This window comes from Neobacillus sp. OS1-32, from assembly GCF_030915425.1.
Lineage (GTDB): Bacteria > Bacillota > Bacilli > Bacillales > Cytobacillaceae > Neobacillus > Neobacillus paridis.
Genome location: NZ_CP133263.1, coordinates 978,978 through 1,036,648 on the forward strand (window position 1 = coordinate 978,978; position 57,671 = coordinate 1,036,648).

The window sequence follows — 57,671 nt, forward strand, 5'->3', positions numbered from 1 at the left end:
AAGCGGGTAATAACGGCTGGGATAGTACGGATGTCAGAGTATCGCTGCTTATCGGTGTGATTGGTTTAATCAGTTTTATCTGGCGAGAGTTAACGACAGATCAGCCGATGTTGGAATTACGCGTGTTTAAATACGATATCTTTGCCTTAACCACAGTCATCGGGATGGTGATTAATATGGCGATGTTTGCCGCCATGATCTTACTGCCGATTTATCTGCAAAATATCCGTGGTTATTCGGCGCTTGATTCCGGCCTATTAATGCTTCCTGGGGCAATTGTTATGGCAGTGATGATGCCAATTTCCGGCAAGCTGTTCGATAAAATCGGGGCTCGCTGGCTGGCGGTCTTCGGACTTATTATCACAGTCATTACAACATGGCAATTTACGAAACTAACGATGTCCACGAGCTATGGTTATATCATGCTGTTGTATGTCATGCGAATGTTTGGGATGTCGTTCCTATCGATGACGGTGCAAACAGAGGGCATGAACCAGCTGCCGCTACGGTTGGCAGGGCATGGAACTTCCGCATCGAATACCGCGAGAACCGTTGCCGGAAGCCTTGGTACAGCGTTTCTTGTCACCGTAATGACAAATCGCAGTGATTTTCACTCCGCTAATTTTGCAAACGTGGTGACAAGTGCTAACCCATATTTGGCAAACAAACTTACGGAGTTAGGCCATGGAATTGCCTCGGCGGCAGGCATTCCTGTTCAGCAAGGACAAATCCTGGCAACTTCCACCATTTATGGTGAAACGGTAAAACAAGCAACCATCAGCGGTATTAACGACGCCTTTGTTGTGGCTACCGGAATTGCCATCGTTGCCTTAATCCTTGCCTTCTTTATCAAAAGAGCGAAACCATCTGCAGAATAATAAAACATCAAGACGGTTCTTGAGCTGCCTTTGTTGCAGCTTGAGAACCGCTTTTTGTTAGTTTGCCATTGTTACAGAAATTTGAAAATTTTGTTGTTTCACAAAATCACCATATTTATCATAAAAACTGAATTCATTTTTTTATTATAATAAAGATAGAAAAAAAAGAAAGCGATTACATTTTTGGTCTTTTGTAATGCGAGGAAATAAGGAGGGGTTTTGAAGATGAACTACCAAGAAACTAAAGAAATTTTAGAGGCAGCGAAACTCGGTTTATTGAAAAAATTAGAGAAACAAAACCTGTCAATGGAAGAGAAGGAAAAAATCCAACTTTCTATCATGAACTATGACTATATTATCGAATTAACCGATATGAATCATTTTGAGCGTGGCTTTGACTTGGAAGATCTCTCGATGTAATTCACCGGAAATTTCATTTCGTTGCCGCATCCTGGGGCTGAATATGGATCACCATATTCGGTCTTTTTATGTTTCGTCAAAAAACAGTCCCGTGGTGAATCTTACCACGGGACTGCAGCTGATTAGCGTTTTTTAACATCCTTTAAGGCCGGCTGTACCTTCTTTACTTTTTCAAAGCTGACTTGAATCTGAACGACCTTGTCACTCACGTTGACAATACTCTCTACTTTTCCTCTACGACCCTTTATTTTAATAGCTTCATTGACAGTAGGAATTTGTTTTCGCAGCTGGCTTAGTACAACCGTCTTATCTTCAAGAAAATGAACAACAACCATCCCGGGTCTCTCCTTACTATTTAGTTTATAAAAAAGGATAAATCTACTTGTTTCTATAAAATATTAGGAGAAACTGAGATTTAGACCTAGCTTGTTTAACATTTTTTTAAAATGTGCAAGCAAACGGGAACTAGAAGATAAATGAAAACTTAACTTGGTAGCAGTGTAAAAATTGGCAAGATTATGATATCATTTTATCAACAGATATAAAAACTCATTCTTGGAGAGATATTATGAGTAATCAAAACAATTACAACGGAAACAGTGAAGTTCCTTTTCAATTTAAATCACAGTTAATTCATGCTCAAGTTGAGGATGAGGCTTTAGTATTGAAAAATCATCAGCGTCTGATTGATTCTGCTACTGAATTATTTAGTAAAGAAGGGTATCATACTACAACCATTCGCCAAATTGTCAAACATTCTGGAATTGGAATTGGATCAATCTATCAATATGTTAAAAATAAAGAGGAAATTCTTGTCCTTATTTTGGAATATATTTTAAAAAAATATAAATTTAATTTAAGTAGTTCGATTGAAATAAACGATCCTCCAAAGGAAAGATTGATAATTGGTATTGAAACGTACGTTAGGATTATTGACAAAGAGTACCAAAAGATTATCCTAGCGTATGCATCTACCAATTCTTTATCTCCTCCATATCGAGAGTATATTAAAGAGTTAGAATTAAATACGAATCAAATTTTTGAAGAAATTCTTATCGAAGGCATTGAACAAGGGCAATTTAAGCCGATCAACGTTCAACTCGTTGCTTATGACATCATCATGTTTGCGCATATGTGGGCATTGAAACGCTGGTTCTTCAAATCGATTATTACAGTTGATGAATATATTGATCAGCAGACGAAACATATTCTAGAAATGGTATTAAAAACGGAATAACAGAACAGAAAGGGGGCAGAGGCCCTCTTATTTTTTCGAGAAAATTAAAAAACAAAATATATTGAATTTTATGAAAACAAATGCTAATATGGCATTATGAAAGAACGGTCGTTCATTCGGCTTCAATTATACAGATCAGGGGGGATGTAAAACATTGTAATTTGTAAGCGGTAACACATGAATAATAATCAATAAAAATAATTTGTAATAAGAACAAGTAATAAAAAACAAACTATGGTGTTTATCAAAAATGAAGGGAAAATGATAAGCAATAAACGAACGGACGTTCATTCTAATTATTAGTGTTCCGAATGAAATAAGTCAGTTTACGGACTAGTATTTTATTCTCATGTTCCGTACTTTTTTAGGAAGGTGATTGCATGATCGTGTTTATACATATCCTTAATGGTTTGGCATTAGGGATGTTATATGCATTAACTGCCTCTGGGCTGTCATTAATTTTTGGCTTTATGGGTGTCATTAATTTTGCCCATGGTGCTATTTACATGTTGGGTGCATATTTGGCGCTTTCATTAATTGGTACTTTCGAAAACTTTTGGATTGCTTTAATTATTGTACCAATTCTTGTTGGCATCTTGGGTGTCATTATTGAACGTTTGTTGTTAAGCAAAATTGCCAAGCGAGATCCACTACACTCTATTTTGCTTACTTTTGGATTAGCATTACTAATGGAAAATATTGTTCGGATGATTTGGGGAACAAGTAACTATACGTTCGCTGCACCAGAGTCGTTACAAGGAATCATTCATGTTGCGGGGCAGCCATATCCATTGTATCGGGTGTTCGTTATCGTTTTTTCTATAGTAGTTTGTGGATTGATCTACTTTATCCTCTATAGAACAAGGATAGGAATTAGAATTAGAGCAGGCATGGAAGATAGCGGAATGGCATCGGCCTTGGGATTAAATACGATGTTTTTAGGAATGCTTGTGTTTGCCAGCGGCTGTGCTTTGGCTGCAATAGCAGGGATCGTTTCAGGACCTTTTCTTTCCCTCTCACCTAATATGGGAAGCACCATTATCATTAGTGCGTTTATCGTCATAGTAATCGGTGGAATGGGGAACTTCTCCGGTGCCGTCCTAAGCGCAATTGTTGTCGGATTTGTTGAATCGCTTGGCAGTATATTCATCCCGCAATTTGCCACTGTTTTTGTTTACTTGCTTATGATTATCGTATTAATTACCAATCGGGAAGGAATATCAGCTGTATTACAGCGCAAAAAGCAAAAAAGAAAAATCAATACCCAAATAGTATCGAAGGAGGGATGAGTGAATGGAAAAAATAATTGAGTCGGTCTTAAAAGTTAATCCGGTTTCGGAAAGAAAAAAATCAAGGCTGGGGTTAAACTTGTTTGTTTACCTTGGTGTTATCCTCCTGGTTATTCTCTCCATGACGGTTTTTACTCCCTATTACCAGCGATTAGTCATTGAGATGATGATTTTTGGCCTACTGGCGATGAGCCTCGATTTATTAATTGGTTATACAGGTTTAATTAGCTTTGGTCATGCTGCTTTTTTTGGCCTAAGTAGCTATACTTTAGGTTTATTGATTACCAAACTGGAATGGGCGCTTTTGCCAAGTATCCTATTCACTATTCTGTTTACATCCCTGGCTGCTCTGATTATTGGTGTATTTTGCGTGAAATTTAATGGAATCCAGTTTTCGATGTTGACGTTGGCGTTCGGCCAATTATTATGGACGGTTACAACCAATTGGAGAAGTCTCACAAATGGTTTGGATGGATTTACGATCATGAATAACTTCTCCATCAATTTAGGTTCAGTTGAACTTTCATTAAATGATCCTCAAGTATTATTAATATTCACTTCTATTTTATTACTATTATCGTTTTGGAGTATGAATCGCTTGGTCAAAGCACCATTAGGTCATTCGTTACTGGCCATTAAAGGGAATGAAGAACGGACGAAATTTTTAGGATTCAATCATACTCGGATTAAACTGCAAATTTTTGTAATTAGTGCCTTTTATGCTTCCATTGCTGGAATCTGTTTTCTCTTTTTAAAATCTTTTGTCGCCCCGGATTATTTACATTGGAGTTTTTCTGGGAACGTCTTAATGATGACTCTCCTGGGAGGAATGGGAACGCTTCTAGGGCCATTATTAGGGGCACTTACATTTATATTATTTCAAGATTGGGCCAGTTCCATTACGGAGAATTGGATGGCATTTGTCGGACTTGCATTTATTATCGTAGTACTTTATTTACCTAAGGGGGTATTTGGTTGGGCATGGAAGCGGTAAAGGAAAACGTAACCGGCAGCTATTGCTTGGAGATAAAAAATGCTTTTTTCTCGTATGGAATTGCACCAATACTACAGAATATTAATCTGAAAATTAATGAAGGAGAAATAAGAGCCATTATCGGACCGAATGGTGCAGGTAAGTCTACCTTATTGAATATTATTTCCGGGAGGAATTTTCCGCAAAAAGGGAAACTCTTCTTTCAAGGAAAAGATGTGACAAGTCTGGCCCCATATAGGAAAAGACAGATGGGAATTTCGAGGTCGTTTCAAATTACGAATATATTTCCGGCATTTACTGTCTATGAAAATATCCGCCTTGCGGTTCAAGGAATGGGAAAGAATCGGTACAACATCTGGAGATCAATTGCATCAGATCAAGGCATTCATGAGGAAACATTTCAGCTAATTAAGGAATGCAATTTAACAGACGTTGCTTTCCGCGATGTAAATGAGCTATCCTATGCCCAGCAAAGACAGGTGGAAATCGCCTTGGTGCTAGCAAAAAGCCCGAAACTCTTGCTTCTGGACGAGCCAACTGCTGGTCTTTCAGTGGAGGAAAGTAAATGGATTGCCGATATGATTCAACGAATCGCTAGGAACCATCATCTTACCATCATATTTGTCGAGCATGATATGGACATTGTGTTTCGTATCTCAAATTTAATTACCGTTCTTCATTATGGTCAGGTATTTGTAGAAGACACACCTGAAAATATTAGAACCAATCCGAAAGTTCAGGAAATATATTTAGGAACAGAGTAAGGGAGGTGTTCAAATGAGTCTTCTACAAATGGAGAATGTCAATTCTTATTACGGTGCTGCCCATGCGCTGCATGATTTTAATCTATCGATTAAGGAAGGAGAAATTATAAGTCTACTGGGACGAAATGGGGTAGGAAAATCCACTACGCTTAAAAGTATTATGGGGATGTTAACGGTAAAAGGTGATGTTATTTTTGATGGTGAAAAGCTTACCAATCTTCCTACTAGTAAAATTGCCAGAAAAGGAATCGGCCTTGTACCTGAAGAACGTCGGATTTTCTCCAATTTAACCGTTAAAGAAAATCTTTTAGTCGGTGTATCAAGGAAAGGAGTGTGGAATTTAGAGAGGGTGTATGAGCTTTTCCCTGTTCTAAAGGAAAAGCAAAACAGAATGGGAACTCTCTTGAGCGGCGGTGAACAACAAATGCTTGCCATTGCTCGCAGCATCATGTCAAATCCAAAATTAATTCTCTTGGATGAACCATGTGAAGGATTGGCTCCAGTCATCGTGAATGAATTGAAAAAAGGGATAGCAAAGTTGAAAGAGGAAGGGATGACTATCATTATTGCCGAGCAGAGTCTTCGAATATCTAAGGTATTAGCTACCAGGCATTATCTAATCAGCAAAGGGGAAGTTTGTTTTGAGGGCTCATCGGATCAATTATTCGATAGTCCCGATATTTTGATTAAGTATTTGGGAGTTCAATAATTAGAAAAGGGGTGCTTGTGGGAAATGAAGAAAATAAGCTTTTCAATTTCGGTGTTACTTATTTTTATGATGCTCTTCTTAACAGCTTGTTCCGGTAAGGAAAAAACGGGTGGTTCGGCCGCATCAAGCGGAGGAAAAGACACAATTAAGGTGGGCATCGTTACAAGTTTGAGCGGTCCCTATGCGGTGATAGGTACAGAGGTGGTGGAAGGAATTAAATTTGCTGCTGAAGAGATTAATGCTAATGGCGGTATTTTAGGAAAAAAAGTAGAGGTTCTCCAAGAAGATGATGAAGGAAAGCCTGATGTTGGATTAAGAAAGGCAGAAAAACTTGTAACAAAAGATAAGACAAATTTTATTTTGGGCTCGGTATCAAGTGCGGTTGGATTGGCGATTGGGGCTAAAATGCCTGAATGGAATTCAATCTACATTTCTACCGTTAATAAAACACCAAAATTAACGACTACCAACTTGAATAAAAATATTTTTCGTGCTAATCACAATGATTTACTGGATATGGAGCTTATCGCAGAGTACTATGGAAAAGAATTAAAAGGAAATTCTTGGTTTTTGATTGGTGCTGATTATGAATGGGGACACAGCTCTTCTGAAGGATTTAAGAAAATTGCCAAGGAAAATGGTGATAAAGTAATTGGAGAAGCTTATACGCCACTCGGAACTACGGATTATTCCTCGCAGATTACGAACATCCTATCTGCTAATCCGGATGGAATTTGGGTTGCATTATCCGGAAGTGATGGGATTAACTTCCTAAAACAGGCAAAAAGTTTTGGTTTAACAGATAAGGTAAAGACGGTTACATTTTTAACGGATACTGTTGTTGATGCGATTGGCAAAGATGGACTTGGAGTAATTGGAGTTTCCAATTACCATAATTCAGTTGACTTTCCTTTAAATAAAGAGTTTGTTGCTAATTTTGAGAAAAAGAACAATAAAAAACCAACCGTTTATCACGGTTCCGCTTATATGGGGGCGCAATTATTATTTGAGGGAATCAAAAAGGCTGATTCAGCAGAAACGGATAAGGTGATTAAAGCAATGGAGGGCATTAGCTATGACTCCATTTTAGGTAAGGTTACCTTAAATCCAAAAGACCATCAATTACAGGTTCCCAACTTTATTGGGGAAGTAATCGAAGATAGTAGTAGTAAGAGCGGCGTCACACAAAAAATGATTTATCCCAATCAATAAATGATTTTTGTTCAATTCTAGTATTCTAGAAACATACAGAAAGCGAGGGGAAGGCTTGATTGAACCAGGAATGGTTATATAGAAAAATTATTATTACCGGCGCGAATGGCGGTATAGGATTAGCAATTGCCCGTGCGTTTCTTGGGGAAGGCGCAACTGTTATTTTACCTGTACACAATAATGCTGGCAATATTGATGCGTTGGTCGAAGAATTTGGGAGCACGCAAGTTTATCCTTTTCAATTAGATTTAAGAAGAATCGAAGCGATTGAAGAGTTTGCCGGAAAGGTTCAGAAACAATTTGGTACTGTTGATGTTTAGTTTGTTTACCGGTTCTACGCTGGAACAGTATGCAGTTTGCCTTTTTATTTAGTAATGTCGGAACGATTATTGCCCTACTGTACCCATATTTTACTTGATGGTTTAGTTGAATTATCAGGCGGAATTTGATACGAAAGTTTTTAAAGTAAGATATTGAATATTTAGAAAATTAATGCTAATATAAAATTTAAACGAACGGTCGTTCATTCGTAAAATATTCGAAAGGTGGAGAGAAGATGGAGTTTGTTCGGCTCAACAAATTGGGCAAAATATGCGAGGTCATCGTGGAGAGGGAACCGGTTAACGCATTAAATGAAGAATTAGTCGTGGAGTTGGGAGAGGTTTTCAGAAAAATTGAACATGATCAGGATGTACGCGTGGTCATTCTCCGCAGTGGATTAAAGGTTTTTGTTGCCGGTGCTGATATCAAAATGATGGAGACCCTCCAGCAAAATCAGGAAACTGGCAGAATGCTAAACTATGTAAAAAAACTGCAAGACACATTAAATATTCTGGAAAACCTGCCAAAACCAACGATTGCCTACATAAATGGCCACGCCATGGGCGGTGGATTGGAATTGGCGTTAGCCTGTGACTTTAGGGTGATGGTGAGTGGAAAGGCAAAAATTGGACTACCGGAAATCCGCCTGGGGATGAATCCTGGCGCAGGAGGCACGCACCGTTTAACACGTTTAATTGGCGAGACAAAAACGAAAGAGCTGGTTTATTTCGGCAAATCTTTAACGGCGGAAGATGCCTATAAATATGGAATTGTCAGCACTGTGGTAGCAGCTGAAAACGGCTTGAATGAAGTGTATGAGTTGGCGGGTGGGCTTGCCAAGCAAGCACCCATCGCCTTAGCCGGCATCAAACGCTGCATTCAAAGTGCAGGGCAAAGCACGCTTGGCACGGGATTGGAAATGGATTTGCTGGAAACCGCAAAAGCATTTACCTCTAACGATGCAAAAATCGGATTTCAAGCCTTCCTCGGTAAAAATGAACCTGTCTTCGCCGGGAAATAGAAGTTTTTGATGGGTTTTCTTTTTGTGAATTTAGACGAATGAACGTTCATTTCAAGCTAAAAAAGGGAGTGTTTGGTATGAGTAAAGTAGCAATGGTTACTGGTGCAGGACAAGGAATTGGCAAAGCGGTTGCCAAAGAAATGGCTTCGAAGGGCTATGCCGTTGCCGTTTGTGACATTAATACAGTGACAGGAGAAACAACGGCAGGGGAATTAACAGCCAATGGCTTAGAAGCCAAATCTTTTGAAGTAAATGTTACCAGTCTGGATTCCTTCAATACGGTCGTTGAAAAAATCGAATCAGAATTGGGGCCGATTGAAGTGTTAGTCAATACAGTCGGCTGGGACATTATTGAGCCGTTTATGAAAAACTCGGTTGAGTATTGGGAAAAGGTGATCGACTTGAATTTCCGTTCAACTATATACGGATCCCGTGCTGTACTGCCGAAAATGATTGAAAGACAATCAGGAAGAATTATTAATATTGCCAGTGATGCTGGCCGTGTCGGCAGCCTCGGTGAAACCGTTTATGCTGGTACAAAAGGCGGGGTTATTGCTTTTTCAAAATCGCTTGCCCGTGAAATGGCACGAAATAAAATTACTGTCAATGTCGTTTGTCCCGGTCCAACTGATACGCCGTTATTTGCCTCGCAGCCAGATAAAAACAAGGAAGCACTTATTCGAGCCATTCCATTAAGACGAGTGGCGCAGCCTGAAGATATTGCCTATGGTGTTGGATTTTTTGCCTCTGAAAGAGCGAATTACATCACTGGGCAGGTACTAAGTGTCAGCGGCGGACTGACAATGGTAGATTAGTCAACGAACCCCCACTGAGATAAACCTTTTCAGAGGGGGCTTGAGTGAGCCAGCTCAGGTCTTTTCGTCTGAAAGACGAGTGACGCTCTGAGTAGCATTCTCAAATCACTGTTTTTGGTCGGTACTTACGTACCGCTTACATCACCCTTGAAAAAGAGCCATGCAAGCCCCGACACGAAAGTGTCGAGTACACACGGATGGTTGACGCACCCACTAAGCTATGCGCTAAGCAACAGCGTTACGTGTTAGCAAGTTTGTGCTTGGATATTTTACGTGACAAAGCTTTTTTCTTGTCACAACCTTATATATCCAGTTTTCAAGGAACACGTATAAGAATATCTTACCACAGAACAAATGTTTTGGCTACCGCCAACCGACATTCATCTCCACCTGAATGGTTGTGCTTCGCCCGTAACATCAATCAGGTAGAGTCTTCTGTCGGAAAATGATAAAGTTTGATTTTTGCCTAATAAAAATGGTGAGAAGGAGTATGATGATATGATCGCAGAACAAACACTCGAACAGGATATTCTGGAAGTGGTAAAAAGAATTACGGAAGAAAAAATTATTCCGCGGGCGGCTGAAGTGGATAAAACCGATCAATTTCCCCACGACTTAGTGCAAATATTAGGAGAAAACGGACTGTTGACGATGTCTTTACCAGAGGAATATGGCGGTATAAATGCCAATTCTGCCCTTTTATCCAAGGTGATTGAGGAACTGAGCAGAGGTTTGACGATGATGGGAACAACGATGCTGTCCACCCATACGGTCATTCGGATGGTTTCAATGGTTGCCCGAGAAGAACAAAAGGAAAAGTTCTTTAAAACAATGACATCCGGCCACAAGCTTTGCGCCATTTGTATCACCGAACCGCATGCCGGTTCTGATGCCCGTTCTCTAAGCACCTCTGCGAAGAAAAATCCGAATGGCGGCTATATTTTAAACGGAACAAAAATCTTTGTTACGCTGGCGCAGGTGGCGGAATATTACCTTGTATTTGCGAAAACAAATCCGGACGAAATGTCGGCCTTCCTTGTTCATAAAGACAGCCCAGGCCTTAAGTATGGGAAAATCGAAGATAAAATGGGTCTTCATGGCAGCATGACAGGGGATATCATTTTGGAGGATTGCTTGGTTGACGATGACGCCTTAATCGGAGAAATCGGCCAAGGCTGGCAAATTCTCGCCGAACTGGGAAATGCGATGCGTTCATGGGGAGCCGCCTCCATCGCGCTTGGAATTGCCCAATCTGCATTGGATCATGCTGTTGCTTATGCAAAAGAACGCAAGCAATTTAATAAGCGGCTTGGCGATTTCCAGGCATTGCGATTTATGCTGGCAGATTGCGCGATGCAGCTGGAAGCAGCCCGCTGTCTTGTCCGCGAGACAAACCGCCGTGTTGATCTGGAAGCACCAAAATGTTCTTATGAAACGATGGCCATGGTCTCAATGTCAAAGTGCTTTGCCACTGATATGGCAATGAAAGTGACAACCGATGCCGTGCAAATCTTTGGCGGTTACGGGTACATCCGGGAATATCCGGTAGAGCGATTAATGAGGGATGCAAAGGTATTCCAAATTCTTGACGGTAGCAACCAGGTACAGCGGATGATAATTGGCAGCAACTTAATGAGAGGGTAAAAGGAGAGAAAAAAGTTGTCAAAAGTTATTTGCCTTGAGGAATGTGTGAAACAAGTCATTCACCCGAACAGTACTCTTCATTTTAGTTTTACCCATAATCGGCCAATGGCATTTGCATGGGAAATAATTCGCCAATTCTCTCATACAAAACTCCAGCTGCACCTGGTGGGTACAGGGATGCTGGAATATGCGATTGCCCTGATTTGGGCAGGACATGTAAAAAAATTGGAGGGTGCCTTTTTTGGTGAGACCTATCCGTCACCAAGCCCAAACCGATTGATTTCAAAATTGGCTCGTGAAGGAAAGCTTGAGATCGAATATTGGACCAACTTAACGATTCCGCAGCGATTGATGGCATCGGCTTATAGATTGGATTTTATCCCAACCCGTTCCCTCGTTAACAGTTCCATTTTGGAGGAACATGTAGATTCCGGAAAGGCGTTCACAGTTAAAGATCCAATTGGTGAAAATGAGACCGTGATGATTCGCCGCCTCATCCCGGATGTGACGGTGGTACATGGAAGTGTCGCTGATGAGGATGGCAATACCGTTATCACACCGCCATATGGGGAAGATCTCTGGGGTGTTTTCGCTGCTAAAAAAGTTGTCGTAGTCGTGGAAAAGATAGTGGATAAAGCGGCGATTCAGCCATTATCCCATTTGGTAAAAATTCCAGCGCATAAGGTGGATTATGTTGTAGAAGTTCCATTAAGTGCACATCCCTACGGTGTCTCGCCAATCGGCTACAGCGATGCTGCCTATACCGAGGATTATGCCTTCAGGGTAAGTTTCAGCGAAGCTATCAAAGGTGGGTTGGATATTATGGAGTTTATGGAGCAATGGGACTTGGATAAGGGCCACGAAGCCTTTCTTGAAAAATTGGGTACGGAACGGATAGCTAAACTAAAGTCAAATTTTACTGCAGGCAGCCTGAAAAATCACCAGATTGATTGTGATTCATCACCTACATCGACTGAGAAGCTAATTGTTTCAGCCAGCCGGATAATCGCAGAGAAGATAAAAAGCCAAAATATTAAAACCATTCTCGCCGGAATCGGCGTATCCCATTTAACTGCTTGGCTCGTTTATAAGCGGTTAAAGGCAGAAGGAATCCCGATTCAATTGATGACAGAAACCGGCTATTATGGCTATGAACCGGTAAATGGTGACCCGTATATCTTTAATTTTGGAAACCTTTTCACCAACATGAAACAAAGCAGCTTTGTCGAAATTCTTGGTCAATTTGTCGGGGACCCATCTAGCCCTTGTCTCGCAATCCTCTCCGCAGCACAAATCGATTCACAAGGAAATCTGAATTCGACGAAGATTCCCGAGAAAAATGTCTACCTAACTGGTTCAGGAGGTGCCAATGACATTGCCTCGGTTGCCTCAGATGTTGCAGTGATGATGAACGGGGACAGCAGGAAATTTATTAACAAAGTTCCATATGTCACCTCAACAGGCGAAAAAGTAAGCACTATCTTTACTAATCTCGCAGTTTTAACAAGAAAGAATTCGGATGAATCCTTTTCGGTCAGCCATTGGATCCCGGGTGGAACCGATGCATCACAATATAGAGAAATGCTTGGTGAACTTCTTCCATGGGAGATACCGGTCCTTGATCATGCAGTAGTCATGTCTGAACCTTCACGGCTGGAACTTGAATGGTTAAGAGCACTTGATCCGGAAAAAGTATTTTTACAATAATTAAGCAGATAAAGGGTTGTGAAATATGGGAGTAGAAAAAGTAAAACAAATTACCGTCGTTGGTGCGGGGGTAATGGGTTCGCAAATTGCCATGGTTTCCGCACTTGCTGGTTATCGAACGATCCTCCAAGATGTAAGTGAAGAAAATCTTAAACAGGCTTTAAATAATTTAAATCAGCAAATGGAGCGGCGTGTCAAAAAAGGCAGGTTATCAGAGGAAGCAGTTGCTATTGCCTTTGAGAATTTAAGTATAACTACTTCACTTGGGCTTGCTGTAGAAGAAACAGATTTTGTCATTGAAGCAATTGTCGAAAAACTGGAGGCCAAACGGCAGTTATTTACGGAAATGGATCAGCTTGCACCGCCTCAAGCCATTTTCACCACGAACAGCTCCACGATCGTCAGTTCCAAATTGGCAGATGCAACAAACCGCCCGGAGCGGGTTTGCAATATGCACTTCTCCAATCCCGCATTAGTCATGGAACTGGTAGAGGTTGTGAAGAATCCGTTGACGTCTGATGAAACAGCACAGATGACCATCAATTTGGCAAAAAGCTTTAACAAAGTCCCGATTTTACTTAAAAAAGAGATTTCCGGTTTTGTCATGAACCGCATCCTCGACAAAATCATGAAAGAGGCCATTGAACTATATGAAAATGGCGTTGCATCATTTGAAGATATTGATTTAGCCTGCACGAAAGGTTTGAATCACCCGATTGGACCGTTTGCCTTAATCGATTTAACCGGATTGGATGTCCATTATAATGTCCGCCAATTTCGATATCTGGAAACAGGAGATGAGAGCAGCAAACCTTCCAAAACAGTGGTTGAAAAGCTGAAAAAAGGAGAGTTGGGTCGTAAATCTGGGAAGGGCTTTTACACTTATTCCTAGCTCTTCATAAGAATAATTTAGTGAAAAATGAGGTCAGGGGGAAGACCATGAACAATCGTGAAGCAGTCATTGTCGAGGCTGTTCGTCTTCCGGTCGGAAGAAGGAATGGTATTTATAGTGAAACAAGACCAGAGTTAATGTTAAGCACGGTGTTAAAAGAAGTTATCGACAGAGCAGGAATTGACGGGAATTTTGTGGAAGATATTATTGTTGGCTGTGTCACGCAAACACAGGAACAGGGAAATAATATTGCCAGAATTGCCGGATTAATGTCAGGGCTCCCACAAGAGGTCCCTGCCATTTCCATCAACCGTAAATGTGGTTCCTCCCAGCAAGCCGTGCATATGGCTGCACAGGCCATCCTTGCAGGGGATCATCAGGTTGTGATTGCCGCAGGGGTAGAGAACATGACACGTCACCCGATGGGGCTTGACCGGGTAGAAAGTCCTGAAGAGCTTCTTGAATTGTATGAAATCATTCCACAAGGGAACTCTGCGGAACGAATTGCGGAAAAATGGGGATTAACACGGAGCGAACTGGATGAATTTTCGCTAAGAAGCCACCTGTTAGCCGATATGGCCAGAAAAAATGGAGAGTTTAACAGAGAAATTGTTCCTTTTCAAACGACAAATAACGGAGAAAGAATACTAGTATCAGAGGATGAAGGGATTCGGCCGGACACATCGCTGGACAAACTGGCCGGATTAAAAACCATTTTTCAAGAGAATGGTGTGGTGACCGCTGGTAACGCCAGTCAAATTAGTGATGGTGCAGCCGCTATTCTGGTGATGTCGAGGCAAAAGACGGAGGAATTGGGAGTGAAGCCAAGGGCGAGAATTATCGCCAGAGAAGTCGTTGGCTCCGATCCAACTCTGATGTTAACAGGTATTATTCCGGCAACGAAACGAATCTTGGAGAAATCACGGCTGCAGGCAGGCGATATCGGCGTTTTTGAGTGTAACGAAGCCTTTGCTTCCGTTGTGCTGGCTTGGATGAAGGAAATCAATCCAGATTATTACAAGGTAAACCCCCGCGGTGGTGCCATTGCTTTAGGACATCCAACAGGCGCAAGCGGAGCACGGATTATGACAACCCTCTTGCATGAGTTAGAGGATAAGAATGAACAATTTGGTTTACAAGTCATGTGCTGTGCCGGCGGCATGGCAACAGCAACGATCATCGAAAGATTATAGTGTAATTGGTCGAGGAGGGAAGGTTTAGTGCCACCACTATTTATTAATGAAAAACTGAAACAGGAATATTATGACAAGGGCTATTGGTCAACATCTACCGTTTTTGACCATTTCTTTGAGGCTGTTAACAAGTTTCCTGACCAAATTGCATCTGTAGATAATACGAGAAAATTAACCTATAAACAGCTACTAGTGGAAGTTAACAAGACAGTAAATGGCCTAAAACAGCTTCAAGTTAAAAAAGGAGATTTTATTTCCGTTCAATTACCAAACTGGGTTGAAAATGTAATCATCTACCTAGCCTGTGCAAAAATTGGCGCTATTTATAATCCAATACCAATTACTGCTAGATTGCAGGAACTAAAATATATTATCTCTTTATGTGAGTCAAAAGTATTGTTTATTCCAGAACTTTATCGAAATTTCAACTATATGAACCTTGTGAAGAATGTTCAAAGGGATCATCCCATCTCCCACGTAATTGTTGTTAGAGGGGATCTCAATAATGAAGAATCGGATGCATTTATATACTTCGAGGAGCTGCAAACGTATCTGCCAACTGAAATTGGGCAGGACGATCAAGAGGTTAAATCTGATGATCTATTAGTTGTCTTATTTACATCAGGGACCGAGTCCATGCCTAAAGGGGTAGTACATACCCATAACACAATTCTTTTTGTCGTGAAGTCGATGATTGAAACTTTATTTATCACCAAAGATGATACCGTTTTCATGCCGTCTCCTGTGTCCCATGCAACCGGATTTCTCTACGGGATGAACCTGCCTTTGACGATTGGAGCTAAGAGTGTTTTAATGGAACACTTCGTTGCCAAAGAAGCATTGAAGATGATCACGGAGGAAAAATGTACATTTTCCATGGGAGCTACACCGTTCCTTCATGATTTGCTCATTGAAATTACAAGACAAGAAGGTAAAATTAATTTGGATCATTTCAGGTTTTTCCTTTGTGGCGGTGCACCAATCCCAAGGCATCTTGTGAACGAAGCGAATAAAATTGGATTTAAGGTACTGGCTGTTTATGGCTCGAGCGAAAGTCCGCCCCATACGGTCAGTCGCCTAGACGATTCCGACGAACTCATTTTATCAAGCGATGGGAAACCGGTACCGGGCATAGACGTTAAGATTGTTGATAATAACCATGAAGAACTTCCGGATGGTGAAATCGGAGAAGAGGCTTCAAGGGGCCCCAATGTCTTTTTAGGATATTTGAAACAACCGGAGCTGACACAAAAGTATCTGGATCATGATGGCTGGTATTATAGTGGCGATTTATGTGTATTACTGCCGGAACAATACATTCGAGTGGTCGGGCGTAAAAAGGATATCATTATCCGGGGAGGACAGAATATAAGTCCGGGTGAGGTTGAGGAAATCCTTTATAGGCATCCAAAAGTTCAGCAGGTCGCCATTATTGGGGTCCCTGATGAACGGATGGGTGAAAAAGCATGGGCACTTGTCGTTCCAGTTGAAGGTGAGAAATTAACATTTGCTGAAATGATTGAATTTTTATCGCAGCAAAATATTGCAAAATATAAATATCCTGAGAAACTTCGGCTGGTTTCGGATCTGCCAAGGACATCGTCTGGAAAAATTCAAAAATATAAACTGCGAGAGATGGTAGAAAAGGATCTCGGTATTATCTCAAAATAATTATCTAAATATTACAATAATATTTTAAGAATGTAACGAACGAACGTTTATTCATGAAGGTTACACAATAAGGAGGTAAATAAAATGGAATTAACAGATATTTTATATGAGAAAAAAGAGGGAATTGCAAAAATTACCATGAACAGACCAAGGGTTTACAACGCCTTTCGGGCTCAGACCGTTCAAGAATTAATTTGGGCGTTTCGCGATGCCTGGGATGATAATGAAATCGGCGTTGTGGTCTTAACAGGTGCCGGTGACAAAGCATTTTGTACAGGTGGCGATCAAAGTGACCGGGGCGCTGGTGGATATAGCGGCAAACCAGGTGGGCTAACTGGTGGAATGGGCCTGGAAATGGAGACCCTTCATTATGTGATGCGTAATATTCCAAAACCAGTGATTGCCGCTGTAAATGGATATGCAATTGGCGGCGGTCATGTTCTTCAGGTCATTTGTGATTTAACGATTGCATCTGATAAAGCCATTTTCGGTCAGGCAGGTCCTAGGGTTGGTAGTTTTGATGCCGGATATGGTTCTGCCTATCTAGCTCGAATTGTCGGTGAGAAAAAAGCACGGGAAATCTGGTACCTTTGCCTCAAATATTCCGCCGAAGAGGCATTGCAAATGGGGCTGGTAAACAAAGTAGTTCCCCATGAGCAATTAATGGAGGCGGTTGAAGATTGGTGTAGACAAATTCTAGAAAAAAGCCCTACAGCTTTAAAAATGTTGAAATACTCCTTCAATGCCGATAGCGAAAATATTTCCGGAATCAATAAAATGGCACTCGGCAGTTTAGCAATGTACTACGATACAAATGAAGCACTTGAGGGGAAAAACGCCTTTATCGAAAAGCGGGCTCCCGATTTTCGTAAGTTTAGATCATAAGAATAGAACTCTCTATAAGTCTTGCTGATTTTCATCAGTAGGACTTTTTTTAAACAATATTTTAATTTCTTGAGGTGTGTAAAATGTTACTTTTAAATAAGGTTGCCGTAATAACTGGTGGCGGTTCCGGAATTGGAGAATCTGCTGCGGAACTATTTGCCAGAGAAGGAAGCAAGATCGTTATTGGGGACATTTCATCATCAGCTGAGTCCGTAGTAGCGAAAATTAGACACAAAGGCGGTGAAGCAATTTTTGTTCATTGTGATGTGACGAAAGAACAGGATGTTCAAACTTTAATGGAAACTGCAGTTAAAACATACGGGAAACTTGATATTTTAGTTGCAAATGCTGGGATTCCTGAGAAAAAAGGGCCAGTCCATGAATTAGATCTACAGGATTGGCAAAGAGTGATAGATATTGATTTAACTGGGGTGGTTTTGTCAAATAAATATGCCATTATTCAAATGTTGAAAAATGGCTCTGGGGTCATTGTAAATATGGGTTCAGTATTAGCTCATGTAGGCCAAATTAATAGTACAGCATATTCTGCCTCAAAGGCTGCAGTGGTCAATTTTTCCCGATCTCAAGCTATAACGTATGCACCTAAAGGCATTCGAATCAATTGTGTTTCTCCGGGATATGTAAACACGTCACTATTGGAGAAACTTCCACCTGAAATAACTCATCAAATGATTGAAAAACATCCAATTGGCAGATTGGCTGAACCTTCGGAAATCGCCGATGCCATTCTTTTTCTTGTAAGTGAGAAAGCTTCTTTTATTACAGGAACCGTTTTGCATGTTGACGGAGGATATACGGCAATCTAAGCTTCTTAACAACAGATAAAATCTGTATTCATGAAATCAGAAATAGACACGAAAACTCCTCCTTAAAGACATAAGTGTTTACACATATGTTAATATAATTTACAATTAAAAATATTCTGTTAATAAATCTTAATGCGAGTATTGCTAAATTATCTGCTACTGAAGCGCAAGGAAGAAGGAAGAGTTATTGATGGCTGTCTGCAGCTTTTTGGCGGATACGGTTATATGGAAGAGTACCCAATCTCAAGGGCGTATACCGATGCAAGGGTTCAACGGATTTATGGGGGAACCTCCGAAATAATGAAGGAAATCATTAGTAAAGATATTCTAGGAAAATAGATTTGGAGGAGAAACGAAGTGGGGATTTTAACAGGTTTAAAGATTTTGGATTTCACAACACTCCTTCCTGGACCATTTGCAACGATGATGCTGGCTGATATGGGAGCAGAGGTTATAAAAGTAGAATCGCCTACTCGAGATGATTTAACAAAGCATCTTCCACCCATGGATGGTGAGGTGTCAGCTGCATTTGCCCATTTAAATCGTTCCAAACGGTCTTTAGCTTTAGACTTAAAAAAAGATGAGGCAAAAGAGGTCGTATACCAATTAATTCAGGAATACGATATTGTAATTGAGCAATTCAGACCGGGTGTCATGGATCGACTGGGAATTGGGTATGAAACATTAAAACAAATCAATCCCAAAATTATCTTTTGCTCGATTACGGGATACGGTCAAATCGGCCCGCTTCGGCACCGGGCGGGTCATGATATTAATTATTTGTCACTAGCCGGTGCTGCAAGTTATTCTTCCCGGAAAGGTCAAGCACCGGTTCCTGCAGGGATTCAGGTTGCCGATCTCGCAGGGGGCTCCATGCCAGCGGTAATAGCTATTTTGGCGGCGGTGTACCATCGGGGTCAGACCGGGGAAGGGCAATATATTGATGTTAGCATAACGGACTCGGTATTTTCCTTAAATGCACTGTTTGGTTCAGGTTATTTGGTTGGTGGCATGGAACCGGAACCTGAGTCACTATTATTAAATGGCGGTCATTTCTATGATTATTATGAAACGAAAGATCATCGTTATTTCTCAGTTGGCAGTCTCGAACCACAATTTCAAGCAAAATTATGTAATCTGATCGGCGATCCTAACTTGATAACCTTAAGCAGCAGCGAGCGAAAAGACGATCAGCAAGCTTTTAAACAGATACTTATTAAAACCTTCAAAGAGAAAACATTTAACGAATGGTTAGATCTGCTTGGTGATGATTTTGACGGCTGTGTCGAACCTGTACTTCATTTTTCAGAATCAGTTGAACATCCGCACGTTAAGGCTAGGGAACTGGTCGTTTCGGTTCCTAAAACAGATGGAGAGAGCCAAAAACAGATCGCGTTTCCAATTAAATTTTCAACTCAGCCTGCTCAGTACCGATTTACAGGTGTACAAACGGGTTACCACTCGGAGGAAATATTAAAGGAAGCAGGCTTTAATAAGGAAACCATAAATGAATTTGCAGATAAGGGAATTTTTGGAAAAAAGTAAAAAGTAAAGGAGATGTAAGAATATGAATTTAAAAGATAAGGTTGCAGTAGTTACGGGAGGAGCATCGGGTTTAGGTTTAGCCACTGTCACAAGGCTGGTGGAAAAAGGGGCTAAAGTGGTTATTTTTGATCTAAATGAATCGAAAGCAAAAGAAGCTGTCGAGCAATTAGGTGAGAATGTCCAATCCGCAATTGTAAATGTAGCTGATGATGAATCGGTTCAAAAAGGAATTAAACAAGCAATCGAGGCCTTTGGAGCTATTCATATTTGTGTTAACTGTGCAGGGGTCGGTACCCCTGGGAAAACAATTGGGAAGAAGGGTGTATTGCCGCTGGAAGATTTTAATAGAGTCATTGGAATTAACCTAATCGGAACTTTTAATGTTTTAAGATTAGCGGCTAATGAAATGAAAAATAATGAACCCCTGACTGATTCCGGTGAAAGAGGAGTCATTATCAATACCGCCTCTGTTGCTGCATTTGACGGACAAATGGGGCAGGCTGCATATGGTGCAAGTAAAGCCGGAGTAGCTGGAATGACGCTCCCTGTTTCCCGCGATTTATCAGAATTTGGTATTCGCGTGAATACGATTGCCCCAGGCTTATTTATGACCCCAATGGCAGATATATTATCCGAAAAGGTCATCAAAAAACTATCGGAAAGTGTTGAGTTTCCCAAACGATTAGGACGGCCATCTGAATTTGCCGAACTAGCAACCTTTATTATGGAACATGAATATTTAAATGGGGAAGTTATTCGTTTAGATGGCGGAATCCGGATGTCGCCAAGATAAAAATGAAGGGTGGTTAGCAGAAGAAGACACTTTTGACCTGATGATTGAAGAAAGTGTCACTCTATCCGCTGGCTCGCCAGCTATTTTCCTACCGATGCTTCATTATATCCGAACCCTTGAGGTAACAGCTGAATAATACATGTTGCAGTAAGGTCAGTCATATAATGGACTGACCTTGTTTACTTTCTACAGGTTTTGAAAAGATTGCAATACAAAGAAAGAGCATGTCTGTTCTTTCCTTAAAAACTGAAAAGCAGAGTCAACGGCAGGTGTACTTTCGTATGATAAAAAGCAGGAACTGTTATCTCCATGTTCAATTGCCTCTGGTACTTGAAAAAGCAAGGGAGCATCTCCCTTATTTTATAGGCTTCAATAGCCTTAATTGAATCTATCTTTTACGGAGAGGGAGATGTTATGTATTTTTTTAAATCCATTTTAGAAAGTGTCAAGCCAGCTCAAACAGATTTTCAGAAGACAGCAAAAACAAAACGGCTGGTATCGGCCGCTCTGTTCGCTGCAATTGCTGCTCTTTTGCAATCGGCAGGAGGTTTTTTGCCGGGCGCAGGTTATTTAATCAGCCCTTTTTCAACAGCGCCGATTCTTATATGCTCGATGTTTTCTGTTCCACTTGGAATGATCACCTATATACTTACCAATCTATTGCTGCTGCTACTTGAACCGAGCGAATTAATTGTGTTTCCATTTACAACCGGATTATTGGGACTGAGCTTAGGAGGAGCGTTTCATTTTTTTGGAAAAAGAATCAGTATTATTTTATGTGGTGCGTTCTTTTTGACTAGCGGCATACTCACACTATTATACGCAATTAAATTTCCGGTTTTAGGTCCGGTTGTATCCAATTCCTTTTCCTTCCTTACCACAGCTGGGATAGGTTTATTTGCTTTTGTTTATGCATGGATTTGGAGCGAGTTTGGCCTTTTTCTCTTTAAAAGATTAAAGAGAATTATCGTTTCGTGACCTTCAAAAAATACTCCTGTTTCATATTGAACATTTGAAGCACCTTATTTGGTTTTGAAACCATATGATATTACAATGGACTTGAACAAAATAGGGAGGTTAATAACTTGAATATATTAGATTTGATTAAATCACGACGGAATATCAAAAAATTTAAAGTCGATGCGGTGGATTCGAATTTAATCCAGCAGTGGCTGGAGGCTGCTGCTATGGCTCCTAATCACCGATTGACGGAACCGTGGGAAATTTGTGTGATCGGACCTGAAACAAGAAAGAAGTTGAATCATAAAACCAACTTTGGAAATGCCCCTTTTGTAATGGCTGTATTATCAAGGCACGGAGCAACCAAAGTGGAAACCGAAGAAAATGCAGCTGCTACGGCCTGCTTTATTCAAAACTTTAATTTAGCTGCCTGGTCGGAGGGAGTAGGGACCTTTTGGTCATCGATTGCCATTAAGGGATCGAATCGACAGCTGCTGGAGATTCCTGAAAACTATGATGTCCTCGGTGTCCTTGCCGTCGGCTATCCGGAGGAAATCCCGGAACCAAAGCCTAGGACGTCTATTAAAGAAAAAATAAAATATTTACCATAATCGACTCCTATGGGACAAAACTCACTTCAATAATTATAAAACTGTCCAATAGAAACGCGCTATGAGACAAAACTGGCTCCAGATCCTCCGAAATTGTCCCATAGAAGGGCTCTATAGGACAAAATTACTAAAAAACCCACAAAATTGTCCTATAGAACTCATCACACAAATTTAAGATCCTACCTCGTTGTCTTCCCACAAAATTTTACTAAAAAAAAGAATTAATCCCTATATTTTTACATATTAATCCTAAATTCGATATAATAAAATATTATTAATAGATATAATTTAGGATGATGCCCATTGGATTCAACCATGAAGAAAATAATTGAAGCGAGCTATTTAACAGCGGACTCTGCTGCTCATTATCGAACCATTCTCCGTTATTTTTATCATCAGCATGAGAGAATGAGAGATTTTCTTGCGCCGGAGGAAATATTGGAGCATATGCGTTCGATTCCGGCCTTTGCTGATTACCAAGAGGAGCAGCTCCATCAACAATTAGCACAGCTCGTTAAATGGAATAATTTAATTGCCCGCCAAGACATGACCAATGCTAAAACAATTGAAGAATACAAGAAGAAAAGATTTCGTTATCAATGTACACCGTATACGGTTGAGATTGAGAGAATGATGGTTAACCTCGAAAAAATAGGTGACACCTTTCAAGGATCGTTAGAACGCTCCCAATTTGACCGATTATTCCAAGCGTTGACCACCCTTCAAAATGAACTGGAACACGACTTATCCAAACCGGCTGAAGAATACATGCGAATGTGGGAAGATGTTTTTCGTTATTTCCAAACTATCCGTACAAGTACGGCCGATTATATCGCTTATATTAATAGTGAACAGACAGACCAACGGATGCAGACCGAGGCGTTTTTAGTCTATAAAAATCAATTTACTACCTATTTGCGGGATTTTATTGTTTCCCTGCAAAAAACTTCGCTGCAAATTCAACAACTACTTAGCGAGCTTGCGATCAACAACATGCAACCCTTTTTTCAAAAATTAATCGAACACCGTGGGGCAATTCCGCGCCTTGAGGATATGTCATCATCGGCAACTGACTGGCAAACGGAATATGAAGAATATTGGTCCTCTTTAAGACAATGGTTTTTAGGGTCCACTACCCAACAAAGCGAGCTGGATATTTTACAATGGCAGACGAATGAAATGATTCGCCGCATGACCAGGTATGTTCAGCGTATAGGGGAGAGGCAGCAGCATTTCCGGAGCCGGAAAAAAGACTATCTACAGTTGTCCAAATGGTTTGCAGATTGTCATCAACTTGAGGAAGCCCATAAACTATCTGCTGTTGTGTTTGGTTCCATGACTATTCAACATCTCCAATTAGAAGAAGCGACGACCGAAAATCTGCATGTCGATACTTGGGAAGAGGCACCGACGGAACTAACCATTAAACCACGGACGGTTCGTTATCGAGAAAAAACGAAGCCAAGTGCATTTATCTCCAATGAACAAAAGAAAGAAGAGCAGCGAAAACAATATTTAAAGGAACGAGAACAAGAGAAAGGTTTAATCGAAAAATATATGAATCAGGGAAAAATTACCCTGTCATCACTACCTTCGGTGGAACCATTTATCCGTAAGGTGATGCTCAGCTGGATAGGGAAATCAATGGCAAATAAAGATAGGGTAGTCAAGACGGATTACGGTCTGCGAGTAAAGGTAATACTGGATAGTCAAAAAATGATTACCCTTAAGGCAGAAGATGGGAATTTACAAATGCCCGATGCCACGTTCGTGTTTGAAGAAATGAGGTGATCAAATGGAGCAGACACAATTATTTGATGAAAAAGCTAGACAAGCCATGGATATATTATTTCATCACTATTGGATTCTTCGTGCCGAACAACCGGAGTGGTATCAAATGATCCGTGAACGAGAAAAAGTATTGCGTAGATATCTCGATGATAAGTTCGGTTTGCGCATGATTGTACACCAGCATTTCATTAAGCTGGAAAAAATCCCGGTGGAACCTGAAGAATGGATGGGGATTCAAGAGTTTCAAGAACCGATGGATTATGCTATTTTTTGCTGTGCGCTTGCTTTCTTGGAGGGAAAGGCAGTTGATGAACAGTTTCTGCTTTCAGAACTTTGTCAGGACATTCAGACGGATTATCCGGGAGATTTTCCGCTTGATTGGACGCTCTATTCCCATCGAAAATCGTTAATTAGAGCGGTGAAGATGTTAATGGAATTCCGCTTAATTCGGATCATTGATGGCGATATTAGCTGCTTTGACCAAAATGAAGAGCAGGAAGTTTTATATGAGGCAACCGTTTATAGCCGCTACTTTATGAGGACCTATCCCGATGATTTTTCCACTTATCAGCATTGGGGCGAACTGCTTAAGGAAGATTGGAAGTTAAATCAGGAGGATGAAAGAAGAAAAAAGGTATACCGAAAACTGTTCTTTTCACCAGGTTTGCATCGAAATGACCAGCAGGATCCTGACTTTCTCTATATTCGCAATTACCGAAATCGGTTAGCTGAAGATATTGAAAAGCATAGTGATTACAAACTTCATGTTTATAAAAATACGGCTTTTTTATCGATAGCCGAGCCTAAGCAGTATCAACAAACCTTTCCGAATACGAAGGCTTCAACTGATCTTATTCTCCAATTATCCAAATACATTCATCAACAGCCTGAGCGGTTCAAGGCAAATGAAAATGGGGAAATACTGCTGTCGGAAGGAGAATTCGAACAGATGATTGATGATTTGCGCAGGGAAAAAGGAACAGGATGGGCCAAGTATTTTCGCGATATGAGCACAAGTTCCATTCGTGTCGAGCTGATTCGAGCCATGAAGGATTGGATGATGGTGGAAGTAGATTCAGAATCATCACTCATTCGGCTTAAATCATTGTTGGGAGTCATGACGGGTGAGTATCCGACAGACTTTTTGAAAGGAGGAAAGGAATCTTGACAGAAGCAAAATGGGTAATGAATCGAGCCGGCTTACTGAATTTTTGGTATTACGATGATGAGGTTTTTCATTTCTCAAACGGGAAACTTCTTCTTCGCGGCACAAACGGCTCGGGTAAATCGGTTACGATGCAAAGCTTTTTGCCAGTATTATTAGATGGGAAAAAAACTCCCGACCGCTTGGATCCGTTTGGTTCTAAAGCCCGCAGGATGGAAGATTATCTGCTTGGCGAAAAAGAAGTGGTGGATCGCGATGAACGGACAGGATATTTATTTATCGAATACAAACTAGCTGGAATGGAACGTTACATTACCACAGGGATCGGCATGCAGGCGAAAAGGTATAAAGGAATCAAGTCGTGGTATTTTGTGATTACAGATAATCGAAGAATCGGTTATGATTTACAACTGACCCATAACCAGCAAGGGGACAGAGTGCCTTTTTCCGCAAAGGAACTGGAGAATCGCATCGGTGAAGGCGGCTTTGTCGTCCATTCACAGCGAGAATATATGGAACTTGTCAATAAGTATATATTTGGTTTTCAGTCAATCGAAGCCTACGAGGACTTGATCAAGCTTCTCATCCAATTACGCAGTCCGAAGCTTTCAAAAGATTTTAAGCCGACAGTTATATACGAAATATTGGAATCCGCCTTGCCGCCTTTAACAGATGATGAGTTGCGGTCATTGTCGGACACGATTGAAAGCATGGACCAGACCCAGCAGCAGCTAGAGCAGCTGGAGCGGGAATATGCTTCTAGTGAGCGGTTGGTAACCCAGTATCATTTTTATAACCAATATATATTGGCGGAACGAGCGGCCAAATGGCAAACGGCTTTAAAAAGATATCGCGAAGCTGATGAACTTGTTAAGTGGTTAACGGCTCAAGTTGAAAAACTTAGCAAGGAGATCGAACAGCAGCGATTGCAGAAAGAAGAATTTGTCCAGCAAAGAGAAATAGCGGCAGCGGACAAACAACGGCTGGAACGGCACGAGGTCTGGAATCTCGAAGAGGAAAAACGTAAAAAGATCGAAAACAGCAATACCCTATTGAATGAAATCCGTTCACTTCAAAAGAAGTGGGATCTGAAAAATAACGGGTATAACCGCCTGCTTCAGGAACGGGAACAAACCCAAACAGAGATTAGGCAGTATGAAGTTAACATGGAAAATATTCTTGGTGACTTAGAGTTTGATGCCGAGGAGGCCGCGTTTTTACAACATGAGGTGAATGTCAGTAGCTTTGAACGACATCAGCCTAAGGAGTTTGATTTTTCCATTTGGTTAAAGGAAATTGGCGAGCATGAACAATTACTTAGCCACTTAAAACAGCTGGCTGATGAAGAAGATCGGCTGTTAGAGGAGCATAACAGGCTCCAGCGGCAATCTTCAGAAAAGAAGCGGGAAGTGGATGAATTACGGAAAAATCTCGATCATTTATCGGAATGGTTTATCGAAGAAAAACAAAAGCTTGAGCATTCCATATTTAGCTGGATGGAAGAACATGCAAAACTCACTTTCACGAATGAGAGCCGTCAAGAAATTGCCCGAGCCATAGAAGGTTTATATGAAGAAAATCGTTATGATCAAGTAAGGGAAAAGCTTTTTAGTGCGATTGCTGATTTTGTGACTGAAATTCGAACAAAGAAAAGATGGGTGGAAAATTCAATTGAAGCCAAAGTGCAGGAGATTGAAGCTGCCAAGGCAGATTTACATTACTGGAAGACATTGAAAATGCCGAATCCTGAACGCGCCAAAGATACAGAAGAGTTTCGAGCAAAACTGCTTGAAGACGGGCTAGCCTATGTTCCGTTTTATGCTGCCGTGGAGTTTCAGGATCATCTGACCGAAGAACAGAGGGAGCGGGTTGAATCAGCCTTAAAACAAACAGGGATATTGGACAGTTTAATCACTGAAAAAACAATTGCTCCAAATTCTGATCGAATCATCAGGCCGGAACCACAATTACTGGGGTACACATTGGCTGACTATCTGCGTCCAGATTTAGCGGAGGACAGTCCCATTTCCAATGAGCTCGTGGATGAAGTGCTAAGAAGTATTCCAGTGGAAAAAGGAGATAGCGGTTTTCATCTGGATGTTGATGGTTCGTATTCGCTTGGCTGTTTAGTGGGGCATGCTCCAAATGAAGGCCCATCCAAATATATCGGACGCTCTTCCCGCAAACGTTACCAGCAGGAGAAAGTCAAAGAATGTGAACAAATTCTCGAGCAGCTCCAGTTACAACTACAAGAGCTGAACATTCAACTTCGAGAATACGATCATGAATTAGCGCAAACGGAAGTTTGGAAACAAACGATGCCGACCGATCAAGACTTAAGTGATGTCAATCTGCAAATTGAAAAAACCGATCGTCATTTAGAGGAACAAAAAAAATTCCTGCAACAGCTCGATGAACAATGGAAAATGGTGCACAGCAAACTTCAAGCCATTAAGCTTCAACTTCATCAACATGGCGGCCAGTTAAATCTGTCTTTGTCAAAAGAGGTTTTAGCTCAAGCAGAAAAAGCTGCTAAAAGCTATCGCGAACGTTTGTATGGTTTTAAAGATCTTTTTTTGAAATGCCTATATGCACGTAAAAGAATCGATGAATTACTGCATCGACTAAACGATATGGAGGCGGAATTAGACGAGTTAAAAGGGGAACAAAACGTTAAGGAATCCCAACTTCGAAAAGAACAAGCTGAAGTGAAATCCATTGAAGAGCAGTTGAAACTTAAGGGAATTGATGAAGTAAGGCAGCGGATTCAACAAGTCCAACGGGAATTAACAGAAGCGGAAGCTGGGCTTCAGCATTTGTTGGAAGTCATACCTAAAAATGAAGCAAACTTTGATTCCCTTCAAAAAGAGCGAACGGCTGCCGAAACGAGTGCTAGATTTTGGTCTTTTATGGCCGCTGAATGGGAACAACTGGTGAACAAGGAAATCAATCGCAACTTTGTTGAGGTTGAGGAAATAATGCCTGATAAAATCATCAAGCAGCTGGAAGCTATTTTCGCCAAGTACGACCGTTCCAAGCTGAATGAACAGTTAACTAAGGCGTTTATCAATGAACAAGTCTTTTTAACTGAATATAGAATGTTTGAATACACCGAAGAGGCCGAACGTCCGGAATGGTTCTTAGAGGCATGGGGCGATTATTACCAGCCGTTTATGGATGAGTGGCATCAACTGAAGAGCCGCCGGTTGATTTTGATGGAATATAAAGGTCAGCGGGTCAGCCCTTATTTCGTTAACAGTTCATTAAAAAAAGAACTGGCAGATCAAAAAAGCTGGCTAGACGAACAAGATCGTCAGCTTTATGAAGATATTATTGTCAACAGCGTTGGCGTTATCTTAAGAAACCGCATTAAAAGAGCTGAACAATGGGTGAGTGAGATGGATAAAATCATGGAAAGCCGTGATAACTCATCTGGTTTAACTTTCTCGATAGCTTGGAAACCATTAACAGCGGAATCCGAGCAAGAAATGGATACGAAAGATTTGGTTAAGCTTTTGCAGCGGAATAGTAAATTTTTAAATGAGGACGATTTAAGTAAAATTACAATGCATTTCCGATCGAGAATTGAAAAAGCGAAGGAGTTAATTCAATTACGCAACGAAGGCTCGACACTCCATCAAGTATTGAAAGAAGTGCTTGATTACCGAAAATGGTTTACCTTTGTTCTCTCGTATAAACGGGTAAATGAGCCGAAACGAGAATTAACAAACAATGCTTTCTTTAAATTTAGCGGCGGTGAAAAAGCAATGGCGATGTATATACCGTTGTTCACTGCAGCCTACTCAAGGTATAAGGAGGCAGCGGCAATGGCTCCATATATCATTTCTCTTGATGAGGCCTTTGCTGGTGTCGATGAGAACAATATTCGCGATATGTTTGAAGTGGTTGAACAGCTGGGCTTTAACTATATCATGAATTCTCAAAGCTTGTGGGGAGATTATGACACCATTTCAAGTCTGTCCATTTGTGAGTTAGTGCGGCCAAAAAATGCTGATTTTGTTACGCTGATTCGTTATCAGTGGGACGGAAAACAGCGCACCTTGGTCGTCGATCAGGATCCTTTGATGGAGCTGGTTCCAAATGAATGACAAGCTCCAGGTTTTCAAGGAAGAGCCCGGATTTCTTAAACTATTTGGTTTATTTAAGGAAAAATACCGTTCCCTTGGGAGAATCGGCGGTTCCGTTAGTATTGCCAATTTTTCAGTTGAAGAAGTGGAATCGATTGCCGGATTTTTAGGACAACCGGTGGAGACTGTCCTAGGAAAAGGAAAAGTAAGCTTACTTTCTTTTGAAAAAGAATTAGCCCAAACTGGTTTCGCCGATTACACTCTTGTAGGTCTACTTGAAGCGGTGTTAGGAGAATCAATCCTCACGAAAAGTGAGGAAAACAGCATAGAAGAGGAAAAAGAGAAGAGATTTTTCCAAGCACTTAAGTCGGCGGTTCCTGAAGGTAGCTGGTGGTGGGACTGGATTGAGTCAAAACGGCCGGATTCCCGCTGGATTTGGTCACTGTACAAGCAGGATCCAGCTGTATTGCAGGAATTACTATCTATGGTTTTTCAGGCTTTTCGAGCTCTACCATACAGGGATCATAAGTTTGAAAGATTACCGGTATTTGCACAGCGAACCGCTGGTAACCCGCATTTTTTTGACAATAATCAAATTCCAGGAAAATTACTGGTTCATTGTTTATACGTTGATCAGCAATTGAAGGGATTTCACGAATCAGCTGTGCCAAAAACAGCAGAAGAGCTGAATGAATTATTGAGCTTCTATGGGCTTATGCGGGATGATTTATGGAGTTTTGTTACTTGTCGTGGGTTACTGGCTGAAGGGGAAACGGGAATGCACCCGGTTTGGCAGTCTGCCTTCAGTATGGATACAGTATTAAATGTGCCGTTGAAAGAATTACTAAAGCTCAAAAAAATCTGGCCAGCTAAGGGCAATAAGGTTTGGATATTAGAAAATTCAAGTGTTTGTTCGACGATTGTCGATGAAGTTCCCGAAGCACCAGTGATTTGCACCCATGGGCAATTTCGGACAGCAAGTTGGATAGTCTTGGATTTATTAGTGGAATCAGGCTGTCAGCTTTATTATTCCAGCGATTTGGACCCTGAAGGACTTTCGATGGCACAGCGATTAAAGGATCGATATAAGGAACACGTGACATGCTGGAGAATGGATGCTGAGGCTTATTTTAAGACGATTTCAGATGAAGATATCACGAGCAGGACTACCAAATTGGATACCGTCACATCCCCTGAACTTGCCGAGGTTGTAGCGGCATTAAAACTTCATCAAAAAGCGGGGTATCAAGAAGGGATTTTATCGGAACTGATTGATGATATAAAAAGCGAATTTGATAAAGGCTGAACCTAATTTTGAGTTTAGTCTTTCATCATTTTAAGTGTTTTTAAAATCGCTAATAAAAGGGGAAATACGCTAATAAACCTTACAAATTCGCTAATAATAGCGGCAAAATCGCTAATATACATCGCAAATTCGCTAATAAAATAGAAAAGTAGATTTGCCCCCTTCGCGCAAATCTACTTACATAAAAATGAACTTATTCCACCGTAACTGATAACGATTTTATCAACAACGATGGGGAGCCGACTGGTAGCAGCGGGAAGGTTAAATCGGAGCCAACTTCCTCAACATCGTGCAGCATTTGATAAAAATTACCCGCTATAGTCATTAAGTTTACCGGGTATTGAATTTTCCCATCTTTTACGTAAAATCCATTGGCAGCAACTGAAAAATCACCGGATACCAGATTCGTTCCAGAATGGAGACCGGAAAGATTGGTGATTAAAACACCTTCATCAATCGATGCCAGTAAGTTTTCAAAAGACGTGGTTGATGGTTCAATAAAAAGGTTGGAAGGTCCAACTTTAACAGCACTTTTATAAGAATCTTTATGGGCATGCCCAGTTGTTTCAGTTCGGTCCTTTTCCGCTGTTTTACGATTATGAAGCAGCGATGTTAACGTTCCGGAATCGACTAATGTCAATTTCTTAGAAGCCACCCCTTCGCTGTCAAACGTCCTGCTCGCCAATCCGTCTTCAAGGAAGGGATCATCAACGATGGTGATTTTATCAGCAGCAATCGCTACACCAAGTTTATCCTTTAATGCGGAAATACCTGCCTGTGTGTTTTCAGCGGAAAAGTTAGCTGAAAACGTATACAGCAAGCTGGCCGCGGCATCATTTCTTAAAAGAATTGGGTAATCCTTACTTGCGATGTTCCTTGCTCCTAATTGAGAGAGTGTTTCATCGACCACTTTTTGAGCGATGGCTTTCGCATCTAAACTATGAAAGTCCTTTGTCACATGAAAGGTATAGGCAGATTTTGTTTCCTCCGCCTCTTTGGCGATGACTTCCAATATCAAATATAAATAATTGACCCGATCAGAAAGAGACAAGCCCTTGTTATTAATGAGGAATCTAGTAAGCGCTTCCGTCCGGATCTGGCAGGTATCGGTGGCAACAATGCGGGGATCCGCCGCCAAAATTTCCCGTTCCACATCTTGAATAAACTTGATTTTTTCCGGAATAGTCACTTTATTTAATGATTCTGAGAAAAAATTGCGCTTCTCGTAGTGGCTGCTGCCGGCAAAAACTTCCTCACGTTCTTCTTCATTTAGGATCTGTGTATTTTCTTTGGCACTTTCTAACAGGAAGGGGATGGATCCCTCATCGATCTTTTCGGAATAAGCGTAACCCATTTTTCCGTTAAAAATGCCCCGAAAAGAAACGCCGCCGTCTTCGGCAATTTCATATTGGTCAATTTCCCCTTGGTAGATTTGGCAGCCAAAAACTTCTTTCTTTTCATAATAGATCTCAGTCTCTGTAAAACCGCTGCTGTGCGCTGCATCGAATAGCTTTGATTGGAATTCCTCGATGTTCATTCGTTATTCCCCCTTTGTTCCACCGACAGTTATTTCGCTGACGCGGATCATCGGCTGCCCTACGTTTACCGGGATACTCCCGCTCAAGGAACCGCACATTCCCGCGCCATGGCCCAAATTATTGCCGACCATATCGACAAGCTGCAGCGTTTTCGGTCCATTTCCAATGAGCGTGGCCCCTTTGAGAGGTTTGCCTAGCTTGCCATTTTTTACTTCATATGCTTCCATGACGGCAAAGTTATAATCACCTGTAGCCGGGCTCACTTGTCCGCCACCCATGTATTTTGCATAGATCCCGTACTCGGTATTGGCGATGATCTCTTCGGGTGTTGATTTTCCCGGTGCAATATACGTATTGGTCATTCTTGAGGTTGGAGCGAAACGGAAGGATTCTCTTCTCCCTGAACCGGTTGATTCCATTCCCATCCGGCGCGCGTTGAATTTATCGATTAAATAGCCTTTTAGAATCCCATTTTCGATAAGAACATTTTTCCTCGCTTTTTCACCTTCATCGTCAATATTGATGGAGCCCCACTCATTTGGGAGGGTGCCGTCATCAATATAGGTGACAATCTCCGGAGCCACCTTTTCTCCAAGATGGCCTGCAAATACCGAGTTATTTTTAGCGACAGCAGTTGCTTCCAGGCCATGACCGCAGGCTTCATGGAAAATGACGCCGCCAAACTCATTATCGATAATGACCGGGAACTTTCCGCCGGGGCAGGGGCTGGCATCGAGCATTGTGACTGCTATCCTTGCTGCTTCGCTGGCATAATGATTCATATCGAGATTTTCAAAAAATTCGAATCCCTGATGGGCACCCGGTCCGTAAAAGCCTGTTTCCATTTGGTTATGGCGGACTGCGATTGCCTGAATCGCCAATCTTGAACGAACCCGCTTGTCTTCAATCCAATTTCCTTCGGAGTTAGCGATTATCACATTCTGTTCCTCATCCATAAGGCGAACCTTTACTTGAGAAATGCTAGAATGATAGTTTTTCGCCGTTTCATACGCCTGTTTCATAATCGCCGCCTTCCGTGCTTTTTCGACCTCCAGCGGCAGCACTTGAACGGGGTGAACCGTTTCAACTGATTCATGTACTAGTGGGGGTAATTGAATGAGATTATTTCCACTGATCGCTTGTGCCGCGTTTTTCGCCGCCTTTAACAGGCCATCCTTGCTGTGATCGGTGGTATAGGCATAGACACTTTGCAAGCCCTTAAACACGCGGATCCCGATACCGAAATCTCGCCCGGAAAGACTGGTTTCTATTTTGCCACTTTGAAGAGTGATATTATTTGTAAACCGATCTTCAACGAAAATCTCGGAAAAATCCCCACCCGTGGACAAAGCCGCTGTCAGTACGTCCTCAATCAATGATTTACTTAGCACACGTATAGACCTCCTATTTTTTTTTAGCTAATCGGAAAGTTTCTATTTATTAAGTAGGAAGGTTCTGAATATTTTGTTCAGAAGCCTCTTGGTAAAAATGGTACGTTTTCATCATACAACATTTCTCACGATAATGGTTAATATAAAACGATATGTTATGGGAAAATATTACTTCATTAGTCAACTTAAAAGGGTCAGCCCTATCGATTGCGGACTGACCCTTTTGTTATTGCTGCTTTTTCATTACTTGTTCGCCGAGGGCGACTAGGCGCTTTGTCATTTCACCACCGACGGAACCATTTGCTCGTGCGGTCGTATCAGCACCAAGCTCGACTCCAAACTCGCCTGCAATCTCTTCCTTCATCTGATCAAGAGCATTGTCTGCACCAGGAACCAAAAGTTTGTTTCTCGCCATGATCCATCACTCCCGAACGAAGTTTTGAGCAAATCATTGCTCGTATATAATATAACCTGTTTGAAAAACCTAATTCCTAAGCGGATTATTTAGCATAAAAGTTTTCGGTATAGTAGGGCTGTGATTGATCGTTAAAGGCAACCCCAACACCTAAATATTTATAACCTTTCCGTAAAATATTCTCACGATGTCCGAGCGAATTCATCAAACCCTCATGGGCAAAAATACTGCTAAATTGGCCGTAAGCAAGGTTTTCTCCAGCCAGGTAAAAAATAATATGATCTTCTTTCATTCGATCAAAAGGGGATTGTCCTTTCAGATTGGTATGATCAAAGTAGTGATGAACCGCCATATCGGTGCTATGTTTTCGTGCGGTTTCTTGAACATGCTGATCCCAATTCAAGATGGAAAGTCCGTGCTCAACTCGGGCAGCATTCGTCAAATCAAATAGTTGATACTCAAGGCCTTGTTTTAAGTTTGCACTCGCCTTTGGATATAATTCTGTTTTTCCTTGTTCCATGTCTTTAGTAATTAGCTGGATGGCTGTAATCGTATTTCCCTCATGTTTATCATAAAAAATTGTGATATAAACATCGTTTAACAAATACACATCATAATCGCGGTCTTTTTCAAGCTGGTAAATCATGAATCCCTTTTGAATACGGTTTAATGGTTCCCCGAGCTGCTTACGGACTGATTCTTTAGAAGTTCCTAGTTTGATTCCCTTTTTCGAAGCAATCAGATTTTGATTGGTATATAATCCGGCAGCTTTATTGTTTTGGTCGTACATTACCATGAAAAAGTTTCTGTAGTGGTCATGGTAGGCATACCAATTTGTCCCATACTCATTAGCTGAGGAACGGTTTGCCGGTCCTAATTGTTGTTCAATCTTTGCTTTGGTTTCACCAAGTTCAATATTATGGATGGAAAACAATTGCTCAGCCGGCGTTTTTAAGTTTATTTTTTCACCCGGAGATTGTTCTTCCGTTTGATTACCGAGCGGCTGTTTATTCAAGTGAAGCGCAAGTTGGTTGACAACTTGTTGCACATTATCGTACAAAGAATTGAAAGCGGCAATGATTTTCGGATCGCTTTTCATGCTATTAATTTCGGATTGAATTTCCTTAATGGAATGATTGTCGCCAGTCAAACCGAGTTTTTGCTCGATCGCCGGCCAAGAAAAATAGAGCAGCGCAATCGATATGAGGAGAACAAAAAATCTTTTCATTGCATTTCTCACCTCCGAGAAAAAATATGAAGGTTAAATATCAAAATTGTACCCATTTTTAACTCAATGCATAAGTCAACTGGAGATAAATAAAAACCCTCAAGAAACCATTTTTTGAGGGGGTGTACGTTATTCGAGATATGTGTTAGTCCGCTGAATGTTAGGCAACAACCGTAATTCGAACATAGTGCGAATGTTCCTCGTCCCATTGATAAATTCCGTCTTTTAATTGAATAATATTGTCAAACGGACAGGGAATGGTGGCCGCTGGTGCTTGATTTTGTTCTGTATCTGCAAGAATTTGGTTTTTTAGTTGAAGCAATTCACTTCTTGAAGCAATTCGGATAACGCAATTGAGGGAAATTTTATCGGCAGTTATGCCATCTTTCTTGCAAATGCTATCTTGGAAACTTTTGTTGAACTGAATCATCATCGATAAATCATTTAAACAGGCTACACCGAACACTTCTTTAATAATATCGTCATAGCGTAGCTGGTAATCAGTAGCGAATTTAACCATATTCTTCTCCGGATTTTCCAATATATATATTGTTTCGATCGACCTACTCAAGAACCAACACCCTTTCTTTCTTATTGGAACCCATTATTTAATAATAACACATTTTTTCGATTTGGTGTTGCTTGTTATCGGGAAGAAAATGAAGCGGGAGTTGGTCAAGGTTATTTGAAAGCAATTTCAAATATACAACCGTGCAATTTATGAAAAAAAGAACACACAAGAAAGTGCGTCCTTTTAGTAGTTAAGTACCTCGGGATTGACTAGGTTTGGTGGACGTTTACCACTCAGGCCAGCGATTAAATTTTCCCGTGCCAGCTCAGCCATTTTTAGTTCTGTTTCAAAGGTTGCTGAGCCGAGATGCGGCGTTGTGACGACATTCGAAAATTGGAGCAGGGGGTTATCCTGGTTAATCGGCTCGATTTGGTAAACATCCAATGCTGCACCATGAATTTGTTTGTTTTTTAAGGCCTCAATCAGTGCAGCCTCATCGACCGTCTTTCCGCGTGAGCCATTAACGAAAATGGCCGATTGTTTCATTAACTTAAACTCCCGTTCCCCCATTAAATGCTCGGTCTCTTGTGTAAGCGGCGTCATCAACACGACAAAATCGGATTCTTTAAGCAATGTATCAAGGTCATAGTAGGTAGCGTCAAATTTTTCCTCGGCCGCGATATTCCTTGTTCGATTGTGATATAAAATTCTCATATCAAAGCCAAGGTGACCGCGTTTGGCAATTTCGGAGCCAATTTTCCCCATGCCGATAATCCCTAACGTTTTATGGTGAACATCGAGTGCGAACTGTTCGGTTGTTAAATAGTGCTGCCACTGTCCGGTTTTCACGAATTGATCCATCTCTGGAATGCGCCTGGCCGCCGCAAGGAGAATGCCAAATATGGCATCAGCCGTTGTCCCCTCCAGAACCCCGGGGGTGTTTGTCGCCATTACGCCTCGTTTTGTCATTTCATCAACTGAAAGGTTATTATACCCGGTTGAGTTATTGGCAACTATTTTAAGTTTAGGTGCAAGGTCAAGCAGTTCTGCATCAACCGGTAAGGCCAGACCAATAATCCCCTCGGCATTTTTTAATGAATGGATAAAGGCGGGGGCGGTTTGGGGATTAATATTTTCAAAAAATTCAATCTCATAATCATCTTTTAAAGGGTCGAGGACTTCTCGCAAAACAAAATTATAAGCGATTATTTTTCGTTTCATTGGGATGGTCAACTCCGAATAAATTGATTAAACAGCTAAATATTTTTATACTTTAAAATAATATCATAATAGCATAAGCAGTGGTGTGCAATAAACACATTTACTCCTAAGATATTTTTCAAAAAATTACAAAAAAACTCTTGAAAGTTTTGAAGTTTGCCTTATAATACTACTATAATAATTTTCTGACTATTTAAAATTAGTCAAACCCATAAAAAGAAAGAAGGAAACTTCGAATGAATTACTCATTTGCACCCTTAACGAAAAACTATGAATCTTCTGCAGTTAGAGATATTTTAGCAGTGATTCAACAAGGAAATGTCATTTCGTTTGCAGGGGGATTACCGGCAGAAGATATTTTTCCGATAGATGCCGTGAAAAGTGCGTATGAAAAGGTGTTTGCATCTGGGAAAGGATCATTGCAATATGGGGCAACTGAGGGATTTAAACCCCTAAGAGATGCAATACAAGAGAAAATGGAGCGGAAAGGCATTTTTACAAATCCTGACAAAATACTTGTTACGACAGGGTCACAACAAACCATTGACTTGTTTTCACGGGTGATGCTTGCTCCCGGAGATATCGTCTTAACGGAGGATCCAACGTATTTAGCAGCTTTACAGGTGTTCCGCTCCTATGGGGCAAGCGTTGTTGCTGTTAAGGGCGACGAACACGGGATGAACCCGGAAGATCTTAAAGCAAAAATAGAACAGTATAAGCCTAAATTCGTTTATGTTATACCAACGTTCTCCAACCCGGATGGCAAGGCCTGGAGTGCCGAGCGGCGACAGCAGCTTCTCAAGCTTTGCTATCAATTTGATGTGCTTGTTCTGGAAGATGATCCGTACAGTGATATTCAATTCCATCAAGATGAAGTGTACCACCCAATTGCCTCCTACGATAAGGAGCAGACCCATGTGTTATATACCAGTACTTTTTCAAAATCTGTCGTGCCTGCGTTAAGAACGGGCTGGGTGACCGGACCGGCTGAAGTACTAGAAATGATGACTCAAGCGAAACAAATGAATGATTTGCATTCCAGTTCAATTGACCAACAGGCTTTGTATCACCTGCTTTGTGATTTTGACCTTGAGGCACATATTAAGCTGATCCGTTCTGTGTATTATGAACGGATGACGATGATGAAAGAATACTTAAATCAAGTTGGACCGGGCTTGTTTTCCTGGAAAGAACCGAAGGGCGGCATGTTTATCTGGGTCGAAGGGCCGAAGCATATTGATACGACCGTTTTGCTCGCTGAAGCCGTAAAAAAAGGCGTTGCCTTTGTACCGGGGGCACAGTTTTACGTCAATGAACCAAAGCTCAATACATTCCGGATTAATTTCAGCCATTCAACTCCAGATAAAATAAAACTGGGTATGGATCGCTTAGTGGATATACTCACTTCCGTGCCGGTGGTTTAGATAATTATCGTGTCTGACACTAAGTGGAAAACTCCTGCAGATTGCGGGGGTTTTTTTCTATCAAAAAACTGTTTATCCCGCCTTAACGGGCAGTAAGATCCCCACCTCGGGGAGTCCAAGTCTACAAGGAATCTAGATGGGGAAGATCAACTGCCCGTAAAGGTCCGATTGGTTCAACTAACCATCAGTGGGGGATGAACAAAACCCCCACTGATGGAAGTTTCACTTTATGTAACAAATATATTTTAAGCAAATTAATTTTTGATTAAATGCTTATAAGTAAACCTATTTCCAAATAATTTGTGTATAATTCTAGTTAATAGATTCATTATTTTATTGATAATGATAGCGAACAATTTCCGAATAAGGAATATGCAATGGAATGAGAGTGAGGAATAAGCATGTGGGATTTTGATATGGATATAGATCAGGCGGCGAAAATCAAAGTGATCGGCGTTGGCGGCGGTGGTAATAATGCTGTCAATCGCATGATTGAAGATGGCGTACAAGGGGTTGAGTTCATTTCCGTCAATACTGATGCACAGGCACTTAAACTTTCTAAGGCAGAGATCAAGATGCAAATTGGCGCTTCTTTGACCAGAGGTTTGGGTGCCGGAGCCAATCCGGAAATTGGCAGAAGAGCAGTGGAAGAGAGCCGGCAGCAGCTTCATGAGGCCCTTCAAGGGGCAGACATGGTATTTGTTACGGCTGGAATGGGAGGAGGCACCGGAACTGGTGCTGCACCGGAGATAGCCCAAATTTCGCGTGAACTGGGTGCTTTAACGATTGGTGTAGTGACCCGTCCTTTCGGATTTGAAGGTCATAAGCGTAAGGTGAATGCAGCAGCTGGGATCGAGGCAATGAGGCAGGCGGTCGATACCCTAATTATTGTTCCCAATGACCGCTTATTACAAATTGTCGATAAGCGGACGCCTATGATTGAGGCTTTCCGTGAAGCTGACAATGTTCTTCGCCAAGGAGTTCAAGGGATTTCCGATTTAATTGCTGTCCCGGGGCTAATTAATCTGGACTTTGCCGATGTGAAAACGATTATGTCAAATCAAGGGACAGCCTTAATGGGGATTGGAACGGCAAAAGGCGAAGGGCGTGCCGTTGAAGCAGCGAAAAAGGCAATTGCCAGTCCATTGCTGGAAACTTCGATCGATGGGGCTCAAGGCGTTTTAATGAATATAACTGGCGGCACTGATTTAAGTTTATTTGAGGTTCAGGAAGCAGCCGATATCGTAGCCGCTGCAGCTGACCAAGATCTGAATATGATTTTTGGATCGATCATTGATGAAAATCTGAGAGATGAAATTATGATAACGGTCATTGCCACTGGCTTTTCGGAGAGGGAAACTCCGAAAACGAAAGCTGACGGAGACCTTTTCATCCACAGGAGTTCTCGCGGAACTTCAGGTAGATTACCAGGATTGCGCAATGATCAGGATTCATTTAAACGTGAACAACGGATGGCGCCTGGATCAGTGGGAGCGATTCGCCTAGAGGGACAGCAGCGAGAACAGGAACGTGGTTTTTCTTTCAATCAGCAGCAGTATGAATATGAGCCAAAAAGAGTGTCGAAAACACAGATTCACGAACCTTCCAATGGTTGGGATACTTCTGTTGAACTTGATGATAAAAGCACTAGCTTAGGGCAAACGGATAGTGATTTTCTTGACATTCCGGCCTTTTTACGAAAACGCAAAAACAGAACGGATAGATAAGTTTTAGACGAAAACGCTTGGATAACCAGGCGTTTTTTCATTATTCATCAAAAAACAATAAATGATTCAGTAGTATCTTTTACAAAAGACACTTTAAAATAATCGAAAAAAGGAAAGAAATATTTTTGAAATTACTATATTAAGAAAATTGCCAAATTTATTTTTAGTGAAACTTTATGCTATAATATTTCTAGTTATATTAATCTATTATATAAGGAGTAATTAAAATGATTTTAAAAGATTTTTTTATTGCCTTATCACAAAACCAATTTCTCAATAGTGCCGCTAAAAAATACGGCCTAAAAATGGGTGCACAAAGTGTAGTCGCCGGTACAAATATTGAGGAAGCGATTCATAGTATTAAAGAGTTAAATGCTCATGGCATCTCCTGTACAGTAGATAACCTAGGTGAATTTGTCTTTAAAAAAGAAGAGGCTACTGCTGCCAAAGAACAAATTCTTAAAGTGGTCGAGGCGATTCACGAGAACAAAGTGGATGCCCACATTTCGTTAAAACCAACCCAGTTAGGATTGGATATTGATTACGATTTTTGCAAGGGAAATGTTAGAGAAATCGTGGACAGAGCTAACCAATATAATATGTTTGTTAACATTGATATGGAAGACTATAAGCATCTACAGCCTTCGTTTGATCTGTTAAATGATTTATCAGCAGAATATGACAATGTTGGTACCGTCATTCAGGCTTATTTTCATCAAGCGCTTGAGTATCTGCAAAAATATCAAAATTTCCGCATCCGCCTTGTAAAGGGAGCTTATAAAGAACCGGCAGACATTGCTTATCAGGATAAAAAAGATATTGATGAAAACTATATTAAGTTGATTGAATGGCATTTGTTAAACGGTAAGTTTACATCGATTGCTACGCATGATCATCGAGTTATTAATCACGTGAAGGCATTTGTTAAAAAACACAATATTCCAAATGATAAATTTGAGTTCCAAATGCTATATGGTTTCCGTCGAGATCTGCAGTTGAAACTCGCCAGTGAAGGTTATAATTTCTGTACCTATGTTCCATTCGGCAGCGACTGGTACGGCTATTTCATGCGCCGTCTGGCAGAAAGACCACAGAATTTAAACCTTGTCATGAAGCAGGTATTTAATAAGAAAACCAACACCGTGATCGGTGTGGCTGCCGGAGCCTTCTTCCTCGGCAGATTAACGAAGTCAGAAAAGAAGAACTGTAAAAAATAACTATTTTCGAAAAACTCCCAGAAATGGGGGTTTTTATTTTAATAAACATGTTTATAGTTTAAAGGATTTTTTGTTAAACATTTCACAATATTGTAGACAGATCGTGAAGATAAAGCCTATACTCCAATTAGACAGATTCATTGCAAAGAAAGGCTTAGAGGTGAACGGATCCTATGACACAATACAACTGGTTAGAAACAATCGATGTTTCGGAGGAGATGTTACAACGCACTAATCAGCGGCTTCCGGTAATTTGGATAAGCGCATTGGATTGCACCGGATGTAAGGAGGCGTTTCTCCGGTCAGTCGAACCCACCACATTGGACACCATTCTTCATTTTATTTCATTAGAATATAGCGAGCTTTTATCTGCAGCCAGCGGCTACCAAGCTGAAGAACATAAGGAATCCATTTTTCAAAAATATCAAGGTCAATATGTCCTTGCTGTTGAAGGCGGGATTCCGCAAAGTGATGAATATCTGATGATTGCCGGTAAATCTGTCAGAGAGGAAATTATCCAGGCAGCGAAACATGCCAAAGCTGTTATTGCCTTTGGAAGTTGTTCAGCGTGGGGCGGGCTGCCTGCTGCAGGCAGTAACCCGACCGATTCAGTTGATGTTAGATCGATCATACCGGAGGAAACTCCAGTGGCCCTTGTACCAGGGTGTCCCCCTATTCCGGAAGTGATGATTGGTACGCTATTGCATATCCATTTTCATGGGGAGTTACCGGAACTTGATAAAAAGATGCGTCCTAAGGCTTTTTATCAAACCACGGTTCATATGACTTGCCATCGCAAACCATTTTTTGATCAAAAGTTGTTTGCCCAATCTTATGATGATGAAACAGCCCAAAAAGGCTATTGTTTATTTAAACTTGGCTGTAAGGGGCCGAGAGCATTCAATTGTTGTGAATCAATGGGGATGGATCGCTGCATTGCTGCCGGATTTACTTGCATTGGCTGCTCTGAAGAAGGCTTTTGGGATAAAGGCGGATTCTATCCGAAGAAGCGAAAGTAACAGCAAAGAGGTTGTCCTAAAATGTTGGACAGCCTCTTCTTTTATGCAAGTCAGTTTTTTTCCAAAACGTTTAAAGAATTCGTTTTCCTGCTTTCCAAAGCTCATTCAGAATAATCGGCAGCAGTGAGAGGGCAAGAATCAGCAGCCAATCCTTGATGGTTAAAAAATGGATGGCAAAAATGTTGTTAAAAAATGGGATGTTGACTAATGCTGCTTGAATACTAATACCAAATAAAATTGACGCCAGTAAATATTTATTTGAAAATAGGCCGACTTGGAAAATCGATTTATGTTGGTTCCGCAAATTTAAGGCATGGAATAACTGCGAAACACTTAAAGTGATAAAGGCCATCGTTTGTGCATGAATCAAGGCATCCTGTGGGACATCGGCAAAGTCAATTGTAAATAAGCTTTCTGATCCTGTATAAAAAGCTAGCCCGGCAATGAAGGCGAACAAGGTAATGAAACCAATAATTGCTCCATTGATCAAGGTAAACAGGCCGCTGCCATGGGCAAAAATGCTTTCTCTGATCGACCGCGGCCGTTCTTTCATTACATCCGGATCGTCCGGATCAAGGCCCAGCGAGATAGCTGGGAAAGTGTCCGTGATTAAATTAATCCATAAGATATGTACTGCCGTCAGCGGAGTGGGCCAGCCAAGCAGGATGGCGAAGAATAAAGTAATAATTTCGCCTAAATTGCAGGAGAGCAAGAATAGAATTGCTTTTTTTATATTTTGATAGATATTCCTGCCTTCTTCCACCGCTGCGATAATTGTGGCAAAGTTGTCATCGGTTAAAATGATATCAGCGGCCCCTTTGGCCACATCGGTACCACTCTGCCCCATAGCTACTCCAACATCAGCCTGCTGCAGTGAAGGAGCATCATTGACGCCGTCTCCTGTCATTGAGGCAATTTCTCCGTTGGCCTTAAGCGCTTTTACGATTTTCACTTTATGCTCAGGAGAGACGCGAGCAAAGACCCGAATCTTTTTGACTTTTTCTTTCAGTTCATCTTCAGTGAGGGTATCGATTTCGTTACCGGGCATCGTCTCCTTGTCACTGCTGGCGATTCCAAGCTCTTTGGCAATAGCAAAAGCCGTTTTTTGGTGATCACCAGTAATCATTACAGTCTTGATGCCGGCGTTATGACATTGAGCAATTGAAGCTTTTACTTCCATTCTTGGCGGGTCAATCATTCCTGTTAATCCAAGCAAGGTAAGATTATTCTCAAGCTCTTCAGCTGACAAGTCAGCTACCTGAGGAACTTCCTTATAGGCAATCGCCAGGACTCTTAGTGCCTTATCCGACATTGCATTAGCTTGAGATATAATCCTCTCTGTCTCAGTCCTTGAAAGCGGAACTTTCTGGCCATTCAAAATAACTGTGGCTGCTTTCGGCAGGAGACTTTCCAAGGCACCCTTTGTCATCACCAAAAAATTGTCTTTATTTTGATGGACGGTCGTCATCATTTTTCGCTCGGAGTCGAACGGAATTTCTCTTACGCGCTGATAGCGATGGTCCAGCAGTTGTTTGTCAATTCCAACCGTTCCTGCCGCAGCAACAAGGGCTATTTCTGTCGGGTCGCCCGATTGTTCCGCTGTTGTCACAACGGCATCATTACATAAAACAAGCGCTTCGAAAAACAACTTTTCATATTGGTTTTCTAGTTTTAATGAAGCCAGCGGGGCATAGGTTCCATTGACAAAAACATCTGTTACCGTCATTTTATTTTGTGTCAGCGTCCCTGTTTTATCAGAACAAATCACGCTGACAGCACCAAGTGTTTCAACAGCGGGCAGCTTTCGGACAATCGCGCGCCGCTTGATCATCCGCTGAACGCCAAGTGCCAGGACAATCGTAACAATCGCCGGCAGGCCTTCGGGAATCGCAGCAACAGCTAGGCTGACAGCAATTAAAAACATATCAAGGGCTACCCTTCCTTGGAAGAAGCCAATCAGAAAAATAACGAGGGAGATAAGGACAGCGCCAATCCCGAGAATTTTCCCCAGCTCTGCTAATTTAACCTGTAATGGCGTCATTTCCTGCTTTTGATCTCCAAGGAGGGCGGCAATTTTTCCAATTTCGGTGTTCATTCCGGTATTGACGACAATGCCAATACCACGGCCGTAAGCAGACAGGGTCGACATAAATGCCATGTTGTGCTGGTCGGCTATTGGCACCTTTTCCTCCGCTGCCTGCCAGTCTGCATCCTTGTCCACAGGTACTGATTCCCCGGTAAGCGATGATTCTTCAATTTTTAAATTAGCCGTTTCAATTAAGCGTATATCAGCAGGGATAAACCGTCCTGCATCGATCACCACGATATCGCCGGGCACAAGCTGTTCCGAAGGGATTTCTTGCACGACTCCATCACGCTTGACGATTGCTTTTGGAGTGGCCAATTTTTTCAGTTCTTCGAGAGCTTTTTCTGCCTTGGTTTCCTGAATAACCCCGATTACTGAATTCAGCAGGATGACGAGTACAATGATGGCTGCATCGCTGTACTCACCAATAAATAGCGAAATAAGTGCAGCGGCAATTAAAATATAAATGAGCATGCTGTTAATTTGTGAGAAAAACAGTTTCCAAATCGCTGTCTTTTTGTGATCACGGAATTCGTTGGGACCAAATTGTTCTAATCGTTTCTCGGCTTCACTGCTCGACAGACCCGCACCAGGATCGACGCCCATTTCAGTGATAACCTCCGTCACTTTTTTTGAATGCCACATCACCAATGCCTCCTTTCAATAGTCATAAAAATGGAAATTCCCTCTAGTTTAATTAAACCATAGGAACTAGTTTCTGACTAAAGAAGCGGGATAAAGTCATAAATTATTCGAAATCTTCCAATTGGTGAAATGTTAAAATGAAACGGAGTAATAGTTTGTAATAAAAAAAGGAATTTTGGTTCTTCTTGGCGAAATAAGCATTATCAGGATCTTTTGAAAATATATAAAAGGTTTTTTTGCTTTCAAAAAGGAGGTTTTAAAATTGTCAGAGAAGATCTTAGTGGCTGTGGATGGTTCAATCAATTCTGTTGAAGCATTGAAGGAAGCTGAACATTTGGCGGTCGCCTTTCAAAGCAAGCTTTTTCTAGTAAATGTCCAGCCTTCGTTCAATATGATTCATACGAAATTATTTATCAGTGAAAAACTAATCAAAGAATATCAGCAGGAGTTATTTGAAAATGCAACAAAGCCAGCGGTTGATTATTTAAAATCAAAAAATATTGACTATGAACTGCTGATGAGAATCGGCGACCCTGTCCAGCAAATCTGCAAGCTAGCAAAAGAACTGGCAGTAACGCATATTGTCATTGGTACACGGGGGATGGGACCTGTAAAAGGGGTGGTTTTAGGCAGTGTCTCTAATGGCATTCTTCACGAAGCGAAAGTTCCAGTATTAATTGTTCCTCCCCAAAAATAATCCCATCTACTAATCGGTCACTTGGCCGATTTTTTTTTAGCTAATAAAGGGACAGCTTCGACATTTTCAGCCTACTATAATAGTCTCAGATTAATAGCAATGTTTGGTTAATTTGTTTGTCATTCATTCTGCATTTATTCAGATTAGCGAATGGAAAATATCGGGCTGTTATTTTGTCATTTTTATATTCCGATAAGAATATGATGTTTTGGCTGGAAACAATTGTATAGTTCAAACAGCTCATAAAAGAATAAGAGGAGAGAAGCAGTGAAATGGGAAAGGGGAAATGGGCGGTTTCAATTTTACTATCCGGGAGTTTATTAGGACTTGTCGGTTGTTCTGTAAAGGAGGCGGCCGAAAAAGTAACGAAACCAACCAAGCAAGTTGAAACTCGGGCTCCAGAGGAACAAAAGCAGGAAGAAGAACCAAAGACGGTTGTCGTCAATGTCATTGATCCGAACACCCAAAAAGTAATCAAGACCATTTTACCGGCGGAGCTGGGATTTGAGACCAATCCAGCCGCCTATAAGAGAGAACTCGAAAAATGGGCGAGGGAGCTGGCGCGGGGAACAGATACAAAACCGGGATATGACCAAAGGATGGTGCTGGATCAGGTCAAACATGGCAAGATCATCAAAGGAAAGCCGCAAGTCATATTAGAAGAGAAGGAATTAGTGGAACGCATATTGACAGCATCGGTAACCGGCGGCGACGTGGAACTCCCGATTTATGTCAAGGAAAGCGGTTATAATCCTGAAGAGATTGCCAGTTTAGACGATGTTGTTCTGGCATCGTATACCACCTATTTTAACAGCGGTGTCGCCGGGCGGGCTAGAAATATTGAACTGTCAGCCCGTTCGATAAATAATATTATTGTCGGAGACGGGGATTATTTTTCATTTAATACAACGGTAGGTCCTAGTGATGCGGCTCATGGGTATCAGAAGGCCAAGGAAATTGTTAACAAAAAAATGGTCGATGGCATTGGCGGAGGAATTTGCCAAACATCTTCGACATTGTTTAATGCCGTTGATAAAGTCGGGGTTAGTTATATAGAAAGGCATCATCACTCCTTATCCGTCGGCTATGTGCCTGCTGGCCGTGATGCCACCGTTTCATATGGCGGTAAAGATTTTCGCTTTCAAAATACCACCGGTGTTCCGTTTTTAATTAAAACAATCTACCAACAGGGGAAATTGACTGTGCAGATCAGAACATCTGCCAAATATCAGCAGCTATACGCCAAAGGGAATTAGTGGTGATCGATCATTCTAAAGAATGGCCAATATTATCAGAAGGGTGAATGATAAAAAATTTTTTCAAACAAATTGAAGCGAAAGCGTCGTTAAAGGGCGCTTTCACATTATTTTCTGGTCATTTCCCAGCCGTTTTCATCACAGCTGGCACCACCAGCCTTCTAGAAAGTTACTCAATGGAATGTAAAGCGCTTTACATTAAAATGGTTACTAACGTTAACAATCTATATACATTTTTATCAAAGTTTGTTCAATATTTCACAATCTTTTTTTGCTGTACAAATGTTATGATGATATCAGAAATAGTTGAAATACTTCTTAGCAAGCTAACAGCTATTTTTTAAGTTTATATGTGATCACTAGTGTTGCATTAATTTAATTTCACTATTAGGAATACTCGAAATGTTCAATTTTATTATTCTCTGCAAAGAAAAAGTCCTTTATAATGGATAGGTCAGGTGGTAATCCGTCCAAATCCAATATAAAAGGACTAGCTCATGGACAAGATTACACGAAAAACTTCATTTGGACAATGGTTTTCACCAATAAATCTTCAATTATTTGAGGAACAGGTGAAAACGATGAAATTAGATTACTATACAAAGAAATTAACGACGGAGTCGTTCCTAAAATTACTTCTTTTTGCGCAGCTACAAGAAGTGGAAAGCCTTCATGCGCTTGGAGATTACCTTTTCGATGATCAGCTTCAAAAGGAAATTGACCTTGATTCTATTAGTATTTCTCAGCTGTCACGCCGTTTAAATGGGATGAATCCTGATCTATTCCAAAGGCTTTTTCTTGATTTGGTGTCCCAAATTCATGTCAAAACACATTACACAAAACTTGTGATGCCATTAAAAATCATCGATTCAAGTACCTTGCCACTCAATTTGACGAATCATAAATGGGCAAAATTCCGCAAAACAAAGGCTGGAGTAAAACTGCATTTGCGGCTTGTATTTATGGAAAAAGGCACTTCTTACCCGGAAAAAGCCGTTATGACTACGGCAAAAGAACATGATCGTGGCCAGCTTGAAATCATGGTAGATGACAAAGAATGCATGTATGTGTTCGACCGTGGTTACTTAGATTACGAACGTTTTGACCGCATGACCGATGATGGTTACTTTTTTCTTTCAAGGTTACGTAAGAACGCTGTTATACGGGAAGTTTACAACTTTAAACTACCGGAAAATTCTTCTGTTTTATCGGACCAAATGGTGTTGATTGGAACCACACAAAATCGTGCTGAAAATTATTTTCGACTGATAAAAGTTCTGGATTCAAAAGGAAATGAACTCCATTTAATCACCAACCGTTTCGATTTGGAAGCTGATGAAATTTCAGAGATGTACAAATCACGCTGGGCCATTGAATTATTTTTCAAATGGATTAAACAGCACCTCAGCATAAAAAAGTTTTACGGTCAAAGCGAATGGGCGATTCAGAATCAAGTGTTCATTGCACTCATTGTTTTTTGCCTACATGTTCTAGCGCAAATTGAATTAAAAAGTAGTCGAAAAATCCTACAAATTAGCCGATATTTAAGGGCTGCACTATGGAAACCGGCGCATATTTGGCTTCGAAAGATTGAAGGAAAAGCTGTTCCTTAATAAGCAAATTTGTTGTCGTCCCACAGGTCTTCAGGTTTAACTGTAAATAAATTTCCAAATGGACAGAGCCACCTTTAAATGGGTATTTATCTTTTTGGTCCTAAAAGGGTGAAATATTTTAACTGAAAATTCCGATACTTTTTATGCAACACTAGTGATATGTGATATTTTTTACAAACTTTTTATTGGGAGTGATCATAATGGCTGTCAAAGAAAAAGAAGTTAAACAAATGCAAAATGTACCGGAAATGATTGATCAGTTGGTAAACAATGGCCTTCAAGCTTTAGAGAAATTACGGCAGATTGATCAAGAAATGATTGATGAAATTGTCAAACAAATGGCTTTAGCCGGCCTTGATCAGCATATGCAGCTGGCAAAATTAGCTGTTGAAGAAACAAAGCGCGGTGTTTATGAAGACAAAATCATAAAAAATATGTTTGCAACAGAATATATCTATCACAATATTAAATACGATAAAACAGCAGGAGTTATCAACGAAAATGAACTAGAAGGAATCATTGAAATTGCCGAACCAGTTGGCGTGATTGCCGGCGTTACTCCAGTCACGAACCCAACTTCAACGACGATGTTTAAAGCGTTAATTTCACTTAAGACGAGAAATCCGATCATTTTTGCCTTTCATCCATCGGCACAAAAATGCAGCAGCGAAGCGGCACGTGTATTAAGAGACGCCGCTATCAAAGCAGGGGCACCAGAACACTGCATTCAATGGATTGAAACACCATCACTGGAGGCAACCCAAACTTTAATGAACCATGATAAAATCTCGTTGATTTTAGCAACCGGCGGCGCAGGAATGGTCAAATCGGCCTATAGTTCCGGAAAACCTGCACTTGGCGTCGGACCAGGGAATGTTCCTTGTTATATTGAAAAAACAGCTAATCTTAAACAGGCAGTCAATGACTTAATTTTATCAAAAACCTTTGACAACGGGATGATTTGTGCCTCTGAACAAGCCGTTATTATTGATAAAGAAATCTATAAAGAAGTAAAAGCCGAAATGATTGCCAATAAATGCTACTTCTTAAATGAAGACGAAAAGAAACTGGTCGAAAAATTGGTTATCAATGAACAAACATGTGCGGTTAATGCCAAAATTGTTGGGATGCCGGCTGCCAAAATCGCTGAAATGGCAGGAGTAACTGTACCAGAAGGAACAAAAATTTTAGTGGCTGAGTTAGCGGGGGTTGGACCGCAATATCCGCTATCAAGAGAAAAACTAAGCCCGGTTTTAGCTTGTTATAAGGTTAACAGCTTTGCAGAAGGTCTAAAAAGAGCAGAGGAAATGCTGGAATTTGGCGGCCTGGGCCACTCTGCGGTGATTCATACCACCAATGATGAGGCGATCAAAGAGTTTGGTCTTAGAATGAAGGCCGGCCGGATTATTGTCAACGCGCCATCTTCTCAAGGGGCAATTGGCGATATTTATAACGCTTATCTTCCTTCCTTAACACTTGGCTGTGGTACGTATGGCGGCAACTCTGTATCAACAAATGTAGGGGCAATCCATTTAATCAATGTGAAAAAGGTGGCAAAGCGTAGCGTGAATATGCAATGGTTTAAGGTTCCGCCAAAAATTTATTTTGAAAAGAATTCAATTCAATACCTAGCTAAAATGCCGAACATCTCGAAAGCATTTATTGTGACCGATCCATTCATGGTGAAGCTTGGCTATGTGGATAAAGTCCTATACTATTTACGGAAACGCCCGGACTATGTCCATTGTGAGATCTTTTCGGAAGTTGAGCCGGATCCATCGATTGAAACGGTGATGAAGGGTGCCGATATGATGGCTAAATTCCAGCCGGATGTGATTATTGCCCTTGGAGGCGGCTCAGCAATGGATGCGGCGAAAGGAATGTGGCTGTTCTTTGAAAACCCGGATGCCGATTTCTTTGGCTTAAAGCAAAAGTTTTTAGACATCCGCAAACGGATTGTGAAATACCCACATTTAGGTGAAAGGGCACAATTTGTGGCGATCCCGACAACCTCAGGTACCGGTTCAGAAGTAACTTCGTTCGCGGTTATCACCGATAAAGAGGCAAACGTAAAATATCCGTTGGCTGATTATGAATTAACGCCGGATGTCGCAATTATTGATCCACAATTTGTCATGTCCGTGCCAAAACAGGTAACGGCAGATACAGGTTTGGACGTCTTAACACATGCGATCGAAGCTTATGTATCCTGCATGGCCAACGACTATACCGACGGACTGGCGATGAAAGCCATTCAGCTGGTATTTGAATATCTTCCAAGAGCCTATCGGAATGGAAACGACGAAGAAGCTCGGGAAAAAATGCATAATGCTTCTACAATTGCCGGAATGGCGTTTGCGAATGCCTTTTTAGGAATCAACCACAGCCTAGCACATAAGTTAGGTGCTGAGTTCCATATCGCTCATGGCCGTGCCAATGCAGTATTGCTGCCGCATGTGATCCGGTATAATGCGACTAAGCCGGAGAAGTTTGCTGCTTTTCCTAAGTATAATCATTTCGTCGCCGACAAGCGCTATGCAGAGATTGCCAGAACACTTGGCTTACCAGCAAGAACAACGGAGGAGGGCGTGGAAAGTTTAATTCAAGCGGTTATTCGCCTCGCAAAAGAGCTAAACATTCCTATGAGTTTGGAAGCCAATAATATTGATAAAGAAGAATTCGAGAGAAAAGTGGATTACTTAGCGGACCGTGCCTTCGAAGACCAATGCACTACCGCCAATCCAAAACTGCCGCTCGTCACTGAATTAGCAGAACTATACCGCCTCGCTTATAAAGGAGTCTAATGGAAAAGGTGTCAGGCCTTCGGTGCCTGACACCTTTTTTAGGCTGACGTCAGATTTTCCAAGTTTCAAACACAAATCATCGGTATCAGGCGTTGGCTATTTTATAGTTATTGACCACTCGTTTTTCTGAATGTTATGATTTAAAAGAAAAAATAGCAAGCGTTTTCAGATAATGGGGGGAAACTAATGGTAGAAAAAGTGGTATATGCAATTCAGAGATGAATATCCTGATGATTTTGCCTGGTGTTATGGCTGTGGACGGTTAAATGAGGCCGGACATCATTTTCGCACAGGCTGGCAGGGGGACAAAACGGTCACGATTTATTCACCAAAACCGGAACACCATGCTTTGCCCGGGTTCGTCTACGGTGGATTAATTGCTTCTTTCATCGATTGTCATGGCACCGGGTCAGCCTCGCTGGCACTGCATCGTAAAAATGGACATGAACCGGGAGATGGGGTGGAACCACCACGATTTGTCACGGCTTCTTTACATGTGAATTTTTTAAAGCCGACCCCTAATGGGGTTCCGCTGAAGGCAATTGGAACGGTGCAAGAAATTCATCCCAAAAAGTTTAAGGTCATGGCTGAAGTCTTCGCACAAGATACGCTTTGTGCCACCGGAGAGGTCGTCGCGGTTCTAATGCCCAGCACTTTTTTAAAAAAAGAATAAAAAACGAAAAAAATCCTCTTGACAATGGACAGATCAAGGGGATTTTTTTGCATCAAAAATTTCCATTTATGAAACAAAACTCCACTCTAGTTCGTCTATATAAATGAGATATGGTATTGGGGGAGTTTTAATGGGACGCATGAAGAAATTTCTGCTGACAAGCTTTATAGCTATCATACTAATTTGTGGGATTATCGTTAGCAGCTACGGTACAACGATTTTTCAGGAAGGGAATCCAATTCCGTTGCTTGTTTCCGTTACGAAGCTCCATTTCACAAATTGTGAGTATGTAGAGTTTGCCAAGACGGAAAAACGGATTCGCTTTATATCGATTAATAAAATGAACGATCAATACAAAATGGTTAAAACTTGGATGAGTTCAAAAGGCTGGGATTATAAAGAAAAAATGGGCTCCGGGCTAATCTTTACGAAAAATGGTGAGGATGCAGTTGTGGAGGTAAGACCCTATACGAGCAATTATTTTGTCTGGGAGATTCAAAAGCCATCATTTGGTAATACATAGAAAATGACCCCTATCCTCTGACAGGGGTCATTTGGCGTCAATTTGGTCAAAATACTCTTGAACCAAGATACTTAGTTCCTGAAGTTCTACCTGGACTTTTTTATCCTCCACCGTCTGCAATGTTTGGAGAACGCTGTCAATGAGAAATTTCCGTGGATTTTTAGCATCCAATAATTCCTCTTCAATAAAATCCAATAAATCTCCATAATTGAGCTGCTGATTGTTTTGCTGATGTAAGATATTTTTTACAATAAAAAGCTGGTGCAAAAGCTTTTTCCTAAAAGAACGAACATGGCGATTGCAGTCCGGCAGCCAACGCTCCAAGGCTTGAACAGGTATTAACCGTTCCTCCGATTGCACTATTTCGTTTACCATATGAACCAAACGATTTACGGTATAGCGGACGACTTGGCTAATATTGGCATCGGACTCATAAGCCAATTGGTAAAACTTGATATTTTCTCGGAGCATTCCCATAAACATGATGGCACAATCGAGTAGATACTGTCTTTTGTCGATGCCAAAAATATCAGTCAACCGATGATAAATCCAGCGAATATTTTGGATTTTACGCTCTTCGATGGTCCGCTTTAACTCATCATCTTTAGAGATCATTACTTCTTCGAATAGCGTAATTATTTTATTTTTTCGATTTGTCTTTAATTGCATTTCAACTTGTTTAATAAAAATCTCGATGTCTGCGGGATCTTGGCCAATTAATAAATCATTCCGTATTTTCTCCAATTCTGAATCAGTCATTTTAAAAATGGCTGTTAATAATTCGCTTTTTGAGGAAAAGTAATTATAAAAAGTCCCCTTGGAGATCCCGCTGTATTCCAAAATATCCTGAATAGAAGTGGACTGAAATCCTTTATCAATAAACAACTGATGGGCCATTTTTACCACATGTTGTTTGCGGTCATTCATAAACAATCACCTTGACATCATATTATACCAATTGTACAAATTTATAGTACCTTATTTTTGGTAACCTGACAAATCAATAATCATGAAGATTTTTTTATTGCAAAAATTGAACAGTGAGTTTATTATAGGTAATTATGAAACAGAGGTATAAAAAAATGAACAACTAGTTTAAAGGGAGGAATTTACTTGGAACAAACCGATAGACCGATGAGTCGCCCTCCATATGGTATCATTGCTGTCCTTATGGTTGGGGCATTCATTGCCTTTTTAAATAATACTTTATTAAACATCGCACTGCCTTCGATTATGAGGGACTTAAAAGTTGAACCAACAACTGTTCAGTGGTTAACAACTGGGTTTATGTTGGTAAACGGCATATTAATTCCGACGACTGCTCATTTAATTCAAAAATATTCTGTCCGTCGAATCTTTTTATCTGCGATGTGTTTATTTGCTGTCGGAACAATCCTCGCAGGCACTGCTCACATCTTTTCGATCTTATTAGCAGGGAGGATGCTCCAGGCTTCCGGGTCGGCGATATTAATGCCAACTCTAATGAATGTTATGCTGGTCAGCTTCCCTGTGGAAAAAAGAGGAACTGCGATGGGGGTTTTTGGCTTAATTTTAATGTCTGCCCCGGCGATTGGCCCAACACTTTCCGGTTGGATTATCGAGCATTATGATTGGCGAATGTTGTTTCACTTCATCACACCAATTGCTATCGTGGTCATATTAATTGGCTTTTTTATCATTAAAGATAAAAAAGAAAAAGTGGATTTGCATCTTGATTTTCTTTCGCTGGCCTTATCCAGCTTTGGGTTTGGCGGTATTCTTTATGGCTTTAGTTCTGCCGGTAGTAAAGGCTGGGACAGTCCGCTAGTGTATGGGACGATTATTGTCGGTGCCGTATGCTTAACCGTTTTTATTTTGAAGCAATTAAAACAGGACCGGCCAATGCTGAACTTCAGGATTTACAAATATCCGATGTTTGCTCTGTCTTCTGCTATTACCATGATTGTCAATATGGCGATGTTTTCAGGGATGTTGCTGCTGCCAATCTATGTTCAGGACATTCGCGGCATTTCCCCAATGGACGCAGGGCTCCTGCTGCTTCCTGGTGCTATTTTGATGTCGTTGATGTCACCGATTACCGGTAGACTATTTGATAAATTTGGCGGACGTATTTTAGCAGTAATTGGTTTAGCGATTACGACCGCAACGACGTATATGTTTAGTAAGTTGGAGCTCGATACAAGCTATACACATCTAATTATTTTATACTCTATCCGCTCATTGGGCATGTCAATGGCGATGATGCCAGTTTCAACGAATGGGTTAAATCAGCTGCCAACACGTTTTTATCCCCATGGCACCGCAATGAACAATACCATGAACCAGGTGGCCGGTGCTATTGGTACCGCATTATTGGTAACGGTCATGTCGACCCATACTGAAACTCGGGCAAAAGAAATTGGGGCCGCTGCGAAGGCCACCATGGGCCACGCCACGCAGCCGCCAACAGCTGAAGCGCTCGCGCAAATGAAACAAGAAATTTTGATGAAAGCAACGCTTGACGGCATCAATTATTCATTCATGGTAGCTACCGGAATTGCCGCAGTTGCGCTGATTCTGTCCTTCTTTATTAAACGGGCAAAACAAGCCAGTGATCCGGGAGAAGTAAAGCCTGCCAGAAAAGCAGTTACACATAAATTAGCTGAAAATTAATTTACAGGGTGTCTGGGAAAGTCAAATTTTTGACTTTTGGACACCCTTTTTATGTTAATTTATTTAATTCCATTCGCCACCGTTTTACAAAATCCTTAAGTAAAGTATGGTAAATTGTTATAGATTTTATGGAGTACAAGAAGCTGTTTGTCCATTCGGATTTTACAATGTGGATAAACGATAGTCTTAATCTTTTGACAAACTGTTAGATGTAATGGCCATGTAGAGAAGGTAAAATGGTAGGTATACAGAATATTCTGTATAAATACATATAAAAGGCTGGTGATTTTTGATACCAATTTACTTTCATTATAAAGCGCTTTCATTTCTGGTGTATAAAAAGAAAAGGAGGTTTACTTTTTGACAATCAAAAAGATACCACGTATTTCCCTTACTCATCTCTGAAACTAATTTTCAGGAGGTCGACCGAGGACTGACCAATCAAGAAGCGCTGGAAGAAGCAAATCGCTGCCTCTATTGTTATGATGCCCCATGTATAAAGGCCTGTCCAACAGGGATTGATATTCCTACTTTTATTAAAAAGATTGCCTCAGGAAATTTACTAGGATCTGCCAAGACGATTATGTCCGCTAACCCAGTTGGAGCAAGCTGCGCACGAGTTTGTCCGACGGAGGAGCTCTGTGAAGGAGCATGTGTCCTTAACCATTCTACCAAACCGATCATGATTGGAAATTTACAAAGATTTGCAACAGATTGGGCCATCCATAATGATAAAACCCTATTTGAACCAGGAGAACGAAATGGAAAGACGATAGCTGTGATCGGTGGCGGCCCTGCTGGCTTGTCCGCGGCAAGAGAACTTGCCAGATTAGGCTATGATGTCACCATTTTTGAAGCCGCCGAACAGGCAGGCGGATTAAATACGTATGGGATTGTATCCTTCCGGCTGCCGCAAAAAATTTCCTTTTGGGAAGTTTCCCAAGTCAAAAAATTAAATGTCAAAATTCGGACCAATACCGTGGTTGGCGGAGATATTTCCATTCAAGAATTATTGGACAGCTTTGACCGGATTGTGCTGGCGGCGGGGATGGCGCATGTCCCTAATCTTGGGATTCCCGGCGAAGATTTATCAGGAGTCTATGACGCAATTGAATTTGTAAAGGCTACAAAGAGCGGTCAAGTTTCAGAAGATTTTGTCGGCAAACGGGTAGTCGTGATCGGTGCTGGTAATACAGCCATCGACGGTGCGACCTGTTCTGTTCGTCTGGGGGCGGAAAATGTAAAGATTCTCTACCGTCGGACCCAAGAGGAAATGACGGCTTATGATTTTGAATATGAATTTGCCAAGCAGGATGGTGTGGAATTTCGCTGGCTGACGGCGCCAAAGCGGATTATCGGTGATGAAGATGGCAGAGTCACGGGAATTGAATGTCTCAAGATGCAGCTTGGTGAACCAGAAGCAGACGGTCGCCGCCGTCCGATTGCAATCCCAGGGTCTGAATATGTGATACCAGTAGATGTGGTGATAAAAGCAATTGGGCAGACAAGACATCTGGAATTGATTGAACAGCTTGGCCTGGAGCATGACAGCGGGGTCGTAAAGGTCAATCAGGAAACGCTGCAAACGTCCAATCCGCGTATCTATGCCTGCGGTGATGTGATATTTGGTAAGGGGAAGGGCGAAGCAATGGTTGTTACAGCAGCACAACAAGGTAAAAACGCTGCCCACGCGATTCATCGGCAGTTTTCCACAGTTGGAACCGCTCATTAGTAAAAAGACTTTTAGCTACTTTTTGACGTTTATCCATTTGATTTCGACAATTTTATTAACGTTTAAAAGATGGATCAGTGTGAGTGTGAATTCCATCTAGCAAATTCACAAACAAAAAAGATTATGAGAGTTGGCGGGTAAAACTTAAAAACAGACGGGTAAAACTCAAATTTCGACGGGTAAAATCTGAAAAGTGAAGGGGGAAACATGATGGCTGATTTACGCATTAATCTTGCCGGGATTAAGTCTCCTAATCCATTTTGGCTCGCATCAGCGCCTCCAACGAACTCCGGCTATCAGGTGCAACGGGCGTTTGAGGCGGGCTGGGGCGGAGCAGTATGGAAAACGCTTGGCGACCCAATCCTGAATGTCACCTCACGATTTGCAGCAATCCATTTTAACGGCCGGCGAGTTGCCGGTTTTAACAATATTGAACTGATCACCGATAGGCCGTTAGATGTCAACCTCAAAGAAATCTATGAAACAAAAAAGAAATTCCCCAACCATGCAGTTATCGCGTCTCTGATGGTGGAGCCGAAACAGGAAAAATGGCATGAAATT

At 41.2% G+C, this 57,671-nt stretch carries 47 protein-coding genes and 2 pseudogenes (2 of these 49 cut by a window edge); 40 read left to right on the top strand and 9 right to left on the bottom strand.

Annotated elements, in window-relative coordinates:
* Window positions 1-878: the 3' end of a DHA2 family efflux MFS transporter permease subunit gene (locus RCG24_RS05050; protein WP_308078476.1), read on the top strand. It extends 994 nt beyond the left edge of the window; 878 of the gene's 1,872 nt are visible here — the last part of the coding sequence; the start codon falls outside the window, past its left edge; it ends in the stop codon at window positions 876-878.
* Between the two features lie 225 nt (window positions 879-1,103).
* Window positions 1,104-1,298, top strand: a complete 195-nt coding sequence (locus RCG24_RS05055; RefSeq protein ID WP_308078477.1) for a DUF3896 family protein — start codon at window positions 1,104-1,106, stop codon at window positions 1,296-1,298.
* Window positions 1,299-1,420: 122 nt separating this feature from the next.
* On the opposite strand, the gene RCG24_RS05060 is transcribed toward RCG24_RS05055, so the two are convergent.
* Window positions 1,421-1,633, bottom strand: coding sequence for a hypothetical protein (locus RCG24_RS05060; protein WP_308078478.1), 213 nt, complete (start codon window positions 1,631-1,633; stop codon window positions 1,421-1,423).
* Between the two features lie 233 nt (window positions 1,634-1,866).
* Between RCG24_RS05060 and RCG24_RS05065 the strand changes: the two genes are divergently transcribed.
* The 25 genes and pseudogenes from RCG24_RS05065 (at window position 1,867) to RCG24_RS05185 (ending at window position 30,738) form a co-directional block, all read left to right on the top strand.
* Window positions 1,867-2,535 carry a TetR/AcrR family transcriptional regulator gene (locus RCG24_RS05065; RefSeq protein ID WP_308078479.1) on the top strand — a complete coding sequence of 223 codons (669 nt, stop codon included), beginning with the start codon at window positions 1,867-1,869 and terminating at the stop codon, window positions 2,533-2,535.
* A gap of 380 nt (window positions 2,536-2,915) precedes the next feature.
* The gene (locus tag RCG24_RS05070; protein WP_308078480.1) at window positions 2,916-3,824 is read left to right on the top strand and encodes a branched-chain amino acid ABC transporter permease; all 909 of its coding nucleotides are present in this window, start codon (window positions 2,916-2,918) and stop codon (window positions 3,822-3,824) included.
* Window positions 3,825-3,828: 4 nt separating this feature from the next.
* Window positions 3,829-4,818 carry a branched-chain amino acid ABC transporter permease gene (locus RCG24_RS05075; RefSeq protein WP_308078481.1) on the top strand — a complete coding sequence of 330 codons (990 nt, stop codon included), beginning with the start codon at window positions 3,829-3,831 and terminating at the stop codon, window positions 4,816-4,818.
* Window positions 4,806-5,582, top strand: coding sequence for an ABC transporter ATP-binding protein (locus RCG24_RS05080; RefSeq protein ID WP_308079116.1), 777 nt, complete (start codon window positions 4,806-4,808; stop codon window positions 5,580-5,582). Before RCG24_RS05075 ends, RCG24_RS05080 begins: the two co-directional genes overlap by 13 nt.
* A gap of 13 nt (window positions 5,583-5,595) precedes the next feature.
* A complete protein-coding gene (locus RCG24_RS05085) occupies window positions 5,596-6,291 on the top strand; it encodes an ABC transporter ATP-binding protein (protein ID WP_308078482.1) in 696 nt (231 codons plus the stop codon).
* A 24-nt stretch (window positions 6,292-6,315) separates the two neighbouring features.
* A complete protein-coding gene (locus RCG24_RS05090; protein WP_308078483.1) occupies window positions 6,316-7,503 on the top strand; it encodes an ABC transporter substrate-binding protein in 1,188 nt (395 codons plus the stop codon).
* Window positions 7,504-7,562: 59 nt separating this feature from the next.
* Window positions 7,563-7,823 carry an SDR family NAD(P)-dependent oxidoreductase gene (locus tag RCG24_RS05095; RefSeq protein WP_308078484.1) on the top strand — a complete coding sequence of 87 codons (261 nt, stop codon included), beginning with the start codon at window positions 7,563-7,565 and terminating at the stop codon, window positions 7,821-7,823.
* A 236-nt stretch (window positions 7,824-8,059) separates the two neighbouring features.
* Window positions 8,060-8,845: an enoyl-CoA hydratase/isomerase family protein gene (locus RCG24_RS05100; RefSeq protein WP_308078485.1), complete on the top strand. Its 786-nt coding sequence runs from the start codon at window positions 8,060-8,062 to the stop codon at window positions 8,843-8,845.
* A gap of 77 nt (window positions 8,846-8,922) precedes the next feature.
* The gene (locus RCG24_RS05105; protein ID WP_308078486.1) at window positions 8,923-9,660 is read left to right on the top strand and encodes an SDR family NAD(P)-dependent oxidoreductase; all 738 of its coding nucleotides are present in this window, start codon (window positions 8,923-8,925) and stop codon (window positions 9,658-9,660) included.
* Window positions 9,661-10,158: 498 nt separating this feature from the next.
* Entirely contained in the window at window positions 10,159-11,304 is a 1,146-nt protein-coding gene (locus tag RCG24_RS05110) for an acyl-CoA dehydrogenase family protein (RefSeq protein ID WP_308078487.1), read from the top strand.
* A 15-nt stretch (window positions 11,305-11,319) separates the two neighbouring features.
* The gene (locus RCG24_RS05115) at window positions 11,320-13,011 is read left to right on the top strand and encodes a CoA-transferase (protein ID WP_308078488.1); all 1,692 of its coding nucleotides are present in this window, start codon (window positions 11,320-11,322) and stop codon (window positions 13,009-13,011) included.
* A 25-nt stretch (window positions 13,012-13,036) separates the two neighbouring features.
* Window positions 13,037-13,903 (top strand): 3-hydroxyacyl-CoA dehydrogenase family protein, encoded by an 867-nt coding sequence (locus RCG24_RS05120; protein ID WP_308078489.1) that lies wholly within the window; start codon window positions 13,037-13,039, stop codon window positions 13,901-13,903.
* Window positions 13,904-13,950: 47 nt separating this feature from the next.
* The gene (locus RCG24_RS05125; RefSeq protein WP_308078490.1) at window positions 13,951-15,096 is read left to right on the top strand and encodes a thiolase family protein; all 1,146 of its coding nucleotides are present in this window, start codon (window positions 13,951-13,953) and stop codon (window positions 15,094-15,096) included.
* A gap of 27 nt (window positions 15,097-15,123) precedes the next feature.
* Window positions 15,124-16,767, top strand: a complete 1,644-nt coding sequence (locus RCG24_RS05130) for an AMP-binding protein (RefSeq protein WP_308078491.1) — start codon at window positions 15,124-15,126, stop codon at window positions 16,765-16,767.
* 84 nt (window positions 16,768-16,851) lie between these two features.
* Window positions 16,852-17,652 (top strand): 1,4-dihydroxy-2-naphthoyl-CoA synthase, encoded by an 801-nt coding sequence (menB, locus tag RCG24_RS05135; RefSeq protein ID WP_308078492.1) that lies wholly within the window; start codon window positions 16,852-16,854, stop codon window positions 17,650-17,652.
* A gap of 83 nt (window positions 17,653-17,735) precedes the next feature.
* A complete protein-coding gene (locus RCG24_RS05140; RefSeq protein ID WP_308078493.1) occupies window positions 17,736-18,479 on the top strand; it encodes a cis-4-hydroxycyclohexanecarboxylate dehydrogenase in 744 nt (247 codons plus the stop codon).
* 134 nt (window positions 18,480-18,613) lie between these two features.
* Window positions 18,614-18,818, top strand: a pseudogene (locus RCG24_RS05145) (acyl-CoA dehydrogenase family protein); the annotation flags it as partial.
* Window positions 18,819-18,836: 18 nt separating this feature from the next.
* Window positions 18,837-20,024 (top strand): CaiB/BaiF CoA transferase family protein, encoded by a 1,188-nt coding sequence (locus tag RCG24_RS05150; RefSeq protein ID WP_308078494.1) that lies wholly within the window; start codon window positions 18,837-18,839, stop codon window positions 20,022-20,024.
* Between the two features lie 22 nt (window positions 20,025-20,046).
* Complete coding sequence (locus tag RCG24_RS05155) at window positions 20,047-20,817, top strand: 3-hydroxyacyl-CoA dehydrogenase (RefSeq protein WP_308078495.1); 771 nt, start codon at window positions 20,047-20,049, stop codon at window positions 20,815-20,817.
* 414 nt (window positions 20,818-21,231) lie between these two features.
* Window positions 21,232-21,795 (top strand): hypothetical protein, encoded by a 564-nt coding sequence (locus RCG24_RS05160; RefSeq protein ID WP_308078496.1) that lies wholly within the window; start codon window positions 21,232-21,234, stop codon window positions 21,793-21,795.
* A gap of 107 nt (window positions 21,796-21,902) precedes the next feature.
* Entirely contained in the window at window positions 21,903-22,388 is a 486-nt protein-coding gene (locus tag RCG24_RS05165; protein ID WP_308078497.1) for a nitroreductase family protein, read from the top strand.
* A 303-nt stretch (window positions 22,389-22,691) separates the two neighbouring features.
* Window positions 22,692-24,179, top strand: coding sequence for a TIGR02677 family protein (locus RCG24_RS05170; protein WP_308078498.1), 1,488 nt, complete (start codon window positions 22,692-22,694; stop codon window positions 24,177-24,179).
* 4 nt (window positions 24,180-24,183) lie between these two features.
* Window positions 24,184-25,347: a TIGR02678 family protein gene (locus RCG24_RS05175; RefSeq protein ID WP_308078499.1), complete on the top strand. Its 1,164-nt coding sequence runs from the start codon at window positions 24,184-24,186 to the stop codon at window positions 25,345-25,347.
* Entirely contained in the window at window positions 25,344-29,453 is a 4,110-nt protein-coding gene (locus RCG24_RS05180) for a TIGR02680 family protein (protein ID WP_308078500.1), read from the top strand. Before RCG24_RS05175 ends, RCG24_RS05180 begins: the two co-directional genes overlap by 4 nt.
* Entirely contained in the window at window positions 29,446-30,738 is a 1,293-nt protein-coding gene (locus RCG24_RS05185; protein ID WP_308078501.1) for a TIGR02679 family protein, read from the top strand. Before RCG24_RS05180 ends, RCG24_RS05185 begins: the two co-directional genes overlap by 8 nt.
* A 193-nt stretch (window positions 30,739-30,931) precedes the next feature.
* Here RCG24_RS05185 and RCG24_RS05190 read toward each other — a convergent pair whose 3' ends face one another.
* From RCG24_RS05190 to RCG24_RS05215, 6 genes are all read right to left on the bottom strand, one after another.
* Window positions 30,932-32,275 carry a TldD/PmbA family protein gene (locus RCG24_RS05190; RefSeq protein ID WP_202651398.1) on the bottom strand — a complete coding sequence of 448 codons (1,344 nt, stop codon included), beginning with the start codon at window positions 32,273-32,275 and terminating at the stop codon, window positions 30,932-30,934.
* Between the two features lie 3 nt (window positions 32,276-32,278).
* On the bottom strand, window positions 32,279-33,667 hold the full coding sequence (locus RCG24_RS05195; RefSeq protein ID WP_202651397.1) for a TldD/PmbA family protein: 1,389 nt from the start codon (window positions 33,665-33,667) through the stop codon (window positions 32,279-32,281).
* Between the two features lie 226 nt (window positions 33,668-33,893).
* Window positions 33,894-34,082, bottom strand: coding sequence for an alpha/beta-type small acid-soluble spore protein (locus RCG24_RS05200; protein ID WP_202651395.1), 189 nt, complete (start codon window positions 34,080-34,082; stop codon window positions 33,894-33,896).
* Between the two features lie 85 nt (window positions 34,083-34,167).
* Complete coding sequence (locus tag RCG24_RS05205; protein ID WP_202651393.1) at window positions 34,168-35,310, bottom strand: CAP domain-containing protein; 1,143 nt, start codon at window positions 35,308-35,310, stop codon at window positions 34,168-34,170.
* A 160-nt stretch (window positions 35,311-35,470) separates the two neighbouring features.
* Complete coding sequence (locus RCG24_RS05210) at window positions 35,471-35,881, bottom strand: hypothetical protein (protein WP_202651391.1); 411 nt, start codon at window positions 35,879-35,881, stop codon at window positions 35,471-35,473.
* A 183-nt stretch (window positions 35,882-36,064) separates the two neighbouring features.
* On the bottom strand, window positions 36,065-37,042 hold the full coding sequence (locus RCG24_RS05215; protein WP_308078502.1) for a 2-hydroxyacid dehydrogenase: 978 nt from the start codon (window positions 37,040-37,042) through the stop codon (window positions 36,065-36,067).
* 236 nt (window positions 37,043-37,278) lie between these two features.
* On the opposite strand from RCG24_RS05215, the gene RCG24_RS05220 reads away from it, so the two are divergent.
* The 4 genes from RCG24_RS05220 to RCG24_RS05235 all read left to right on the top strand — a co-directional run bounded on the left by RCG24_RS05220 (window position 37,279) and on the right by RCG24_RS05235 (window position 42,429).
* Window positions 37,279-38,466, top strand: coding sequence for an aminotransferase-like domain-containing protein (locus RCG24_RS05220; RefSeq protein ID WP_202651387.1), 1,188 nt, complete (start codon window positions 37,279-37,281; stop codon window positions 38,464-38,466).
* Window positions 38,467-38,867: 401 nt separating this feature from the next.
* Window positions 38,868-40,193, top strand: coding sequence for a cell division protein FtsZ (gene ftsZ / locus RCG24_RS05225; RefSeq protein ID WP_374049125.1), 1,326 nt, complete (start codon window positions 38,868-38,870; stop codon window positions 40,191-40,193).
* A gap of 227 nt (window positions 40,194-40,420) precedes the next feature.
* Window positions 40,421-41,410: a proline dehydrogenase family protein gene (locus RCG24_RS05230; RefSeq protein WP_308078503.1), complete on the top strand. Its 990-nt coding sequence runs from the start codon at window positions 40,421-40,423 to the stop codon at window positions 41,408-41,410.
* A 173-nt stretch (window positions 41,411-41,583) separates the two neighbouring features.
* Window positions 41,584-42,429, top strand: a complete 846-nt coding sequence (locus tag RCG24_RS05235) for a hydrogenase small subunit (protein WP_202651383.1) — start codon at window positions 41,584-41,586, stop codon at window positions 42,427-42,429.
* A gap of 70 nt (window positions 42,430-42,499) precedes the next feature.
* Here RCG24_RS05235 and RCG24_RS05240 read toward each other — a convergent pair whose 3' ends face one another.
* Complete coding sequence (locus RCG24_RS05240) at window positions 42,500-45,160, bottom strand: cation-translocating P-type ATPase (protein WP_308078504.1); 2,661 nt, start codon at window positions 45,158-45,160, stop codon at window positions 42,500-42,502.
* 262 nt (window positions 45,161-45,422) lie between these two features.
* Between RCG24_RS05240 and RCG24_RS05245 the strand changes: the two genes are divergently transcribed.
* From RCG24_RS05245 to RCG24_RS05270, 6 genes and pseudogenes are all read left to right on the top strand, one after another.
* Complete coding sequence (locus RCG24_RS05245; protein ID WP_308078505.1) at window positions 45,423-45,857, top strand: universal stress protein; 435 nt, start codon at window positions 45,423-45,425, stop codon at window positions 45,855-45,857.
* A gap of 272 nt (window positions 45,858-46,129) precedes the next feature.
* The gene (locus RCG24_RS05250) at window positions 46,130-47,113 is read left to right on the top strand and encodes a VanW family protein (RefSeq protein WP_308078506.1); all 984 of its coding nucleotides are present in this window, start codon (window positions 46,130-46,132) and stop codon (window positions 47,111-47,113) included.
* A 497-nt stretch (window positions 47,114-47,610) separates the two neighbouring features.
* Complete coding sequence (locus RCG24_RS05255) at window positions 47,611-48,726, top strand: IS4 family transposase (protein WP_308077077.1); 1,116 nt, start codon at window positions 47,611-47,613, stop codon at window positions 48,724-48,726.
* A 200-nt stretch (window positions 48,727-48,926) separates the two neighbouring features.
* Entirely contained in the window at window positions 48,927-51,530 is a 2,604-nt protein-coding gene (adhE, locus tag RCG24_RS05260) for a bifunctional acetaldehyde-CoA/alcohol dehydrogenase (RefSeq protein ID WP_202651375.1), read from the top strand.
* Between the two features lie 186 nt (window positions 51,531-51,716).
* Window positions 51,717-52,203, top strand: a pseudogene (locus RCG24_RS05265) (PaaI family thioesterase).
* A gap of 130 nt (window positions 52,204-52,333) precedes the next feature.
* Entirely contained in the window at window positions 52,334-52,726 is a 393-nt protein-coding gene (locus tag RCG24_RS05270; protein ID WP_202651371.1) for a hypothetical protein, read from the top strand.
* Between the two features lie 27 nt (window positions 52,727-52,753).
* On the opposite strand, the gene RCG24_RS05275 is transcribed toward RCG24_RS05270, so the two are convergent.
* Window positions 52,754-53,653 carry a TetR/AcrR family transcriptional regulator gene (locus RCG24_RS05275; protein ID WP_202651369.1) on the bottom strand — a complete coding sequence of 300 codons (900 nt, stop codon included), beginning with the start codon at window positions 53,651-53,653 and terminating at the stop codon, window positions 52,754-52,756.
* A 207-nt stretch (window positions 53,654-53,860) separates the two neighbouring features.
* On the opposite strand from RCG24_RS05275, the gene RCG24_RS05280 reads away from it, so the two are divergent.
* The 3 genes from RCG24_RS05280 to preA form a co-directional block, all read left to right on the top strand.
* A complete protein-coding gene (locus RCG24_RS05280; RefSeq protein ID WP_202651689.1) occupies window positions 53,861-55,378 on the top strand; it encodes a DHA2 family efflux MFS transporter permease subunit in 1,518 nt (505 codons plus the stop codon).
* A 397-nt stretch (window positions 55,379-55,775) separates the two neighbouring features.
* Complete coding sequence (locus RCG24_RS05285; protein WP_308079117.1) at window positions 55,776-57,110, top strand: NAD(P)-dependent oxidoreductase; 1,335 nt, start codon at window positions 55,776-55,778, stop codon at window positions 57,108-57,110.
* A gap of 210 nt (window positions 57,111-57,320) precedes the next feature.
* Window positions 57,321-57,671, top strand: partial view of an NAD-dependent dihydropyrimidine dehydrogenase subunit PreA gene (gene preA / locus RCG24_RS05290; protein ID WP_202651687.1) — the start only. The gene runs 936 nt beyond the window's last position; the window shows 351 of its 1,287 coding nt (coding positions 1-351); the start codon lies at window positions 57,321-57,323; the stop codon falls past the right edge of the window.

What these genes read in the sequence shown, in the direction of transcription:
- RCG24_RS05055 (WP_308078477.1), top strand. Translation starts at nt 1,104, where the DNA reads ATGAACTACCAAGAAACTAAAGAAATTTTAGAGGCAGCGAAACTCGGT.
- RCG24_RS05060 (WP_308078478.1), bottom strand. Translation starts at nt 1,633, where the DNA reads ATGGTTGTTGTTCATTTTCTTGAAGATAAGACGGTTGTACTAAGCCAG.
- RCG24_RS05065 (WP_308078479.1), top strand. Translation starts at nt 1,867, where the DNA reads ATGAGTAATCAAAACAATTACAACGGAAACAGTGAAGTTCCTTTTCAA.
- RCG24_RS05070 (WP_308078480.1), top strand. Translation starts at nt 2,916, where the DNA reads ATGATCGTGTTTATACATATCCTTAATGGTTTGGCATTAGGGATGTTA.
- RCG24_RS05075 (WP_308078481.1), top strand. Translation starts at nt 3,829, where the DNA reads ATGGAAAAAATAATTGAGTCGGTCTTAAAAGTTAATCCGGTTTCGGAA.
- RCG24_RS05080 (WP_308079116.1), top strand. Translation starts at nt 4,806, where the DNA reads ATGGAAGCGGTAAAGGAAAACGTAACCGGCAGCTATTGCTTGGAGATA.
- RCG24_RS05085 (WP_308078482.1), top strand. Translation starts at nt 5,596, where the DNA reads ATGAGTCTTCTACAAATGGAGAATGTCAATTCTTATTACGGTGCTGCC.
- RCG24_RS05090 (WP_308078483.1), top strand. Translation starts at nt 6,316, where the DNA reads ATGAAGAAAATAAGCTTTTCAATTTCGGTGTTACTTATTTTTATGATG.
- RCG24_RS05100 (WP_308078485.1), top strand. Translation starts at nt 8,060, where the DNA reads ATGGAGTTTGTTCGGCTCAACAAATTGGGCAAAATATGCGAGGTCATC.
- RCG24_RS05105 (WP_308078486.1), top strand. Translation starts at nt 8,923, where the DNA reads ATGAGTAAAGTAGCAATGGTTACTGGTGCAGGACAAGGAATTGGCAAA.
- RCG24_RS05110 (WP_308078487.1), top strand. Translation starts at nt 10,159, where the DNA reads ATGATCGCAGAACAAACACTCGAACAGGATATTCTGGAAGTGGTAAAA.
- RCG24_RS05120 (WP_308078489.1), top strand. Translation starts at nt 13,037, where the DNA reads ATGGGAGTAGAAAAAGTAAAACAAATTACCGTCGTTGGTGCGGGGGTA.
- RCG24_RS05125 (WP_308078490.1), top strand. Translation starts at nt 13,951, where the DNA reads ATGAACAATCGTGAAGCAGTCATTGTCGAGGCTGTTCGTCTTCCGGTC.
- menB (WP_308078492.1), top strand. Translation starts at nt 16,852, where the DNA reads ATGGAATTAACAGATATTTTATATGAGAAAAAAGAGGGAATTGCAAAA.
- RCG24_RS05140 (WP_308078493.1), top strand. Translation starts at nt 17,736, where the DNA reads ATGTTACTTTTAAATAAGGTTGCCGTAATAACTGGTGGCGGTTCCGGA.
- RCG24_RS05155 (WP_308078495.1), top strand. Translation starts at nt 20,047, where the DNA reads ATGAATTTAAAAGATAAGGTTGCAGTAGTTACGGGAGGAGCATCGGGT.
- RCG24_RS05160 (WP_308078496.1), top strand. Translation starts at nt 21,232, where the DNA reads ATGTATTTTTTTAAATCCATTTTAGAAAGTGTCAAGCCAGCTCAAACA.
- RCG24_RS05175 (WP_308078499.1), top strand. Translation starts at nt 24,184, where the DNA reads ATGGAGCAGACACAATTATTTGATGAAAAAGCTAGACAAGCCATGGAT.
- RCG24_RS05185 (WP_308078501.1), top strand. Translation starts at nt 29,446, where the DNA reads ATGAATGACAAGCTCCAGGTTTTCAAGGAAGAGCCCGGATTTCTTAAA.
- RCG24_RS05190 (WP_202651398.1), bottom strand. Translation starts at nt 32,275, where the DNA reads ATGAACATCGAGGAATTCCAATCAAAGCTATTCGATGCAGCGCACAGC.
- RCG24_RS05200 (WP_202651395.1), bottom strand. Translation starts at nt 34,082, where the DNA reads ATGGCGAGAAACAAACTTTTGGTTCCTGGTGCAGACAATGCTCTTGAT.
- RCG24_RS05205 (WP_202651393.1), bottom strand. Translation starts at nt 35,310, where the DNA reads ATGAAAAGATTTTTTGTTCTCCTCATATCGATTGCGCTGCTCTATTTT.
- RCG24_RS05215 (WP_308078502.1), bottom strand. Translation starts at nt 37,042, where the DNA reads ATGAAACGAAAAATAATCGCTTATAATTTTGTTTTGCGAGAAGTCCTC.
- RCG24_RS05220 (WP_202651387.1), top strand. Translation starts at nt 37,279, where the DNA reads ATGAATTACTCATTTGCACCCTTAACGAAAAACTATGAATCTTCTGCA.
- ftsZ (WP_374049125.1), top strand. Translation starts at nt 38,868, where the DNA reads ATGTGGGATTTTGATATGGATATAGATCAGGCGGCGAAAATCAAAGTG.
- RCG24_RS05230 (WP_308078503.1), top strand. Translation starts at nt 40,421, where the DNA reads ATGATTTTAAAAGATTTTTTTATTGCCTTATCACAAAACCAATTTCTC.
- RCG24_RS05235 (WP_202651383.1), top strand. Translation starts at nt 41,584, where the DNA reads ATGACACAATACAACTGGTTAGAAACAATCGATGTTTCGGAGGAGATG.
- RCG24_RS05240 (WP_308078504.1), bottom strand. Translation starts at nt 45,160, where the DNA reads ATGTGGCATTCAAAAAAAGTGACGGAGGTTATCACTGAAATGGGCGTC.
- RCG24_RS05250 (WP_308078506.1), top strand. Translation starts at nt 46,130, where the DNA reads ATGGGAAAGGGGAAATGGGCGGTTTCAATTTTACTATCCGGGAGTTTA.
- RCG24_RS05255 (WP_308077077.1), top strand. Translation starts at nt 47,611, where the DNA reads ATGGACAAGATTACACGAAAAACTTCATTTGGACAATGGTTTTCACCA.
- adhE (WP_202651375.1), top strand. Translation starts at nt 48,927, where the DNA reads ATGGCTGTCAAAGAAAAAGAAGTTAAACAAATGCAAAATGTACCGGAA.
- RCG24_RS05270 (WP_202651371.1), top strand. Translation starts at nt 52,334, where the DNA reads ATGGGACGCATGAAGAAATTTCTGCTGACAAGCTTTATAGCTATCATA.
- RCG24_RS05275 (WP_202651369.1), bottom strand. Translation starts at nt 53,653, where the DNA reads ATGAATGACCGCAAACAACATGTGGTAAAAATGGCCCATCAGTTGTTT.
- RCG24_RS05280 (WP_202651689.1), top strand. Translation starts at nt 53,861, where the DNA reads ATGAGTCGCCCTCCATATGGTATCATTGCTGTCCTTATGGTTGGGGCA.